Origin of the sequence: Thermaerobacillus caldiproteolyticus (assembly GCF_015326725.1) — a bacterium.
Lineage (GTDB): Bacteria > Bacillota > Bacilli > Bacillales > Anoxybacillaceae > Thermaerobacillus > Thermaerobacillus caldiproteolyticus.
Genome location: NZ_CP064060.1, coordinates 1438626 through 1495403, shown reverse-complemented (window position 1 = coordinate 1495403; position 56778 = coordinate 1438626). Strand labels below are relative to the sequence as shown.

At 41.1% G+C, this 56778-nt stretch carries 65 protein-coding genes and 2 pseudogenes (2 of these 67 running past the window's edge); 51 read left to right on the top strand and 16 right to left on the bottom strand.

Annotation, left to right across the window (positions count from 1 at the left end):
* Nucleotides 1-105: the 3' portion of a magnesium transporter CorA family protein gene (locus ISX45_RS07305; protein ID WP_181556269.1), read on the top strand. Its footprint begins 834 nt before the window's first position; 105 of the gene's 939 nt are visible here — the last part of the coding sequence; the start codon falls outside the window, past its left edge; its stop codon occupies nt 103-105.
* Between the two features lie 28 nt (nt 106-133).
* Here the strand turns inward: ISX45_RS07305 and ISX45_RS07300 are convergent, their stop codons facing one another.
* Complete coding sequence (locus tag ISX45_RS07300; RefSeq protein WP_181556268.1) at nt 134-730, bottom strand: DUF502 domain-containing protein; 597 nt, start codon at nt 728-730, stop codon at nt 134-136.
* A 179-nt stretch (nt 731-909) separates the two neighbouring features.
* Here ISX45_RS07300 and ISX45_RS07295 point away from each other — a divergent pair, with 179 nt between their 5' ends.
* The 13 genes and pseudogenes from ISX45_RS07295 (at nt 910) to ISX45_RS07240 (ending at nt 13863) form a co-directional block, all read left to right on the top strand.
* Nucleotides 910-2349, top strand: coding sequence for an NAD(P)/FAD-dependent oxidoreductase (locus tag ISX45_RS07295; protein WP_194520383.1), 1440 nt, complete (start codon nt 910-912; stop codon nt 2347-2349).
* Between the two features lie 125 nt (nt 2350-2474).
* Entirely contained in the window at nt 2475-3470 is a 996-nt protein-coding gene (gene bioB / locus ISX45_RS07290) for a biotin synthase BioB (RefSeq protein ID WP_181556266.1), read from the top strand.
* Between the two features lie 125 nt (nt 3471-3595).
* Nucleotides 3596-4504 carry an NAD(P)/FAD-dependent oxidoreductase gene (locus tag ISX45_RS07285; RefSeq protein ID WP_181556351.1) on the top strand — a complete coding sequence of 303 codons (909 nt, stop codon included), beginning with the start codon at nt 3596-3598 and terminating at the stop codon, nt 4502-4504.
* Between the two features lie 549 nt (nt 4505-5053).
* Nucleotides 5054-6424, top strand: coding sequence for an aspartate aminotransferase family protein (locus ISX45_RS07280; protein WP_194520382.1), 1371 nt, complete (start codon nt 5054-5056; stop codon nt 6422-6424).
* On the top strand, nt 6408-7109 hold the full coding sequence (locus ISX45_RS07275; RefSeq protein ID WP_181556264.1) for a CoA transferase subunit A: 702 nt from the start codon (nt 6408-6410) through the stop codon (nt 7107-7109). Before ISX45_RS07280 ends, ISX45_RS07275 begins: the two co-directional genes overlap by 17 nt.
* Complete coding sequence (locus ISX45_RS07270) at nt 7094-7750, top strand: 3-oxoacid CoA-transferase subunit B (protein ID WP_373367411.1); 657 nt, start codon at nt 7094-7096, stop codon at nt 7748-7750. The genes ISX45_RS07275 and ISX45_RS07270 overlap by 16 nt, the downstream gene beginning before the upstream one ends.
* Before the next feature lie 15 nt (nt 7751-7765).
* On the top strand, nt 7766-9052 hold the full coding sequence (locus ISX45_RS07265) for a peptidase (protein WP_194520381.1): 1287 nt from the start codon (nt 7766-7768) through the stop codon (nt 9050-9052).
* Between the two features lie 225 nt (nt 9053-9277).
* Nucleotides 9278-9441: pseudogene (locus tag ISX45_RS20400) on the top strand (aminotransferase class III-fold pyridoxal phosphate-dependent enzyme); the annotation flags it as partial.
* Between the two features lie 774 nt (nt 9442-10215).
* A complete protein-coding gene (gene ablB, locus ISX45_RS07260; protein WP_228485664.1) occupies nt 10216-11052 on the top strand; it encodes a putative beta-lysine N-acetyltransferase in 837 nt (278 codons plus the stop codon).
* 69 nt (nt 11053-11121) lie between these two features.
* Nucleotides 11122-12528, top strand: coding sequence for a lysine 2,3-aminomutase (gene kamA / locus ISX45_RS07255; RefSeq protein WP_194520380.1), 1407 nt, complete (start codon nt 11122-11124; stop codon nt 12526-12528).
* Entirely contained in the window at nt 12528-12797 is a 270-nt protein-coding gene (locus ISX45_RS07250) for a YokU family protein (protein ID WP_194520643.1), read from the top strand. The genes kamA and ISX45_RS07250 overlap by 1 nt, the downstream gene beginning before the upstream one ends.
* A 70-nt stretch (nt 12798-12867) precedes the next feature.
* Nucleotides 12868-13086: a YozE family protein gene (locus tag ISX45_RS07245; RefSeq protein WP_181556236.1), complete on the top strand. Its 219-nt coding sequence runs from the start codon at nt 12868-12870 to the stop codon at nt 13084-13086.
* 138 nt (nt 13087-13224) lie between these two features.
* Complete coding sequence (locus ISX45_RS07240) at nt 13225-13863, top strand: hypothetical protein (RefSeq protein WP_181556235.1); 639 nt, start codon at nt 13225-13227, stop codon at nt 13861-13863.
* Here ISX45_RS07240 and ISX45_RS07235 read toward each other — a convergent pair.
* On the bottom strand, nt 13855-14001 hold the full coding sequence (locus ISX45_RS07235; protein WP_181556234.1) for a hypothetical protein: 147 nt from the start codon (nt 13999-14001) through the stop codon (nt 13855-13857). The two genes, ISX45_RS07240 and ISX45_RS07235, sit on opposite strands and share 9 nt — an antisense overlap.
* 132 nt (nt 14002-14133) lie before the next feature.
* Here ISX45_RS07235 and ISX45_RS07230 point away from each other — a divergent pair, with 132 nt between their 5' ends.
* Nucleotides 14134-14310 carry a YozD family protein gene (locus tag ISX45_RS07230; RefSeq protein WP_181556233.1) on the top strand — a complete coding sequence of 59 codons (177 nt, stop codon included), beginning with the start codon at nt 14134-14136 and terminating at the stop codon, nt 14308-14310.
* A 20-nt stretch (nt 14311-14330) separates the two neighbouring features.
* Here the strand turns inward: ISX45_RS07230 and ISX45_RS07225 are convergent, their stop codons facing one another.
* Entirely contained in the window at nt 14331-15470 is a 1140-nt protein-coding gene (locus ISX45_RS07225; RefSeq protein ID WP_181556232.1) for a DUF2515 domain-containing protein, read from the bottom strand.
* A gap of 91 nt (nt 15471-15561) precedes the next feature.
* Between ISX45_RS07225 and ISX45_RS07220 the strand changes: the two genes are divergently transcribed.
* From ISX45_RS07220 to ISX45_RS07195, 6 genes are all read left to right on the top strand, one after another.
* The gene (locus ISX45_RS07220; protein WP_181556231.1) at nt 15562-15750 is read left to right on the top strand and encodes a hypothetical protein; all 189 of its coding nucleotides are present in this window, start codon (nt 15562-15564) and stop codon (nt 15748-15750) included.
* A 2-nt stretch (nt 15751-15752) separates the two neighbouring features.
* Nucleotides 15753-16568: a serine/threonine protein kinase gene (locus tag ISX45_RS07215; RefSeq protein ID WP_181556230.1), complete on the top strand. Its 816-nt coding sequence runs from the start codon at nt 15753-15755 to the stop codon at nt 16566-16568.
* On the top strand, nt 16552-17316 hold the full coding sequence (locus tag ISX45_RS07210; RefSeq protein WP_181556229.1) for a sporulation protein: 765 nt from the start codon (nt 16552-16554) through the stop codon (nt 17314-17316). Before ISX45_RS07215 ends, ISX45_RS07210 begins: the two co-directional genes overlap by 17 nt.
* Nucleotides 17317-17603: 287 nt before the next feature.
* Nucleotides 17604-17939, top strand: a complete 336-nt coding sequence (locus tag ISX45_RS07205) for a phosphatase PAP2 family protein (protein ID WP_194520379.1) — start codon at nt 17604-17606, stop codon at nt 17937-17939.
* 30 nt (nt 17940-17969) lie between these two features.
* Nucleotides 17970-18287: a hypothetical protein gene (locus ISX45_RS07200; protein ID WP_181556227.1), complete on the top strand. Its 318-nt coding sequence runs from the start codon at nt 17970-17972 to the stop codon at nt 18285-18287.
* Nucleotides 18288-18408: 121 nt separating this feature from the next.
* Complete coding sequence (locus ISX45_RS07195; RefSeq protein WP_181556358.1) at nt 18409-18567, top strand: hypothetical protein; 159 nt, start codon at nt 18409-18411, stop codon at nt 18565-18567.
* Between the two features lie 54 nt (nt 18568-18621).
* On the opposite strand, the gene ISX45_RS07190 is transcribed toward ISX45_RS07195, so the two are convergent.
* On the bottom strand, nt 18622-18777 hold the full coding sequence (locus tag ISX45_RS07190) for a hypothetical protein (RefSeq protein WP_181556226.1): 156 nt from the start codon (nt 18775-18777) through the stop codon (nt 18622-18624).
* Nucleotides 18778-18891: 114 nt separating this feature from the next.
* Here ISX45_RS07190 and ISX45_RS07185 point away from each other — a divergent pair, with 114 nt between their 5' ends.
* From ISX45_RS07185 to ISX45_RS07175, 3 genes are all read left to right on the top strand, one after another.
* Entirely contained in the window at nt 18892-19293 is a 402-nt protein-coding gene (locus tag ISX45_RS07185) for a hypothetical protein (RefSeq protein WP_194520378.1), read from the top strand.
* A gap of 421 nt (nt 19294-19714) precedes the next feature.
* Complete coding sequence (gene deoD, locus ISX45_RS07180; RefSeq protein ID WP_181556224.1) at nt 19715-20419, top strand: purine-nucleoside phosphorylase; 705 nt, start codon at nt 19715-19717, stop codon at nt 20417-20419.
* 70 nt (nt 20420-20489) lie between these two features.
* The gene (locus ISX45_RS07175) at nt 20490-21341 is read left to right on the top strand and encodes a M15 family metallopeptidase (protein WP_228485663.1); all 852 of its coding nucleotides are present in this window, start codon (nt 20490-20492) and stop codon (nt 21339-21341) included.
* Nucleotides 21342-21427: 86 nt separating this feature from the next.
* Here ISX45_RS07175 and ISX45_RS07170 read toward each other — a convergent pair whose 3' ends face one another.
* Together ISX45_RS07170 and ISX45_RS07165 are read right to left on the bottom strand one after the other, a co-directional pair.
* Nucleotides 21428-21679 carry a hypothetical protein gene (locus ISX45_RS07170; protein WP_194520377.1) on the bottom strand — a complete coding sequence of 84 codons (252 nt, stop codon included), beginning with the start codon at nt 21677-21679 and terminating at the stop codon, nt 21428-21430.
* A gap of 72 nt (nt 21680-21751) precedes the next feature.
* Nucleotides 21752-22453, bottom strand: a complete 702-nt coding sequence (locus tag ISX45_RS07165) for a class I SAM-dependent methyltransferase (RefSeq protein WP_194520376.1) — start codon at nt 22451-22453, stop codon at nt 21752-21754.
* 189 nt (nt 22454-22642) lie between these two features.
* Between ISX45_RS07165 and ISX45_RS07160 the strand changes: the two genes are divergently transcribed.
* The 8 genes from ISX45_RS07160 (at nt 22643) to ISX45_RS07125 (ending at nt 28660) form a co-directional block, all read left to right on the top strand.
* The gene (locus ISX45_RS07160) at nt 22643-23521 is read left to right on the top strand and encodes a cation diffusion facilitator family transporter (protein WP_309505678.1); all 879 of its coding nucleotides are present in this window, start codon (nt 22643-22645) and stop codon (nt 23519-23521) included.
* A 73-nt stretch (nt 23522-23594) separates the two neighbouring features.
* Nucleotides 23595-24551 carry a magnesium transporter CorA family protein gene (locus ISX45_RS07155; protein WP_228485662.1) on the top strand — a complete coding sequence of 319 codons (957 nt, stop codon included), beginning with the start codon at nt 23595-23597 and terminating at the stop codon, nt 24549-24551.
* A gap of 138 nt (nt 24552-24689) precedes the next feature.
* Nucleotides 24690-25232 carry a peroxiredoxin gene (locus ISX45_RS07150; protein ID WP_181556221.1) on the top strand — a complete coding sequence of 181 codons (543 nt, stop codon included), beginning with the start codon at nt 24690-24692 and terminating at the stop codon, nt 25230-25232.
* A 32-nt stretch (nt 25233-25264) separates the two neighbouring features.
* A complete protein-coding gene (locus ISX45_RS07145; protein WP_181556220.1) occupies nt 25265-25705 on the top strand; it encodes a TlpA family protein disulfide reductase in 441 nt (146 codons plus the stop codon).
* Nucleotides 25706-26358: 653 nt separating this feature from the next.
* Nucleotides 26359-26451: a YjcZ family sporulation protein gene (locus ISX45_RS07140; RefSeq protein ID WP_181556219.1), complete on the top strand. Its 93-nt coding sequence runs from the start codon at nt 26359-26361 to the stop codon at nt 26449-26451.
* Nucleotides 26452-26473: 22 nt separating this feature from the next.
* Nucleotides 26474-26599 carry a YjcZ family sporulation protein gene (locus tag ISX45_RS07135; RefSeq protein WP_181556345.1) on the top strand — a complete coding sequence of 42 codons (126 nt, stop codon included), beginning with the start codon at nt 26474-26476 and terminating at the stop codon, nt 26597-26599.
* Nucleotides 26600-26722: 123 nt separating this feature from the next.
* A complete protein-coding gene (gene rarD, locus ISX45_RS07130) occupies nt 26723-27658 on the top strand; it encodes an EamA family transporter RarD (protein ID WP_194520375.1) in 936 nt (311 codons plus the stop codon).
* Nucleotides 27659-27769: 111 nt separating this feature from the next.
* Nucleotides 27770-28660 (top strand): transposase, encoded by an 891-nt coding sequence (locus ISX45_RS07125; protein WP_407649725.1) that lies wholly within the window; start codon nt 27770-27772, stop codon nt 28658-28660.
* A 295-nt stretch (nt 28661-28955) separates the two neighbouring features.
* Here ISX45_RS07125 and ISX45_RS07120 read toward each other — a convergent pair whose 3' ends face one another.
* The 3 genes from ISX45_RS07120 to ISX45_RS07110 form a co-directional block, all read right to left on the bottom strand.
* The gene (locus tag ISX45_RS07120) at nt 28956-29750 is read right to left on the bottom strand and encodes a DUF817 domain-containing protein (protein ID WP_194520374.1); all 795 of its coding nucleotides are present in this window, start codon (nt 29748-29750) and stop codon (nt 28956-28958) included.
* A gap of 107 nt (nt 29751-29857) precedes the next feature.
* Nucleotides 29858-30079 (bottom strand): helix-turn-helix domain-containing protein, encoded by a 222-nt coding sequence (locus tag ISX45_RS07115; RefSeq protein WP_194520373.1) that lies wholly within the window; start codon nt 30077-30079, stop codon nt 29858-29860.
* A gap of 10 nt (nt 30080-30089) precedes the next feature.
* The gene (locus ISX45_RS07110) at nt 30090-30566 is read right to left on the bottom strand and encodes a DUF2975 domain-containing protein (RefSeq protein WP_194520372.1); all 477 of its coding nucleotides are present in this window, start codon (nt 30564-30566) and stop codon (nt 30090-30092) included.
* Nucleotides 30567-31082: 516 nt separating this feature from the next.
* Here ISX45_RS07110 and ISX45_RS07105 point away from each other — a divergent pair.
* The 4 genes and pseudogenes from ISX45_RS07105 (at nt 31083) to ISX45_RS20240 (ending at nt 33126) form a co-directional block, all read left to right on the top strand.
* Entirely contained in the window at nt 31083-31181 is a 99-nt protein-coding gene (locus ISX45_RS07105) for a YjcZ family sporulation protein (protein ID WP_071880425.1), read from the top strand.
* A 38-nt stretch (nt 31182-31219) separates the two neighbouring features.
* Nucleotides 31220-31372: a YjcZ family sporulation protein gene (locus ISX45_RS07100; RefSeq protein WP_181556214.1), complete on the top strand. Its 153-nt coding sequence runs from the start codon at nt 31220-31222 to the stop codon at nt 31370-31372.
* A 193-nt stretch (nt 31373-31565) separates the two neighbouring features.
* A complete protein-coding gene (locus ISX45_RS07095) occupies nt 31566-31766 on the top strand; it encodes a DUF1028 domain-containing protein (RefSeq protein ID WP_267240206.1) in 201 nt (66 codons plus the stop codon).
* A 615-nt stretch (nt 31767-32381) separates the two neighbouring features.
* Nucleotides 32382-33126 (top strand): annotated as a pseudogene (locus tag ISX45_RS20240) (sulfite exporter TauE/SafE family protein).
* 296 nt (nt 33127-33422) lie between these two features.
* Here ISX45_RS20240 and ISX45_RS07085 read toward each other — a convergent pair.
* The 4 genes from ISX45_RS07085 to ISX45_RS07070 form a co-directional block, all read right to left on the bottom strand.
* On the bottom strand, nt 33423-34787 hold the full coding sequence (locus ISX45_RS07085) for an MATE family efflux transporter (protein ID WP_181556211.1): 1365 nt from the start codon (nt 34785-34787) through the stop codon (nt 33423-33425).
* A gap of 191 nt (nt 34788-34978) precedes the next feature.
* A complete protein-coding gene (locus ISX45_RS07080; protein WP_194520370.1) occupies nt 34979-36241 on the bottom strand; it encodes a two-component system sensor histidine kinase NtrB in 1263 nt (420 codons plus the stop codon).
* 81 nt (nt 36242-36322) lie between these two features.
* The gene (locus tag ISX45_RS07075) at nt 36323-37075 is read right to left on the bottom strand and encodes a TatD family hydrolase (RefSeq protein WP_194520369.1); all 753 of its coding nucleotides are present in this window, start codon (nt 37073-37075) and stop codon (nt 36323-36325) included.
* Nucleotides 37068-38258: an alanyl-tRNA editing protein gene (locus ISX45_RS07070; protein ID WP_194520368.1), complete on the bottom strand. Its 1191-nt coding sequence runs from the start codon at nt 38256-38258 to the stop codon at nt 37068-37070. Before ISX45_RS07070 ends, ISX45_RS07075 begins: the two co-directional genes overlap by 8 nt.
* 219 nt (nt 38259-38477) lie before the next feature.
* On the opposite strand from ISX45_RS07070, the gene ISX45_RS07065 reads away from it, so the two are divergent.
* The 3 genes from ISX45_RS07065 to ilvA all read left to right on the top strand — a co-directional run bounded on the left by ISX45_RS07065 (nt 38478) and on the right by ilvA (nt 42959).
* On the top strand, nt 38478-39680 hold the full coding sequence (locus tag ISX45_RS07065) for an MFS transporter (RefSeq protein ID WP_194520367.1): 1203 nt from the start codon (nt 38478-38480) through the stop codon (nt 39678-39680).
* Nucleotides 39681-40451: 771 nt separating this feature from the next.
* A complete protein-coding gene (locus ISX45_RS07060) occupies nt 40452-41681 on the top strand; it encodes an MDR family MFS transporter (RefSeq protein WP_194520366.1) in 1230 nt (409 codons plus the stop codon).
* A gap of 69 nt (nt 41682-41750) precedes the next feature.
* Nucleotides 41751-42959 carry a threonine ammonia-lyase gene (gene ilvA / locus ISX45_RS07055; RefSeq protein WP_194520365.1) on the top strand — a complete coding sequence of 403 codons (1209 nt, stop codon included), beginning with the start codon at nt 41751-41753 and terminating at the stop codon, nt 42957-42959.
* Between the two features lie 40 nt (nt 42960-42999).
* Here ilvA and ISX45_RS07050 read toward each other — a convergent pair whose 3' ends face one another.
* Nucleotides 43000-43251 carry a DUF6154 family protein gene (locus tag ISX45_RS07050; RefSeq protein WP_181556204.1) on the bottom strand — a complete coding sequence of 84 codons (252 nt, stop codon included), beginning with the start codon at nt 43249-43251 and terminating at the stop codon, nt 43000-43002.
* 134 nt (nt 43252-43385) lie between these two features.
* Here ISX45_RS07050 and ISX45_RS07045 point away from each other — a divergent pair, with 134 nt between their 5' ends.
* Nucleotides 43386-44168 (top strand): GNAT family N-acetyltransferase, encoded by a 783-nt coding sequence (locus tag ISX45_RS07045; protein ID WP_194520364.1) that lies wholly within the window; start codon nt 43386-43388, stop codon nt 44166-44168.
* 175 nt (nt 44169-44343) lie between these two features.
* Here the strand turns inward: ISX45_RS07045 and ISX45_RS07040 are convergent, their stop codons facing one another.
* Nucleotides 44344-44595 carry a DNA alkylation repair protein gene (locus tag ISX45_RS07040; RefSeq protein WP_181556202.1) on the bottom strand — a complete coding sequence of 84 codons (252 nt, stop codon included), beginning with the start codon at nt 44593-44595 and terminating at the stop codon, nt 44344-44346.
* Nucleotides 44596-44741: 146 nt separating this feature from the next.
* On the opposite strand from ISX45_RS07040, the gene ISX45_RS07035 reads away from it, so the two are divergent.
* The 3 genes from ISX45_RS07035 (at nt 44742) to ISX45_RS07025 (ending at nt 47157) form a co-directional block, all read left to right on the top strand.
* On the top strand, nt 44742-45500 hold the full coding sequence (locus tag ISX45_RS07035) for an alpha/beta hydrolase (RefSeq protein ID WP_181556201.1): 759 nt from the start codon (nt 44742-44744) through the stop codon (nt 45498-45500).
* Nucleotides 45501-45526: 26 nt separating this feature from the next.
* Entirely contained in the window at nt 45527-45688 is a 162-nt protein-coding gene (locus ISX45_RS07030; RefSeq protein ID WP_181556200.1) for a hypothetical protein, read from the top strand.
* A gap of 458 nt (nt 45689-46146) precedes the next feature.
* Nucleotides 46147-47157 (top strand): thymidylate synthase, encoded by a 1011-nt coding sequence (locus ISX45_RS07025; RefSeq protein WP_181556199.1) that lies wholly within the window; start codon nt 46147-46149, stop codon nt 47155-47157.
* Between the two features lie 403 nt (nt 47158-47560).
* On the opposite strand, the gene ISX45_RS07020 is transcribed toward ISX45_RS07025, so the two are convergent.
* Nucleotides 47561-48106, bottom strand: a complete 546-nt coding sequence (locus ISX45_RS07020) for a flavodoxin family protein (protein ID WP_194520639.1) — start codon at nt 48104-48106, stop codon at nt 47561-47563.
* 175 nt (nt 48107-48281) lie between these two features.
* On the opposite strand from ISX45_RS07020, the gene ISX45_RS07015 reads away from it, so the two are divergent.
* The 8 genes from ISX45_RS07015 to ISX45_RS06980 form a co-directional block, all read left to right on the top strand.
* Nucleotides 48282-48932, top strand: a complete 651-nt coding sequence (locus ISX45_RS07015) for a TetR/AcrR family transcriptional regulator (RefSeq protein ID WP_181556197.1) — start codon at nt 48282-48284, stop codon at nt 48930-48932.
* A gap of 136 nt (nt 48933-49068) precedes the next feature.
* The gene (locus ISX45_RS07010) at nt 49069-50211 is read left to right on the top strand and encodes an acyl-CoA dehydrogenase (RefSeq protein ID WP_194520363.1); all 1143 of its coding nucleotides are present in this window, start codon (nt 49069-49071) and stop codon (nt 50209-50211) included.
* Between the two features lie 58 nt (nt 50212-50269).
* Complete coding sequence (locus ISX45_RS07005; RefSeq protein ID WP_194520362.1) at nt 50270-51904, top strand: AMP-binding protein; 1635 nt, start codon at nt 50270-50272, stop codon at nt 51902-51904.
* Between the two features lie 18 nt (nt 51905-51922).
* Nucleotides 51923-53275: an acetyl-CoA carboxylase biotin carboxylase subunit gene (accC, locus tag ISX45_RS07000; RefSeq protein WP_194520361.1), complete on the top strand. Its 1353-nt coding sequence runs from the start codon at nt 51923-51925 to the stop codon at nt 53273-53275.
* A 23-nt stretch (nt 53276-53298) separates the two neighbouring features.
* Nucleotides 53299-53511, top strand: coding sequence for an acetyl-CoA carboxylase biotin carboxyl carrier protein subunit (locus ISX45_RS06995; RefSeq protein ID WP_181556193.1), 213 nt, complete (start codon nt 53299-53301; stop codon nt 53509-53511).
* A 14-nt stretch (nt 53512-53525) separates the two neighbouring features.
* Complete coding sequence (locus ISX45_RS06990; protein WP_181556192.1) at nt 53526-54434, top strand: hydroxymethylglutaryl-CoA lyase; 909 nt, start codon at nt 53526-53528, stop codon at nt 54432-54434.
* 36 nt (nt 54435-54470) lie between these two features.
* Complete coding sequence (locus tag ISX45_RS06985) at nt 54471-55253, top strand: enoyl-CoA hydratase (RefSeq protein ID WP_181556191.1); 783 nt, start codon at nt 54471-54473, stop codon at nt 55251-55253.
* 12 nt (nt 55254-55265) lie between these two features.
* On the top strand, nt 55266-56778 hold the 5' portion of the coding sequence (locus ISX45_RS06980; RefSeq protein ID WP_194520360.1) for an acyl-CoA carboxylase subunit beta. Its footprint extends 50 nt past the window's final position; only the first 1513 of its 1563 coding nucleotides appear in the window; the start codon lies at nt 55266-55268; the stop codon falls past the right edge of the window.

The following is a 56778-nucleotide window of genomic DNA, read 5'->3' as shown; positions in this document are numbered from 1 at the left end:
ATTCCTTATCAGCATTCTCCGTATGCGTTTATGGTCGCGATGCTGCTTGCGGCTTTGCTTTCGAGTGTAACGGCATTTATCTTTTGGAAAAAGCGATATTTCTAGAGAAGAATTATGTTAAATGGGCTTCCCGCTATTTTCGGGACAGCCCATTATTTTTTACAGATGTCATTCCTCCGGAAAGAACGAACTTCATCGCTTCTTCCGGTTTCATATCAATGACTTCAACTTGTTGTTTCGGAACTAAAACGGTAATCCCAGCGACTTGGAACGTTTGCGGAATATAGACAGCGACGTGATCTTTAAACGGATGGAATAAGTTTTCGACTTCCTCCGATGTAATAAAGCCGATGCATTTCATTCCCGTATTTGGCAACTCCACGAGCACAACTTTAGAAAACGACCGTTTTTCTCCAACAAATGAGGCGACTGTATCTTTAATGACGGAATAGACAGTTTTCATAAGCGGAATGCTTTCCAACAGACGGTCAATCAGTTTAATCACACGTCCGCTAATGTATTGCGTCGATAACCAGCCGAGAACAGTAATCAGAACAATCGTACATAAAATGCCGATTCCCGGTATGTACGCATCGTGAAGATACGGTTTGACATATCTTCCAAGCAATCCGTCAAAAAACGTAAATACTTTATAAAATACGTAGATGGCTAAAATAATCGGCACAATCGTTAGTACGCCGTTTAAAAAGTTTTTAACAAGGAACTTCATAATCTCACACCCTCTCTTTTTTGTACTCTACAAACTTATCAAGTTTTTTGATGAAACACAAGTTTGAAAACACGAACATTTTATGATGTTTTTTGTGTAAAAGTTCGTTTTGGTATTGACGGGAGTTGTTATGCTTGGTATAGTTACAGATGGAAAACGATAAGGTGGGGGATGCATATATGAAAACACATTATGATGTCATTGTTGTCGGCGCAGGGCCGGCAGGAATTTTTACTTGTTATGAACTTACGTTAAAACTTCCAGGAGCTAACGTGTTACTAATTGATAAAGGACACGATATTTATAAACGAAATTGCCCGATTCTTCAGAAAAAGATCGAGAAATGCCCACCGCCAGCAGGAAAAAAAGATTATGCTGGCTGTGTACCGGCCTGTTCCATTACAAACGGTTTTGGAGGAGCAGGAGCGTATTCAGATGGAAAATTTAATATTACAAGCGAATTCGGCGGTTGGATGACCGATTATTTGCCAGCTTCTACCGTGATTGAACTCATCAAATATGTCGATTCAATTAACTTGAAGCATGGGGCGACCGAATCGATTACCGATCCGATGACGGAGAAAGTGAAAGAAATCGAGCGTCGTGCCTACGCCGCAGGACTTAAACTGTTGCGCGCCTATGTTCGCCATTTAGGAACAGAGCAAAACTTAGAAATTTTAAAAAGCATTTATGAATATTTACATAAACGGATTGACATGCGCTTTCAAACAGAGGTTGAAGATATTGTGACGGAAAAAGAGAATGATCGCCATCGCGTAATTGGTGTCATTCTAAAAAACGGTGCAGTCCTTACGGCTGATAAAGTCGTCATTGCTCCGGGAAGAGATGGCTCTGTATGGCTGACAAAAGTATTAAAAAAACGTCGTCTACGCATGATCAATAACCAAGTCGATATCGGCGTGCGCGTCGAAACATCGAACATTGTCATGGAAGAAATTAATGAACATTTGTATGAAGGAAAGTTTATTTTTAACACGTCGGTGGGCACCCAAGTGCGCACGTTTTGCAGCAACCCATCGGGACACGTTGTCGTCGAAAATCATTCTGGCATTATGCTTGCCAATGGTCATGCGTATAAAGATCCGAAGCTTGGCAGCAACAACACGAACTTTGCGCTATTAGTGTCGCATAAGTTCTCTGAGCCATTCGATAAACCTAATGAATACGCTCACGAAATCTCTCGCCTTGCCAACGCGCTATCTAACGGCGGAATCATTGTGCAAAAGTACGGTGATATTTTAAAAGGAAGACGTTCAACTGAGAAGAGAATTAAAGAAGGATTTATTGAACCGACATTGAAAGAGGCCGTTCCCGGCGATTTAGGTCTCGTTTTACCATACAATACAATGAAAAGCTTAATTGAAATGACCGAAGCGCTGAACCATGTTACTCCGGGGCTTGCTTCCGAGCATACGCTCTTTTATGGAGTCGAAGCGAAATTTTATTCCGCTCGCCCGAAGTTGAATGACCGTTTTGAAACAGAAATTTCCGGACTTTACGTCGGTGGAGACGGTGCGGGCATTACGCGCGGTCTTGCCCAAGCAGGCGCCTGTGGGGTATGGATTGCACGCGACATTGTCGAAAAATTAACGAAATAAAAGGATGGGAAGTCTGCTCATCCTTTTTATCTTTAGTAATAGTTAACTACATTTTTATTTTAGTTGACAATTTATCGCTCGTTGCCATACGATAAATGTAATCACATGGAAAGGGGAGAGGACATATGCAAAATTGGTTAGCATTAGCTGACCGTGTTCTTGCGGGAGAAGAAATCACGAACGAAGAAGCAGAAGCGATTTTAGACTGTCCGGATGAAGAACTGCTCGTGTTGCTACAAGGAGCATACAACATTCGCCGTGCCTATTTTGGCAACAAAGTAAAATTAAACATGATCATTAACGCGAAATCGGGGCTTTGTCCGGAAAACTGCGGATATTGTGCGCAATCATCCGTGTCCACAGCACCTGTTAAAACGTACAAAATGGTCGATAAAGAAACGCTCATTCGCGGAGCGGAAGAAGCGTCTCGCCTTCGCGTCGGAACATACTGTATTGTTGCAAGTGGCCGCGGTCCAAGCGAAAAAGAAATCGATACCGTCATTTCGGCCGTAAAAGAAATTAAAGAACGTTTCGGACTCAAAATTTGCGCGTGTTTGGGGATTTTAAAACCAGAACAGGCCGTGCGGTTAAAAGAAGCGGGTGTCGACCGTTATAACCACAACATTAACACGTCCAAAGAGCATCATCCGAACATCACGACATCACATACATATGACGATCGTGTCAAAACGGTGGAAACGGTCAAACAAGCCGGCATTTCTCCGTGTTCCGGCGTCATTATCGGCATGAAAGAAACAAAGCAAGATATTATTAATATGGCGCGCAGTTTAAAAGCGCTTGATGCCGATTCAATTCCTGTCAATTTTTTGCATGCGATCGACGGAACACCGCTTGCGGGCACAGACGAGCTTGATCCGCGTTACTGTTTGAAAGTGTTAGCGCTGTTTCGCTATATTAATCCGACAAAAGAAATTCGTATCTCTGGCGGACGTGAGGTTAATTTACGCTCCTTGCAACCGTTCGGATTATATGCGGCTAATTCGATTTTCGTTGGTGATTACTTAACAACGGAAGGTCAAGAAAAATCGGAAGACTATCGCATGTTAGAAGATCTTGGTTTTGAGATCGACTTCGCAGGAGAACAACAACCTGTTTGTTAATATTGGTTTAGAGGGCTGTCTCTCTCGTTGGAGACAGCTTTTTTCGTTCAATTATGAATGAAACAAAACAAGTAAACTACACTAAGAAAGAATAATACATACTAGGAGTTGAAACAATGGAACGAATATATGAATGCATTATTGTCGGCGGTGGTATTGCTGGATTGCAAGCAGCCATTCAGCTAGGACGTTATCGTCATCATGTTCTTGTGATTGACGCACACAACGGCCGCTCAAACCTTTGTCGCGCTTATCATAACTTGCTTGGCTGGCCAGATGGTGTAAGCGGCGAAACATTGCGCACGCTCGGAAGAAAACAGGCGGAACGATTGAATATTCAGTTTGCTGACGATGAAGTCATTGCCGCAAAAAAGAAAGAGAAGAAGTTTTTATTGTTCGGAAGAAGCGGACAAACGTACGAAGCAGAACGGATTTTATTGGCAACAGGAGTGAAAGACCGCATTCCGCCTATTGATAACCTCGTTCCGTGTTTAGGAACAAGCATTTACGTCTGTCCTGATTGTGATGGGTATGAAGTAACGAACAAAAAAGTCATTGTGTTAGGGGCAGGGACGGCAGGAGCGAATATGGCGAAGACGTTACTGTACTGGACCAATGATATTACGTATGTCAACCATGATGGAGAAGAACTTTCCCTTGACTTACAACAGCAGTTATCCCAACAAGGTATTCATTATGTGCGTGAACCGATTCAATCCGTTTTAGTGACAGAAGGGCCATTTTTTTGTGGTGTTCGTCTGCAAAATGGAACTGTACTTACCGGAGAACGGGGATTTATTGCGTTTGGAAATAATCAAGTTAACACGGAATTAGCAAAACAACTTGGGGTTGAGCGATTAGAAAACAAGCATATCCCAACAGACGCCCGAACGAAACAAACAAATGTAAAAAATATTTGGGCTGCTGGTGACATCGGCGTTCATTCTGAACAAGTAGCAATTGCGATGGGAGAAGGAGTGCAGGCGGCCATTTGGATTCATAAAAGCATTATGGCAGAGAAAAAAGCGACGTAAATCCGTCGCTTTTTGATGTTTTTCGTAAGAACTGCTCCGGTGTTCAGCCGCTCGGAGGCAAATAACCTTTTTCAAGAACTTCTGGCAAATAGAGAACATTTGTCCATCGCGGGAGACAGGATGGTGACATTCCGCCGTTTGCCACAGGATGTGGAATTTTTTAGGGATAGGGGGTGCTTGAGCTTTTTTCGTTTTCAAATTGAAACTATTTGTCTATTTCGGTAATAAGGCTTGATTTCCCTTTCCCTATCGTCTAGCTCGGCTCCCGACACTTGTTAGTTAGAAAAATCATTTTCTGCTGTCAAAATGCAATCATTTTTCGTCGGAAGAATATGTTCTTTCATCCTTAGGAAGAGATTTCTTATTGTCCCTATCTCTTTTGTGACAAATGATCTTTCATTTCCAAAGTGAAACAAAGCAGCGATTTCTTGCTTCAAGAGAATTTCCTTTGCAGCTAGACGTTCGGTTTCGCTTTTCTTTTCATGAAAAAGTTTTTTGCAGCATACTATTTCACTACAAGGGGGGAGTGAAGGAAAGGGGGAGAAAGTGATGGCATCTGCGTATTTAATTAAGCCTCACCTTCATCGGACGTATCCGATAGTGCAATACGGCAAAGGCATATACCTTTATGATACAGATGGAAAAAAATATATAGACGGCTGTTCAGGGGCGGTCACCGCCAATCTCGGTCATGGGGTACAAGAAATCATTGATGCGATGAACGAACAAGCGAAAAAAGTGGCGTTTGTATATCGTTCGCAGTTTACGAGCGAAGCGGCGGAAGCGCTTGCAGAAAAATTAAACAAACACATTTCTCGACACACACACTACTGGACGTTCTTGGTGAATAGTGGTTCTGAAGCAACGGAGACGGCGATGAAAATCGCGATTCAATATTGGCAAGAGCAAGGCATAAACGGGAAAAACAAAATTTTATCGCGTTGGTTAAGTTATCACGGCATTACGCTCGGGGCGCTTTCCATGTCCGGTCATCCTACACGAAGGGTGCGCTTTGTCCCTCTATTAGAAGAGTTTCCATCCGTTTCTCCGCCCTATTGTTATCGTTGTCCTTATCATTGTACGTATCCATCTTGTCGGTTACGCTGTGCGGATGAACTAGAAGAAGCGATTATTCGCATTGGGGCTGAGCATATTGCTGCTTTTATCGCCGAGCCCATTGTCGGGGCGGCTGGGGCAGCGATCACCCCACCTGATGAATATTACAAACGCATTCGTAATATTTGTGATCGCCATAATATTTTATTTATCGCTGATGAAGTCATGACTGGACTCGGTCGAACGGGAAAAATGTTTGCGTTGGAACATTGGAATGTAGAGGCGGATATTGTAACGCTTGGAAAAGGATTAGGGGCGGGATATACACCGATCGCGGCAACGTTAGCAAGCGAACGTGTTATGGAGCCGATTTTACATGGATCCGGCGTTGTGATGAGCGGCCATACGTTAAGTGCCAATCCGTTATCGGCAGCGACAGCGCTAGCCGTTCTTGAATTTATTGAAAGGCATCAACTTGTCCAAAACGCAAACAAAATCGGGGGCTATTTGCTTGAACAACTACGTTCGTTACAAGCGAGCTTTGGCTGGATTGGCGATATTCGCGGAAAGGGATTATTGATTGGAATGGAATTTGTCCATCCTAAAACGAAAGAAATGATTCCTAGTTCCCTTGCGTTTACCGATATGGTTGTCACCATCGCACAGAAAAACGGATTGCTCGTCTATCCGTCCGCTTCAGGGAACGGAAAAGACGGAGCAGCGATCATCATTGCTCCACCGTTAACGATGAATCAAGAAGAAGCGGCGGAATTCGTTGATCTGCTTACACGTTCCTTTGTAGAAATTGATCATGACCTTCCAACGTGGATGAAAGGAAAGGATCATCATGACAATGGTCAGTAACGAGTATGGAAAAATCATCACCATTGAACAAGCGGTTGAGATGATCGACGATGGTTGTTCGTTAATGGTTGGAGGGTTTGGGGGCATTGGTTCTCCGCCATCCCTCCTTCAGGCGATTATCGATAAAGGGGTACAACAGATTACCTTAATTTGCAATGATACGGCGTTTCCTCATATCGGCGTCGGTCCGCTAGTGGCTCAAGGGAGGATAAAAAAAGCGGTTGTTTCACATATTGGCTCCAATCCTATTGCAGGACAATTGCTGCACGAAGGAAAAATGGAGGTCGAATTTTCTCCGCAAGGCATTCTGATTGAGCGAATTCGCGCAGGCGGGGCAGGGTTAGGCGGCATTCTTGTCGATATTGGGGTTGGCCACGAATGGTTAGCCAAAGGGAAACCAACCGTCGATATCGACGGAAATCGCTATCTGCTTGAGCGGCCTTTAACCGCGGACATTTCTCTCGTTTATGCGAAAAAGGCTGATCCGTTTGGAAATTTAATTTACGATAAAAGCGCTCGCAACACGAATCCATTAGTGGCGATGGCCGGGCGCATAACGATTGCGGAAGTAGAAGAAATCGTGCCACTCGGAGAATTGGATCCTGAGGAAATTGTTACGCCTGGTATTTTTGTAACGTATATTGTGCAAAGCAATGGGGTGGACTGGAAATGGATATGGGAGTAAGGGAACGAATCGCTAAGCGTGCGGCACAAGAACTAATAGACGGAATGGTCGTCAACCTTGGCATTGGCATTCCGTCACTCATTCCTAATTTTTTACCAGAAGAAAGAAGAATCATCTTTCAAGCGGAAAACGGCATCCTTGGCATTGGAAAAAGTCCAAAAAAAGGTGAAGAGGATGCTCATCTATGCAATGCTGGAGGATATCCCATTACTGTGGTAGAAGGGGCGTCGTACTTTGATAGCGCGACAGCATTTGCGATGATTCGTAAAGGGCTTATTGATGTGACTGTCTTAGGCGGTTTACAGGTGAGTGAACGAGGAGATTTAGCGAACTGGATGGTTCCTGGAAAACGTGTACCGGGAGTCGGCGGGGCGATGGAACTGGCTCAAAAAACAAAAAAAGTGATTGTCGTGATGAGCCATGTCAATAAAGACGGTGAACCGAAAATTGTGCAGCAATGCTCGTTGCCTCTGACCGCTTGGCGTTGCGTCGATCTCATCATTACCGATATGGCCGTCATCGAAGTAACGGATGAAGGACTTTTATTAAAAGAAGTGATGGCTCCGTATGATGTAGAAGATGTGATTTCATGCACTGCTGCTCGCCTGAAAATGGCAAGTGCGATAAAGCGGATTGAATAGAAAGGGGATAGGAGAGTGGAACATCCACAACAATTGCTTCATCACTGGTTTTTACAGCAGCGTAAATCAGGCATTGAGCTGTTAAGGCGTCTTGTTCAAGAAGCGAGTACACAAGGGAACGAAGCAACTGCTCAAGCGCTCATTATTGAAAAGTGCCGTCAATTACAGTTGGAACTCGATATATGGGAGCCTAATTACGACGAGTTGAAACACCATCCTTATTTCGTGGCTTCGCGTTCTGATTTCGCGAATAGCCCGAACGTTGTAGCTGTATGGAAAGGAACAGGTGGGGGCCGCTCGCTCATTTTAAATAGTCATATTGATGTCGTGCCGGAGGGAGATCCCAATCAATGGAAAGCAGAACCATATAGCGGCATAGTCAAAGATGGAAAAGTATATGGTCGCGGCGCTTCCGATATGAAAGGAGGAACAGTATCTCTTCTTTTGGCCATTGAGGCAATTCAGTCGCTTGGCATTCGGTTGAAGGGAGATGTTATTTTTCAAAGCGTGATTGAAGAAGAAAGCGGCGGAACAGGGACACTCGCGGCGATTTTGCGAGGGTATCGAGCAGATGGAGCGATTATTCCAGAACCAACTAACATGAAAATTTTCCCAAAACAACAAGGATCGCTGTGGTTTCGCCTCACCGTTCAGGGGAAATCAGCGCATGGTGGCACTCGCTATGAAGGAGTCAGCGCGCTAGAAAAGGCGTGGGTTGTCTTTGAGAGCGTACGACAGCTGGAGGCAGAGCGAAACACTCGAATTCATGATCCGCTATATCAAAACATTCCAATCCCTATTCCGATCAATATTGGCACGGTTAACGGAGGAACGTGGCCTTCCTCTGTACCGGATTGCGTCATTCTCGAAGGAAGAATGGGGATTGCTCCGAACGAGACAGTAGAGCATGCCAAACAGGAGATGGAAGAAACGATTTGCTCGCTCAATGAACGCGACAAGTGGTTTCGGGCCCATCCCGTTCAACTCGAATGGTTCGGCGCCCAATGGTTACCAAGTTCTATTGATGATACGCATCCGCTCATGAATGCGATGATGGATGTCTATCGCCGTGTGAAAGGAGAAGATCCGATCATTGAAGCTTCTCCGTGGGGAACAGATGGCGGGTTGTTAACTCAGGTCGGGGCGATTCCGACCATTGTGTTTGGTCCGGGAACAACAGCGGTGGCTCATTATCCGAATGAGTATATTGAAATCGACCGTATGTTTGATGTAGCAGAAATGATTGCGTTACTCATACTTGATTGGTGTGAAATCGCACAAGCGGGCAGAAGAAAATTATGAGTCGTTCATTTATTAATTGAGAACAGAAATTCCGGGTCCGAAAGCAAAATAATGTTTACAAAGGAAACCGCGGCACGTTCTGCACGGGCTGCTTAATACGATACTGACGTTTGTTTCAAAGGACGATGTTGACGGGGAATGTGTTCATCGATTTTGCCGGAACCATCGGGACATTAAAGTGAAACGTCGGCTACTGCGATAATTGAACAAGTCAAAGCGTATCTTCACATGATGTACGAACCGTATGCGCGCTAGCAGAAAAATGAAACGAGATTGTGCCGATTGATGGGGAAAAGAAAACGTTTTTCCTGAATAGCGGAGCGAAAGCGGTAGAAAACACGATAAAAATCGCCAGAAAATATACGGGACGAAGAGCTATCCTTTCGTTTGCTTCCTTAGGCGCATATATATGGCGATATCGCTAACAAGACATGGGTTTGGCCTATTCGTTATAAATTGGCCGTATCCATAGGATTATCGCACGCCGGTATCAGAAGGAATGATAGAACGTGGTGTTGCCAGCAAAATCGCAGCAGAAGTGCCGGCGAAAGGGGCTGTGTAACAATTTTTGAACCTGTCCCAAGGAGACAGAGGAATTCAAGCCGGGTTTGCCTGAACAGGAAAACTATTTACGACGGCGTTATGCCTCATTTAATGACAATGTCGAAATCGATTGCCGCTAGTGTGCCGATTAGTACCGTAGACAGGGAAAGAAGACATCATGGAGGCTCCAAACGTCACGGACTATATGACAGAAATGCACTCGATTGTATCACTGCGTTAAAAGTGATTGAAATGGTTGAATAAAAAACTTGACAAAAATGACATCATGGACTATATGGTAAAATGGGAAAACGCACTTGATTTTGTCGGTGATGCGATTGTACTTGAGGCATGTGCGTGATCGAAACCGTCAAAAGCAAACAATCAAAACAGTCTGATCTGGAGCGAACGAAACGGCTATTAACAACGATTTATCCAAAAGGTGTTGTCATCTTAGGCGTTGGATGATACAGTGGTGTCATTCGTTTATTACCTCCGCTTGTCATGAAATGGCGAACAAGTAACAGAGAGACTTGATGTCATCGGAGAAGCGCTTATCGAAAAAGCCTAACGACATCCGTTAGGCTTTTACTTTCTAGCCCAGTGTAGAAAGGAGAGAAATGATGAACAATCATGTCATCCGAGATGAGACATTTGTGGCACACGTGATTTTTGATGATATAAATGAGCGTATACGAGTAGAAGACTATCGCGGAGATGTTCAAAGATGTATTAGGTATCTCAAACAAATCGATCGGCAAAAATATAGTAAAGTTATTGTGAAGGCGCGGCAGGAGCATGTCCCTCTTTTTATTGAAAACGGATTCAATTATGAAGGATGGATTGAAGGGTACTTTAGAGGAAGTCATGCCCATTTTCTCACCTTTTATTTCCAGATGGAACGAAAAATGAGTCGACATTGGTGTATGGAAGATCAAGTGCTCGAAGCTGTTCAAACGAAACAACGAACGGTTTTATCGTCTTTACCGAACGGCTATCGATTTCGGAAAGCAACCGTAACGGATGCAAACGAATTATCCAACCTTTATCGTACAGTATTTGCGATTTATCCCGCTCCTTTACATGATGTCAGCTATGTCGAAAAAATATTAAAAGAAGGAGCGATGTTTTATGTAATCGAACATGATGGAACGATTGTGAGTGCTGCTTCCGCCGAAATCAACCGCACTTACTATAATGCCGAACTTACAGATTGCGTAACGCTGCCGGATCATCGTCAGCACGGATTGATCAAATATTTATTACAACAGCTGGAAGCTGATCTGAAACATCAACAAATTTTTTGCGCATACTCTTTAGCGCGCGCTCAATCATACGGAATGAATGCAGCGTTTCATCAACTAGGCTATCGATATAGCGGACGATTGGCGAATAACTGTTATATTTTTGAAAACTTAGAAGATATGAATATTTGGGTAAAGGATTTATCGCAGTGAGTGTGTAGTTACCAATCTTCCCCTATTTGCATGTAATATTACTACACGATGAAAAGGGAGGATGAATGGATGACATCATTATATCGTCCAAAACGTCATTGGAAGGAAATTGAGCTTTGGAAAGATGTTACTGAGGAGCAATGGAATGATTGGCTCTGGCAATTAACGAATACCATTCGCACGCTCGATGACCTGAAAAAGGTCATTCACCTTACACCGGAAGAGGAAGAAGGAGTCAAAATATCAGCAAAAACGATCCCGCTTAACATTACCCCTTATTATGCTTCATTAATGAATCCGGACGATCCGCGCTGTCCGATTCGTATGCAGTCTGTTCCAACGGCAAACGAGCAATATAAAACAAAGTATGACTTAGAAGACCCCCTTCATGAAGATGAGGATTCGCCTGTTCCGGGACTGACACACCGCTATCCTGACCGAGTTCTCTTTTTAATTACGAACCAATGCTCTATGTACTGCCGCTACTGTACAAGGCGGAGATTTTCCGGGCAGATTGGCATGGGAGTGCCAAAAAAACAATTGGATACGGCCATTGATTATATTGCCCAAACCCCACAAGTACGCGACGTCCTGCTGTCCGGCGGTGATGCGTTATTAGTCAACGATCAAATTTTGGAATATATTTTGAAAAAACTGCGCGCTATTCCTCATGTAGAAATCATCCGCATTGGAACAAGAGCTCCCGTTGTATTCCCGCAACGCATTACCGAAAACTTATGTAACATTTTAAAGAAATATCATCCAATTTGGCTGAATACCCATTTTAATACATCCATCGAAATTACAGAAGAATCGAAACGAGCATGTGAAATGTTAGTCGATGCAGGTGTTCCTGTTGGCAACCAAGCGGTCATTCTTGCTGGCATTAACGATAGTGTGGCTATTATGAAAAAGCTCATGCACGATTTAGTAAAAATGCGCGTACGTCCGTATTATATTTATCAATGTGATTTATCGGAAGGCATTAGTCATTTCCGGGCACCGGTGGCAAAGGGTCTGGAAATTATTGAGGGATTGCGCGGACATACGTCGGGCTACGCAGTACCAACGTTTGTCGTCGACGCTCCGGGTGGCGGTGGAAAAATAGCTTTACAACCGAATTATCTTATTTCGCAAACACCGGAAAAGGTCATTTTGCGCAACTACGAAGGGGTCATTGCCTCATATCCAGAACCGACCGGATATGTACCAAACCGAGCGGAAGCGTATTTCAAAGAAATCTTCCCGAACTTAGATGACAAACGCTCGACGACAGGAATCGCAGCAATTATCAATGAAACAAAGTTTTCTATCATTCCAGAGAAGCTAGAACGTATTGAACGCCGAAAAATATATGAAGCGGACCCGAATCATAAATCATTAAAGGATTTGCGTGAAAAACGAGATGAACTGAAAGAGAAAAAATATCAAACAATGTTGAAGAAATGGAGTGAAACGGAGGAGAAAAATCAATGATGACTTGCCTTTGGTGCACATCTTCACGCGTCACCGCCACGTTGCAAACCGTTTACTGGGAGCTTCCTGACGGCTTTCGAGCGATCGAAATTACCGATACACCAAGCGTTTCATGCGCCGAGTGCGGAATGATATATCAAGAAGAGGATATTGTAGAAAACATTGAAGACCAATTATTCCTCATCGATACAGCGCGCCTAAATAAAACGATCAGTTACGATGAACTTATGCAAAAGCCGCGGCGACTGAAACGAAATTATTTTAAGTAAAATCGCTTCACAAAAACGAAAAAACTCATTACAATGACAAAAAAGAGGAATAGAAAGAGGATGAGGAGAAATGGCACGTTCGTTTTACCACTATTTGCTCAAATTTCGTGATGGCAAAAAAGAAGATCCGTTTGTTCGATTTGCCAATGGAGTCTATCATGATCACGGATTTCCAAAAGAGTCAACCGATTATGATGAAATTAGCCGCTATTTAGAGCTAAACGGAGATTATTTAGAAAGCATGACGATATTTGATGAAGCATGGGAACAGTTTTTACAAGAGGCTTGAGCGTTCGTTATGAGCGCTCTTTTTTTGAAAACGCTATCATATTAATATTGTGTGATTGACATTCGTGACATACAACGGTGTCCACTCATTTGTATTTGCATATAATTTATTATCAATCTTTCGAACGGGGGGAGACAAATGGGTGGCCCAAAACAGCCAAAATTTTCGCTTGGTGATGTCGTTGTCAATACGTTGTACGGGACAGTTGGGACGATTACGGATATTCAACAAGTTGATGGAGCGTTTTTATACGAAATTAATCATAGCCATAGCTTATTTATGGAGCATACATTAGTCTTATTATCTGAATTTACTGGTGATTTATGGATTACAGAAGAAATTGAAATTGAATTGCCGTTTTTCTTAGGAGAAATTGTTCGGGTGAAAGATTATGGACATGATTTATTTAAAATTATTGGAGTGCGTACGGAAATTTATCGTTATCAAGATGGAGGATGGGAGGAAATTATATACGAACTAAAGCGATTATTTGATGGACTAGAGATTGAGGCCAATATCGACGATGTGATTTCACTTACCGATTATGAAGAAACATCAGTGATTATTTTGCAGGATGTCATTTTGTCAGCTATAGTAAAACCCCATGCGTTATCGTCTCCTCAACAAGAAAAAATCGAATCGATTGATGGCTTACTCGATTTGTATAACGACTATAAACGATTATACGAATGGTTTGGCGATGAACAATACAAACATGTAATGGAACTCGTATTAAATCATTTACATGGGCGTGCGGACAAAAAAGAGCTACCATAGTAAAAACTGAATCCATACGTAAATGAAATACGGGATTCCAAGGAAAACGATAAGAGCAAACAGCATGTTTAAGACCGTTTCCATTATTTTATCGATAATGTCATCGAAAGTAGAATGCTTGTCCAATAGCCGATTCATGATAACTCCCCCTCGTTTTTTGCTATTTCCAATGTATGAATGAACATCACCTCCTATTACATACAGAATAAAAAATTCTTTTGACATAAAACGGTATCGGCCTACATAATACATTACAAAGGGGGCGATATTGTGAAAGAAATAGAGGTTGTCATTGACACGGAAGAAATTGCAGAATTCTTTTACAATGAACTCATTCGCCGCGGATTTGTCCCGTCGCGAATCGAACTCGAAGAGCTTGCCGACATTACGTTTGATTACTTAATTGAAAAATGCATTATCGATGAAGAATTCGAGGTAGAAGAATAGAGGAGAAACGACGAGTAGAGCTACTCGTCGTTTTTTAGTTTTTTCATCGCAGCCGCAGCTTGTAATTCAACGAGATGATGGGAATAGGTTGTTGTCATATCTCCGTCGATGACAAACGGAATGTTCTTAATAGCTTTTACAATCGTTACATCCTCGAACCAATCGCGACGGTCTGGAAAGTGGTGAACGATGTCTGGCCATGCATCTTCAAGACACGGACTGTAGATGGTTGATATGTGTCGGGTGTTTGTGGAAGAAAAGGCATGTGGCCAAAAATCAGCGCGCGAACCGGTATGTTCACAGTGCACAGCAAAACGGTAGGCGCGTTTTATTAACCATGGTTTATAAAATAACATTCCATAAAGAGTTTTGCCGATGTGAATGCGGTGATGCACATCTGCAAAATCGCGAATCGTGATTCCAGCAAGCCGGACCTGTTTCGTCGTTTTATACGGAATGAGAACATCATTCATCCCAAGCCATTGCTGAACCAAAAATGGCAATGTAGAAAGCACGTGTTTTTGGAAAAATTCATCTTCAACGACCCTCTGCTGAATATACTGTTGTTCATTAATAATGAGAGCCACGGTTAATAGAGCGGAATGTCTTGCTTCGAAAAAATAATCCCAAAACGGTTTCATAAAAGAAGAAACAAAAAAGCACGGCAACAAGTGAAACAATGGTTTCTTCCTTCGCTTGCTTTCTTCGTATAATAGAAGCTGCGGATAAGCGTCATGAAAAATAAGAGCATTGGCTCGTTCTAAAAACAAAAAAAGCGGTTCAATTTGTTTGGGTGGAATGAGATTAGGAATGAGGTCCCCTTTTAAATCGGTCATATTCCAGCCGCCGTTACGGGAGACAATATGCGCTAAAAACGCCCAATGTACTTCAGGACAGCGTTGAAAAAACGCGAGATACGCGCGTGTACGCGTCACATTGTTGCGGTTAAGCTCTTTCGTTTTCTGTTGAATGGCTGCGACGATATCCTTTTCTTCTTCGGTCATTGTCTCGACTGTATGGGGGTGGGAGGCTTCCCATCGCTGTGAAAGCTGTTTTACTATGTGAGGGGAAGCGGTGCGAATCGTTCGCCGATACAGCCAATAACGATACAGCGATTGAAACGGATGAGTTATTTGATATACAAAATCATTCCATGACATCTATGATTCTCCTCCAAAAATATGATTGCTTTTGAAACTTACGTGTCGTTGTTCCGTATATATAAGTAATCTGTGATAAAGGAGAGATTTTATGTTAAAAAAACTTATTAAAGCGATTTTAAAAGAAAAATCCCATCATCATTATCATAAAGCGCATTATAGTAGCAGCGACCACTATCCGAAATATCACAACCATATTCATCCTTCCCACTACGGTCACGGACATTATAAAAAGAAGCACCATAGCGGCAGTTTCTTTTCAAGCTTTTTCGGTAGTTAATGATGGGCATTCCATATTTTCGATTTTTCGACCGACATTATAAAGAAGGTACGCTCATTCGAGGCCGCTATCAAATCGTGAGAGAACTTGGAGTGGGAAGTTATGGAATTGCTTATGTAGCCAACGATTGGGAAACAGGAAGACAAGTCGTCATTAAACAATTGCGAAAAACAAGACGAAAAATGCAAGAAAAAATACAGTCATTCCAGCGGGAGGCCGTCATTTTACGGCGGCTGCAACATCCGCAAATTCCAGCGTTGTATGAAACGTTTATAGAACGAGGAGTTCCCCATCTTGTGATGGAGTATATTTCTGGAGAAACCATTGAAACGTTAATTTTTGACAAAGGGAAAACGTACACGGAACAGGAATCATTTCAACTGCTAAGGGATGTGCTAGATGTTGTGGAATACATTCATGCAAATGAAATTGTCCATCGTGATTTGCGCATCCCGAATATTCTTTTCCGGGATGGGAACGTATTCATTATCGATTTCGGGTTAGCCCGATTTTTTCATGAACAAATCCCACATGTAGAAACATATGTATTGGAGAAAAAGTTAAGGCGGCAAATTGATGTCAAAAGCGATTTTTATGCGTTAGGTCATTTTACGTTATTCTTGTTGTACTCTTCATACGAGCCGACAACGGATGAAGAGAGAAGCTGGGAAGAGGAATTATCCATTTCCGAACATGCCCGTTTTATATTGCGAAAAATGTTACAGATTGATGAACCTTACCACCATATTCGTGAATTAATGAAGGATGTTGACGAGTTAATTAGAAAGGATGGGGCGACCGATGTCATTGTTTCATAAACTACTAGCGCGCGTTGGTATTGGAGCGGCTATTGTTGATACGAAATTGCTGTCTGAGCGGTTAATGATTGGCGATGAAGTAGAAGGAATCGTTGAAATAACTGGAGGAAACACCGAGCAAGCGATTGATCATATTTATTTATCTCTTTATGCTACGTATACAGTGGAAGTGGATGACCGAAAAACGACGAGCCACGCTTTAATAGGAAAGTGGAAAATTACCGAACCGTTTACGATTGGTATCCATGAGCAAAAGAAAATTCCGTTTCGATTTACGCTTCCGCTTGATACACCCATTACGGTCGGCAAAACAAAAGTGTGGCTCCATACTGGGCTTGATATGAAATATGCTCTTGATCCGAATGATCAAGATTATATTCGGGTTGAACCAACACCGGTTATGAATGCGGTCCTAGCGAGCATGGAGGATATGGGATTTCGCCTTCGAGAGGCGGAATGCAAAAAAGCAGTGAGTGCCAAACGGCTTCCGTTTGTGCAAGAATTTGAGTATGTGCCGAAAACAGGTCTGTTTCGCGAGCGACTAGACGAAGTCGAAATCATGTTTGCATCGATTTCTAAAGACGAAGTAATCGTATACATGCAAATTGATCGTCGGGCTCGTGGGTTGAAAAGCTTATTTGCTGAGGCTCTTGATTTGGATGAATCGTACGTTCACTTACGCGTCACAAGCGATGATCTCTCTCAGCTATCTCAAAAACTTTCTCGTTTCATTCAATCATATTGCTAAAGATTGGGTGCTGACTCAATCTTTTTTTATCTTTTATTTTCGGAGAACGCTCTAGTTCCAGTGCCAACTTTAAGCAGACGTAAGAAGGGAATCATAGGAGTGAATGGTAACATTACATGCTCATCGTGAGTTTATTGTGGCTCGGTAGTTTAACATATGATAATTCATCCTTTCATTCGTTCGACGAAGGGGACAGAGAAAAAATCGATCGCCTGCTTTCCCCGCATTCCTTGTTCGGAGTGCGTGTTGTCAATGTGCAATTAAAGCTTTAGATCGCCGGAGAGCGGATGCAGTGGACCCATTTGACCTATAGTTTTCCAAGAGGTCACGCTATAAATTCAACAGCCTTTTTTCTCTTTTTTACCAACGCACCCGCTATTAGGGGCATAGGTGTTTGTGTTTCTTTTGGTAATGCCGGTTTTAGTGAGTATGAGCCGTGTTTATTCGGAGCTTTCTATCCGGCCGATGCCATTGCTGGAATGATTGGTGGTATCTTATTAGGAACAACGGGCTATATCGTTGGGTTAAAAAGAGGATTCGACAAAACAACAATAATTTTGCTAAAGGAATCGACATCACGAATCGCTAATATGTTTGACAAACGGTATTGGATCGCCGTTTAGCATCCATATTGGGTAGAGGAGTGATGTCCGATGGTTCGCCTTTTAATGAAGAAAATGCTACACACAAAGCAAACATATGATGTAACGTTGTTTCAAACACCTCGATTTGGTCAGACGAAAGGATATCGTCAAGTATATCGGTTAACAATGGCAGCATTGAACCATGACGAAGCACTATCACTGGTGTATCGCATGTTTAACGTGTCGGATTTATTGCCGAAAGATTATAAAGCACGTTATGTCAGCACAGGGGATATTGTATTAATTGATGAAGGAATTAAGGGACAGGTATGTTATAAATTATGCCCGGAAGGATGGAAAAAAGTGAATCGTATTCATATTCGATAAATATAGATCTAAAAATTCTAAATATTCCGTTTTATATAACGCAATATCATGATATAATGAAAAAAATGAATAGTTTTATCTACACAAGGGAAGGGATATAAAAGGAAAGGGGGGCGATGATGTGCGACAACGAGAGGAAGACAAACAAATCCCTACTGTAGCTCCAGGAATGGATGACGATGAAGAGTTAAATGAGAAAGCGACAAAAGAAGAAATTGTTCACGGAGATTATACAAAAGTTGTCACGTTGTCATTCGATGAGGTCGATCCTTCCACATAGAAAACCCTTGTGTAGAAACAAGGGTTTTCTATGTTTTGCTAGCGTATGGGAACGTTATGAATCAGGATTATCATGATGTCCCGGACCATTTTTCCGTCCTGTTGCAGAGTATTCCTTTGCATGGGCTGCATCCTCAGCGATTAATGCTTCCTTTGGAATGTGATTATTCTTTTTCTGTCCGTTAATTCGGTTGCGGTGTTTTTTACCCATTGTGTTTTCCTCCTTTTATTGATCACTATTAGTTTGTTCGCTCAATATTCGTTCTATTGACGGAAATTGCTTGTAATTGAAGGTGTGTACAATTTCGAAAAAGGAGAATAAAGGATGACGGCATTATTCGTTTCCGCTTTCCTTGGCGCCGTTTCTACCATTGCTTTATTATTTGTAAAAGTGGAGATGGAAAGATTGTTTCATCGTCGAAAAGATTTTCCTTTGTTACATGTTGTAAATGTACTTGTCACAGGTGGTGTGGTTGCTATTTCATATTACCTATTTAGTGACATTCATATCGAAATATCCGAGATTAAGGAAACTAAACGGTTTTTTTACGTATATGCAGGAGCTCTTCAGCTCATTCTTCCTATGTATGCGGTCATCGCCCTATTATTTCAACAGAGGAGAAAAAAGCAGAGAAAATATACAACAAGCAAAGACAAAAAAGTGTTGTATATTAACGAAAAATATTTGGCGCGACGGTATGACGATTACCATTCGAAAACATCATAAAAAAGGGGGAGAACGTTCCCCCTTAAAAATTTTTTTGAGCTTGATGTTGATGGTTGGTGCGCGGTACAGGATGACGGACTGGTTTTGTCCGCGTATTCAACAGCTTGTTCTAGTTTCTTTTTTCATCTGTTTTCCCTTCGTGATGGTTGTTATTGTCTCCTCTTCCTTCTTAATAAAATACAAATCTGAAACGAACATTGTCTAGTTTCAGTGACAGCCCTCTTGTGCTAAATCATCTTCATGTTCCAAAAGTACCAAGCTATCTTGCGAGTGAAGAACATTTGAGTTCGTGAGATGATGGTGGTGATTTCGCTTTTCTTATCTTGTCCTTCTTTTCCTTTCGTTGCATGTATGATATGATAAAAAGGATGCGAACCAAGCATGATATTTCTGCTGGAAAGGATGCTAAGGAGGACAGGTTATGAGTATTCACATCGAAGCAAAACAACATGATATTGCTGATAAAATTTTGCTGCCGGGTGACCCGCTTCGGGCTCAATATATTGCCGAAACTTTTTTGGAAGGGGCGACGTGCTATAATCGAGTGCGCGGCATGCTTGGATTTACTGGTACATATAAAGGGCATCGCATTTCCGTACAAGGAACTGGGATGGGGGTACCATCCATTTCGATTTACATTAATGAATTAATGCAAAGTTACAATGTACAAACATTAATACGTGTCGGTACATGCGGTGCGATTCAAAAGGATGTACGTGTTCGCGATGTTATTTTAGCGATGAGCGCATCAACCGATTCCAACATGAATCGTTTAACATTTGGAGGAATGGATTATGCGCCGACAGCCCACTTCGATTTATTGCGAACTGCTTATGATGTTGGTATAGAAAAAGGATTGCAGCTAAAGGTTGGAAATGTCTTTACTGCTGATATGTTCTATAATGACAATGCGGACTGGGAAAAATGGGCGCGTTACGGTGTTTTAGCCGTAGAGATGGAGACGGCAGCTTTGTATACGCTAGCGGCTAAATTTGGTCGTAAAGCTCTTTCTGTTTTGACGGTGAGCGATCATATTTTAACAGGGGAAGACACGACAGCACAGGAACGACAAACAACATTCAATGAGATGATTGAAGTTGCTCTAGAAGCTGCGATTCGGGTATAATGACAAACACTCTTGGCGAGCCCAAGGGTGTTTCTATCACGATATTAACGAAATAAGTAAGGTGGAAAGAATGAAACGTTTATACATGTTATCGGTCATAGCTACTGTTTTCCTTATAAACGGTTGTACAGCAGCTAATTCTTCTCCCTCCCATTCAGCACAACCAAATAAAAATGTGACAAATGGGCAAAGCGTTGAGACTCCGTCCTCCAGCGAGCAAAGTAGCGTTCAAGGACAAGCGGGGACAAATGAATCGAAGGCGTCAGTCGATCCTGATTTATTATTGGAATCGAAATATTGGAATGTCGTTAAAGTGCAAAATGGGATAAAAGTCATTATGAATCCAAGCAATATTTTAGCGCTGGTGAATAAAGAGCAAAGTTTACCTGCTACGTATAAACCAGCCGATTTGGTCGTTCCCCGTGTGCAATTTTCTTTTGCAGAAAAAAATGTTGATAAACGCTACATGCGCGCCGAAGCAGCCAAAGCGCTTGAACAATTGTTTGCAGCTGCTCATCAAGCGGGTATAGAGCTGGTGGCGGCGTCAGGGTATCGGTCTTACGAGCGCCAAAAAGCCTTATTTGACGAAGAAGTGAAAAAAGGCGGGAGAGAAGAAGCTGTTCATGCTGTAGCGATACCGGGACAAAGTGAACATCAGACGGGATTAGCGATGGATATTACCAGTCCAAGTGTAAACAATGCGCTTACAACCGCATTTGGTGACACAAAAGAAGGAAAATGGGTCGCTCTTCATGCCCATGAATACGGTTTTATTATCCGCTATCCAAAGGGAAAAGAGGCAGTTACCGGCTATCAATATGAACCATGGCACTTACGATATGTCGGAAAAAAGGCAGCTAAAGTTATTTTCGAAAAAGGGATTACGCTAGAGGAATACTTCCGCATTGTAAAAAAAGTATAAGAAAACAAGGTGGCTTATTGCTCAGCAAACAGCCACCTTTTTATATGTGCTTATTACATTTAGCGAATTTCCTCTGCTTTTCGAATTTACCAAAAGAGGCCGATTAATGCAATAGCAGCAATAGCGGCGAGAGCGATTCCAACCCCCCAGCCCCAACCCCATCCCCCATAAAAGCCGAAACCGAATCCACCAAGATTTCGACGGCCGACTGGTGCGATATAGACGCGATTCGGGGTGACGCGCGTAATACGCCCAATGTGTACATTGCCAAATTTATCATGGATTCGCACGACTTGACCATGATAGCGGCAACAAACATTGTACCATTGTTGTGACATATGCGTTCCTCCTTTTTTGTTTACTACATCTATAGCGTATGAGAAGGGGACTAGGGAAGTTTGTACCTATGACTACTTTTCACATGAAAATATACAGTAACCAAGTCGTCGACCATATTGTTTTGTCATATGCTCGTGAGTGTGTAAAATGGTGAGCATCTCTTCAGAAACGTCAGCGGTAATGGTAAAAGGAGTTGCTGCAAGTACACGTTGTTGCATGACAGGATGATAAGCGGTTTGCACTTTATGAAATCCATTTTTGTGCAAGTAGGCTTCCCATTGCTGTTCTGTGAGTAAATGACGAAACCCGTAAAACGAGGTGATGTCTTTTTTCTCGGTTTCAGTTAATTGAGAGTGAGCCACTTCAATGGAGAGCAGTTTTCCCTTTGGTTTTAACACACGGTAAATTTCTTGCAGAGCTTTGGATAAGGAGACAAATGATAAAACTGATTCGCATAATATCACGTCGAATTGCTCTGAGGAAAACGGAAGTGATTCAATAGAGGTGTTATAAAGATGAACAGGATGTGATAAAGAAGCGAAACGTTTTTTTGCTTTTTGGAGCATTGTTGGGTGAATATCAATGGCAGTTACATTCGCACGATATTGTTCGGCGATGTAGGCCGCTGTTTGTCCAGTGCCGCAGCCAACATCGAGAATGCTGCTCGTTTGCTGTATGTTAAGTTTACGTAATATATTTTTTGTTAATGAAAAACCCCCGGGATGAGCACTATCGATTCCTAATTCCGCTAAAACATCGAGATATGTGGTCAATGTGATGTCCTCCAATCGTTCTTTTTCATAATCTATGCATATACGTTAACTTTTGCCCTTGCTCAATAAAGTTACCTATGTAGGAAAAAGTTTGTCCAATTCTATAGTCATTCCATATCCCAACTTTGTTGCTGTAGACTCACACAATGTTATGTTGCTAAACTAATATATGCAAATAAGGACGATAAGTTGGTGAAGTATGTGAAAAAACGGATGAAAGCGGAATTAGGAGCTTGGGTGAGTATTGCGAGCTATATCATTTTAGCTGTTGTAAAACTGATTATTGGATATATAGCTCATTCGGATGGGGTGACAGCGGACGGCTGGAACAATTTGAGTGATATAATTGCTTCCATTGCTATCTTAATTGGAATTAAAATTGCGCAAAAGCCAAGGGATCATAATCATCCATATGGTCATTCGCGGGCAGAAAACATTTCATCGCTCATTGCTGCGTTTATGATGATGTCAATCGGGATTGATGTTGTTTCTGAAGGAGCTTCGTCACTCATTCATCACGATCGAAGCCAGATGCCGAAATTGCTCGCGGCGTGGGTGGGAATGTTTTCGGCCGCTGTGATGTTAAGCGTATATTGGTTTAATAAGCGTCTCGCTCAACATGTCAATAGCCAAGCACTCGCCGCTGCAGCGAAAGACCATTTGTCAGACGCGCTTGTGAGCATAGGAACAGCGATCGGGATTGTCGGTGCACAATTTCATCTCTTTTGGATTGATCCACTCGTTGCTTTTCTCATTGGTATTATGATTTGTAAAACGGCATGGGATATTTTTATGGAAACGTCCCATATGTTGACCGACGGATTCGATGAACAAGCATTAACGACATATAAACAACAAATTTCTACGATCGAAGGGGTGAGACGTGTAGCGGATGTAAAAGCCAGAATGGTAGGAAACCAAGTCATTCTCGACGTTACAATCCATGTCGATCCGAATTTAACCGTCGTTAAAAGCCATGAGATTGCTGATGAAGTGGAACGAATGATGAAGGAACAGCATGACATTGAAACAACCCATGTCCATATCGAGCCGGATACGATACCTTAATCGCGTCTTCGCGATTAAGGTTTTTTTATAAAAAAATGTGAAAACTATACATAAAAAAGAAAGGAAATGGACGATGTTATACTACGATGAAATGAAACAGACAGTGATTGAAACGGAAACGTTATCGCTTCCCGATCTAAAAGGGGTATGTTGGCTGCATTTTACGGAGAAAACAAAATCAGATCTAGAGAGATTATTAACCCAGCTTCCGATTCATCCGTTGGCCAAGAAGGCATTATTGTCCGGTACAGATATTCCGAGGGTTGATGAATACGAGCAGTGTTTATTTGTTTCACTTTTTATCGCACGGCATGATTTACAAATGACACAATTACAGCTTGTCGCTACAGAACAATATATTATTAGTTATACAAACGAAGATGAATCGTTTATGAGAACCGTAAAAGAAAAATTGATTCATCACCCTCAATACTTGTCACATCCGGGTTATGTCTTATATCAATGCTTTGATGTAGCCACTATTCATTTTTTACGAGTCATTGATGACATCGCTGACAAGATTCAATCGCTAGAAAAGCAAGTGTTTAAAACGCCATTTGCCAACGAGATTGGACGTAGTGTGTATCGATGGAAAGTGAAGATTCATGAGCTTCGTCAAATTGCTGAAGCACAAGAGGAAATGATGAAAACGATCCATCATACGAAATTTCCATATGTCAATGACAAAACGAACCCGTACATTCAAGACGTCATTAGCCGATTTTCAAGAATTACAGCTGCCCTTGATGCATTTAAAGAAACGCTATCAAATATTTTTAACTTACAGTTATCGCTGAAATCCGATCATATGAACGTTATTATGAAAACATTGACGCTAGTCAGTGTTATTTTCATGCCAATGACCTTTGTTGCTGGAGTGTACGGAATGAACTTTGAAATCATGCCGGAGTTGACATGGAAGTATGGATATGCTTATGCGCTAATTGTTATGGCAAGCCTCGGTGTCCTTATCGCTTTTTATTTCAAGAAAAAAGGATGGTGGGGGGAAGATGAAACGAAGGAGAAATAACAGACAGTGTTCTGTTATTTTTTTGTAGTCAATACTTTTTTATATTAATTACAAAAAAGTATTGACTATAAATTAATATTATATATAATATAACATGTATTAAATAATAATCATTTTAAATTAGTGGAGGTAAGAGAAGTGGCACAGCGCATGGTAGGAAAACAAGCACCGCGTTTTATGATGGAAGCAGTGATGCCAAATAAAGAATTTCAAACAGTCTCTCTTGAAGAAAATATGAAAAACGGAAAATGGACAGTATTATTTTTCTATCCGAATGATTTTACATTCGTTTGCCCAACAGAAATTACTGCATTAAGTGATCGATATGAGGAATTTGCTGATTTAGATGCAGAAATTATCGGCGTTTCTACTGACTCTGTGCATACCCATCTTGCATGGATCAATACAGACCGCACACAAAATGGTTTAGGTTCATTGAACTTTCCGCTTGCTTCTGATAAAAATATGAAAGTTTCCAAAGATTACGGCGTATTAATTGAAGAAGAGGGAATCGCGCTTCGCGGGTTGTTTATCATTAATCCAGAGGGAGAATTAATGTATTCTGTCGTAAACCACAATAATATCGGCCGCGATGTGGATGAAACATTGCGTGTCCTTCAAGCATTACAAACAGGGGGGCTTTGCCCTGCGAACTGGAAACCGGGACAAAAAACGCTTTAAGATAACAATGTACAGAAGGAAGGGATAAATTGATGAAGTTGCGCGATGAAATGCCAGAATTAGTCGGTGCTACCGAATGGATTAACGGTGAGGTCAGAAAAGAAGACTTGCTAGGCAAACCAACGTTGATTCACTTTTGGTCTGTCAGCTGCTATTTATGTAAAGAAGCGATGCCAGAGGTGAATGAGCTTCGCGATGAATATAATGATGAATTAAATGTTGTGGCTGTTCATATGCCGCGTTCTGAAGACGATTTAGATATTAATGTCATCCGTCAAATGGCGTTGGCTCACGATATTATCCAACCTATTTTTGTCGATAATGATCATAAGCTAACAGACACTTTTGAAAATAAATATGTTCCTGCTTATTACGTATTTGATGCGGAAGGGAAGCTCCGTCATTTCCAAGCAGGAGGAAGCGGTATGGCGATGCTACGGAAACGCATTAACCGCGTGTTAGGAAAAGAGTAAAAGATAAAGTAGCCTAAATGGGGTGGTTACGCCTCGTTTAGGTTTTTTTATTGATATATTTAAAGGTGAACTATCTAGCTCCAATGATCAACCAGTTTGTTTCTTGAATCAACATCGGTGCACATGACTTGAAACATGGTGCTCAAGAGCTGCGGAGTCAAACTAGCAAAGCTTTTCGGAAGAGAGAACATGTGCTGTCGCGAAAGACAGGACAGCGCCATTGGCCGTTTGCGTTTTTCTTCCTTATGATTAAAATGAACTATCCGTCACTTAACATATTTGAAGAGGGGAGATTTGCGACTTGTATGTTTTAGCCGAATGATAAGCAACATAAAAGGAATCACTTTAGGCTTCCCCCGTTCCGAAAGAGTTCTAACATCACGATAGAACATATATTCTATTTTGTGGACTGAAGGTTATCTTCCTATTCAAACAAAACTTCGTCATGTTCTTGAAGTGGAAGGGCTCTTTCGGAATTATGTTAAAATACTGTCTCCCCTTCTTGTGACAAACCAGTTCCCTCAGGAGGAACATTTGGATTTGAGAGTGGTTCGTGCCTTGCGCTTTTCTTGATTGTCCACTGGGCATTCGCCCTGCCACCTGACTAGGCGAATACATATACTACCCCTGAATAGCTAAAGGAGGTGCTCGCCATGAGCGGCGTTTATAGCAGTGGTTATACATTAGTAGTTGTGTTATTCATCTTATTAATTATCGTAGGATGTGCTTGTATCGGTCGTTATTAGTGAAGAAACGGGGGAGTAAGTGATGTGGTACTACGGTTATGGACCATACTATGATGGATGCGGTTACGGATATGGTCACGGTTATACGTTCGCGCTCATCGTCGTTTTATTTATCCTGTTGATTATTGTATTAGCAGTGATTAAATAACGCGCCTGTTTTTCACAACAGGCGTTTTTTCTTGGAAAGAAAATCAAAAACGTTTTATAATGGACTTTGTTATAAATTAGAGGAACATCCCGCTTTCACTTAAAATCAAAGGAGATGAAGACGATGAAGCAGTCGGGATATAACGAAAAGATAGGGATTTTTTATACAGCGATCGCCTATGTCATGTGGGGAGTTTTACCGCTTTATTGGAAGTTATTAGATGAGCGCTCGGCTGCGGAAATTTTAGCACATCGCATCGTTTGGTCATTTGTTTTTATGATGGGGCTATTACTCGTCACTCAGCAAATGAAACGATGCCGTGAGCAGTTTCTGGAAATGATGAAGCAGCCAAAATTGGCCATAGGGGTCATCACTTCTGCATGTTGTATTAGCGTAAACTGGTTTATTTACATATGGGCGGTCAATCATGAACATATCGTAGAGACGAGTTTGGGTTATTACATTAATCCGCTTGTCAGTGTTGTATTAGGAATGGTTGTATTGAAAGAACGGCTCAATATTTGGCAATGGATTTCGTTTGGGTTAGCTTTTGTTGGCGTATGCATCATTACGTTTCAATATGGAAAGTTTCCTTGGATTGCGTTGTCACTTGCGCTGTCCTTTGGATTTTATGGATTGGCCAAAAAATTAGCGACATTTGATTCAGCGATCGGTCTTACCTTTGAAACGATGATTGTCACACCGCTTTCACTTGTTTATCTGATTTTTCTCTATGGTCATGACAATACGTTTCTGTCGATTTCGATCTGGCAAGCAATATGGCTGATCGGTGCAGGACCAGCTACTGCATTGCCGTTACTGTACTTTGCCAAAGGGGCCAAACGCATTTCGCTGACGATGGTTGGTTTTCTGCAATATATTGCTCCGACTTTAAGTTTGCTATTTGGTGTCTTTCTTTTTCATGAGTCATTTACAAAGACTCATGTTTATGCGTTTAGTTGCATTTGGGGAGCGCTCGTTATTTTTTCATTGGCAAAAACCAAACGGATGCAAGACTTCCATCATAAACTTATTCGGCGCAGCTCTTTTGAAGGATAGAACGTGTTGCAAAACACATAGTGAATGCATAAATGTACACAAAAAATCCACCCGTCTTGGAAATCATATACAGTGACCTAAAAAACACATTTCCAAGGGGTGGACACTATCATGATTTCCAATTTTGTTATCGAACATGCAATGAATAGCGAAATGGATCCTCTTTTACGAGCTTTATTTCAATACATCGACCAACTTTCTTTACCAGAAACACCTTATGTGACAGGACGACCACCGATTCCGAAAAAATCATTGTTAAAATGTTTCTTTTTAAAAACCTATTTTTCCATTGATTCTTTACGTCAGTTAGTTGACACACTGAATCGCTTTGGCTACTTCCGGCGTATTTGTGGACTTAAAGAGGTTCCACATCTTTCTACGTTTTCACGTGCAGGTAAGTGGTTTCGAGAACAAGGATTTTCCGCTTTTAATGCTCAACTTCTCAAAGATTTAGGCGTTCGATATCCAAAAATCGTCATGATCGACAGTACAGCGCTCCGAAGCAGTCTTTATGATTCTCAAGCGAGATGGGGAATCTCCACTCGGTATAACTGGTTTAAAGGTTATAAATTACATCTTTGTACAACGGCAGAGGGAGTCATTTTATCCCATGTCTTCACGACTGCGAATCGAAATGATGCAGCCGTTGCGCTTGAATTATTTCCATCTTTAAAGGAATGGGAGATTGAGTTTGCCCTTGGAGATGCTGCCTATGACAGTGAAAAAGTCCGTCAAATGGCGGAACAAACAGGGATCTTTTTCGTTTCACCGATTAATTCTCGAAATGGTGATGAACGAAAAGATGCCTACGGCCGGGTGATTCCTTCGTTTTTGAAAACAGAATTCGGAAAGTGGTTGTTTCGTTTCCGTAACTCGATTGAGCAGACATTCAATCAATTAAAGAATGATGGACTAGAACAGCCACGTTGGTATGGGTTTAATCGCTATTTACTGCATGTACAATTATGCATTCTTATGCACAATTTTGAGTTTTTACTCTAGTTTTGCAACACCATCAAGGATAGAGTAAAAACGGATCTTCCTGTAAGATTACAATAAAGTTATTTAATTTTATAACCCCAAACACACAAAACCCCGTTCTGATTTAGGACGGGGTTAAAATAAAGTTGTTTAATTTTTGATATAAAATGCTTTACCGAACTCAAAACTATTACAAAAAAGTCGTTTAAATCTAAGGATTCTTATTCAACAATCGCGCCTGATTGTTAAACAAGCTAATACAGGCTATGTTTGAATCAGAAAGAAATTTCAATAGATTTTGAAATCTATTTAACAGTTATAAAAATTGACTAGTACTAGTTTCTCCTAGTTGAATTTTTCCCTTAGCCTGCTTTAACGTCGCTACTATAAGAAAGCTAACAATCACTAATAAGAACCATGAACTCACCTTTCCTAGATGAACGAAACTCCATGCATCGGTTTGGTTTGGATATTCCCAAGCTCCAAAGAACGTTGCGATATTTTCGGCTATCCATATAAAAAATCCGATAAGCACAAAAGAAAGTGCGAGTGGCATACGGTAACGAGTTCCATCAACCTCGTATGTGACCCATGATTGCCAAAAGACGATAATTACAAGTCCAGATAACCACCAACGAACGTCAATCCAATAATGGTGGGTGAAAAAATTCAAATAAATCGCAGCTGCAAGAGGTACAACTACCAAAAACGGTGGCCACTTAACCAGTTCAACCTTAAGCCTCCTCCACGCCTGGCAAAGATAACTCGCTACACTTGCGTACATAAATCCACTATACAAAGGCACTCCAAAAATTTTGAAATATCCTTCCTCTGGATAAGACCAGGAGCCCATATGTACCTTGAAAATCTCAAGAGCAAGTCCAATAAGGTGGAACAATGTGATAACCTTTAGTTCATCCCGTGTTTCAAGCCCAGAACGCACCATCCACCACTGCATCAGAAGGCAGATGATGAGCAGCCAGTCATACCGTGGTAGGAAGGGAAGTGGCATGATTTTTGTAAAAGCCAAAGAGGCAAAAATAACGACAGGAAACAAACATGATAGAGCCTGCTCCCAACCAAAACGAACGAGTTGTTTTAGTGCTCTCATGACTTGTTCCTCCAAAGGTTTTTTCTGAATATATGCAAGTCCTGCTTAGTATAGTAGCTAGCTCACCGCCGAATAACTTTCTTTTCCTTTCAATGTTTCCTACTTTATTAATCTTGGGTGTCTTCATCACTTCGGTATTCTAAAATATCTCCGGGTTGACATTCTAAAGCCTTACAAATCGCCTCTAAAGTTGATAATCGAATCGCCTTTGCCTTTCCATTTTTCAATATAGAAAGATTAGCCATCGTGATTCCAACCCTCTCCGAAAGTTCTGTGACGCTCATTTTCCTTTTAGCCAGCATCACATCAATATTGATGATAATTGGCATGTTATTCACCTCAGATCGTTAAATCATTTTCTGATTTTATATCTATGGCTTCTTGTAAAAGCCTTTGGAGAACAGCAGCAAAGACTGCAATCACCATTGAAGCAAAAATAACGACCAATCCGATTAATATGATACCTGGAGCATCGTCTAACTCCGCCAAGATGTAAAAGAATGGCATACCAACCACATATAAGCCACTGATTGTGATTGCACAATATTTTATTTTGTTTAAAGATTTTACAGATATTTCCGAGAACGCTTTGTTCTTGTCAATATAACTTAAAAGTTTAAAAGCCTGATACAATGCAACGAAAAACGGTATTACTGATACATACATAATGATTAAAATGGGATATAGTATATGGGCATAATCTGGATTTACTGGATTATTAGCTAACCAAGGTAATCCAAATATACATAAAGCAAGAACTGGAGTTCCGATAATAAAAACAGCTATTTTTAAAAACAATGTTGACCTTTGTTTCATAAAAAGCACCTCACTAATTTATTTTTGAATAAATTTTAATACATTATTTATCGTTTTACAATAAAAAATTATTAAATGTTGATAAAAATTTATTGTTAAATTTGACCGAAAACTTGAAGTCGGGAAAACCTTACCATTGATTCTCATATAATTAATAGAAGCATCTCTGATTTCACAGAGCTGCTTCTTAAAATTAGAATATCAAACACAAAAAACATCAAAAGAAGGATATTGGGCTTATTGTGCAACATCCCGTTAATTATAAGTATTTTCCTTTAAAAATAACTGGTACGCTATTCAACAATATGGCCCGTTTGTTGAATAAAAAACTAAACGACTTTTTTATTTTTTAAATGACATTTTTATAATTTAAACAACTTTTTTATTACTCAACACTTCCGTGTGAAAATCCGTTTTTTTTTTGACTCAACAAATACCCATTTTTATGAAAACGTCTAACCATTTTTAACCTAGATGAATAGTCTACTAGTACAAAAGTGAAGGAGGTGCTCAAAGATGGGTGCAGCTTACGGTGGCGGCTTTGCGTTAATTGTCGTCTTGTTCATCTTGTTAATTATTGTTGGATGTGCATGTATTGGTGGTTGGGGATACTAATGAACAACGATAACGATGTCATATAAGGAGGTGGATGTATGCCATTCGGATATGGATACGGCTGGGGCGGCTATGGCGGCTGGGGCGGCTATGGTGGCTACGGGTACGGCGGCTACGGTCATGGCCGTAGCTTCGTGCTAATTGTCGTCTTGTTCATCTTGTTAATTATCGTTGGTGCTACATGGTGCTAATGCGTATAAACGGGAAGAAGCTCCAGAACAGCTTCTTCCTTTTTTATTTTTAGATAGAATGAATGAAAAAGAGAAAGAATTATGACAGGATAGGATAGCTGTGCATACACATTCCATAGTTGAATATGATCTGGAAAAATGAGTTGGGCAGTCGGTTCAGAAATTTTTCGGAGTCGACGCTGTCATTTCGTAGGTGAAAGCTGGGGCAGGGATGATTGTAATTCAATCGTATGCGAACACATCTTACGTCGCCAAAGGATTAGAATTAATGGCATCAAAAAAATGTCATAAGAAACGCCTAAGTAAGATATTGCTGACAGAAGAGAGCGACCGCGAACGAAGGAAAGCCGGAATCGTGGATGCGAAAGGAAATACAATGGTATTTTACAGTTAAAAAATGTTATCCTTAAGATGTTGGAATTATCGGAAACTACTACGCTGCACAAAGAATATGTTAGGAGAGAAGAAACAGTATTAGTGATGGGAAGAACGTTTGAACAAAAAAGGATTGCCTCAGGCTTGCTTGTTGAAGGCGTTATATGCTAGCTAAGAAGCTGGGACATCCACGGTAAACAGTCGTTCCGCGTTTTTAGTTGTCAAAGAACATGGAGGTTGCGGCGGCTACAATGACCGTTATATTGATTTATGCGTCAATGACCATTATTGCAGAGTTGTCTTTACCAAAACCGAAAGAGAGAAACATCGCTGCTATAAAGAAGAAGTGAAAAATGAGCTTTCATGCCTTTTTTCTCACATCGGCTGTCTAAAAGGCGATAATTGATGTAATCATCTTTACGAAGCGTTAACCTTGCATTATTGAGTGACCATAAAGATGCGGAATTATCAATAATGCCGTTGAATTTACAATAGAGCTTTTTTACTTTTCATACTCAACTAAATTGGTAAAGGTGATACGATGATAGGGAGGGTTATCGCCGTTACTCCTAAAGCAGACATTGAAAATTATATCATTCTCTGATTAGATTTAGAAATTTTTGGGAGGAGTATCTTGGATACTTTGTTTTTTGCTTTATTAGGGGTAGGAATTATCTCTTCTTTTGTTGGAACGTTAGCTGGCGGTGGCGGATTAATTACATTACCAGCAATGATGCTTGTAGGAGTTCCTATTCAAATCGGCATTGCCACCAATAAGTTTTCATCTGGGATTGCCGCACTAACGAGTGTATCATATTTGTTAAAAAATAAATATCTAGATGGCAAAACGATATGTATGAATGTTTGTATTGCATTGCTTGGAGGGATTTGCGGAGCTCTAATTACTACAAGTATTGACGAAAAGACTATGAACGTTATAGCCCTTATTTTATTGGTAGTTGCCTTAATTGTTACTTTAAGAAGCAAACAGTGGGTATCGTCTGTTGAAGGGAAAAGCAAAAAAAACTAGTATCGTAAGCAGAATTGTCCCTTTCTTCATAGCTGCATACGATGGAGGATTTGGACCGGGATCTTCAACGTTTGGAATTATTCATTATATGAGTCAAGAAAATACTTACATGAAGGCTGTTCAGCTTACAAGGGTTTTAATTTTAGGAAGTTGTTTGGGAGCATTTGGTGTATTTTATCAAACGGGATTTGTGCAATGGCATTATGCTTTTGCTATGGCAATAGGATCAGCAATAGGTTCTCAATTTGGCTTACTGACATTACCGCATATTCCTGTAAGATATGCTAGGTCTTTATTAATCACTATCATTTTTTTGTTGATAGGACAAGTATTATACAAGTTCATATAAACTTTTTGTTTAACACAAACATTTAAATTTTCCTTTTTTTAGATAATTTAGTTGAACTAGCAGAGGGCTGAATAGTTGAGGGGCATGAAAAGGCTTTATATTACTGTTTCACATAATAAAGTTGCAGCTATTTTTATTATCCAAGTAAGGCTTAAGAGTTTTGTTATTGAATACGTATTTACATACGGAGAATATTTTGAAAAACGATGACTTGAAAATGAAACATTGATTGCGAAGTGCTTGACCATATGAAGCAACAACGCTGAAAGGAGAAAAGGCTGACAGTTATTCATCTGTCAGCCTTTCATTGTTTGTATGCGGTGGTAGCGGCGTTGGATAAACAAAAGACGGGCAAGAAGGAAAACGGCACCAGCAGCTAAGCCTGCAATAAGCCCAATCCAATAACCAAACGCGTGAGCTGAAGTGAACTTCGCTAGTAGATAGCCAAATGGCAGTCCGATGACCCAGTAAGAAATTAAGGCGGCTACAAACGTAGCATTTACATCTTTATACCCTCGCAATGCTCCTTGAATCGGAGCAGCAATCGCATCAGAAAGTTGGAAGAAAATAGCGTACAACAGAAATTGTTTCGTTAGTAAAAGCACTTCTTGTTCTTTTGTGTAAATTGAAGCGATTTCTCCACGGAAAAAATAAAGAAAAAGCGAAGTAAGAACGGCTGTACATACCGCCATTCCGATGCCGAGAAAACTGTATTGTTTGGCATCTTTATAGCGATTTGCCCCAACTTCAAAACCAACAGCGATCGTTAGTGCTGTGGAAATACTTAACGGAATCATATAAAGAAGTGAGGCAAAATTCATCGCGCTTTGATGGGCAGCAATCGTTGTTGTGCTAAATTCACTCATCAATAATGTAACCGCAGCAAAAATACTCGTTTCAAAAAAAATTGCAAATCCGATCGGAAGTCCTACTTTTAATAACTCTTTCCACATGGCCAATGAAATAGGATAAAGGCGATGAAGAACACGATAACGGGCAAATCGGCGAAAACGATGGATGACTAATAAAGCAGAAAAGCAACAACACCAATACGTAATCGCTGTTGCATAGCCTGCGCCGACTCCACCTAGCTTAGGGAACCCTAGCTTGCCGTAAATGAGTAAGTAATTAAAAAAGATATTCATCGGCAATGCGGTTAAGGTAATGAACATTGTTACTTTCGTTTGTCCAAGTGCATCGATAAAACAACGTAACACATGATAAATGAACAATGGAATAATACCAAAAGCAAGAGCGACTAAATAATCATAGGCAATTTGTTGCACGTTATCTTCTAACTTCATTTGTTCTAAGATAAAGTCCAATCCGATCATTCCGCATCCAATAATGACAAATGCAATGACAATTGCTAAATACATCGCTTGCATGACCGAATAAGGGATTTGATCATATCGTTTGGCTCCGAGGTGTTGAGCAACGATCGGGGTAATGGATAACAGAATTCCACTAAGGCCCGTAAAAACGGGAACCCAAAGGCTTGATCCAATGGCGACCCCCGCTAAATCCACAGCACTTGCATGACCTGACATTGTTACATCGGCAAAGTTCATCGCATACAAGCTGAGCTGCGTGATTAAAACAGGAAAGAGAATGTGCAGTAATTGAGCTGCTTTATCTTTTAGTGTGACGGTTTGTTGCATTTCCGACGCCTCTCTTTTACAAAGAAATTCCACTATTACTATAGATTACGAGAAAAAGAGAAAAGAAACAATAATTTTAAACGAAAAGATATGGCGTTCGCAAAAAGGGATACGAGAATCGAATTATGTTTATATATTTAAGTAAACATTGTTCTAAATGAATAATATAAATGAAGCTGTCTCGACTATATTTAAGACAGCCTTGCTTTCACAATGGGCAATTCGATGAAAAAGCATGTTCCGCATTCGCTGCTTTGCACTTTCATCGTTCCTTTATGTAGTTCAATAATTTTATGTGATAACGATAGTCCGAGCCCTGTTCCGGTTTCCTTTGTCGAGAAAAATGGGTCAAAAATGTGATCGATAATGGTCGGAGGAATTCCTGGACCGTCGTCACAAAATTGAATTTGTACAATGTTGTTATGTAATTTGCTTGAAATCGATACATTCATCGTTTTTTTCACTTTCGCTTCGACTGCGTTGCGAAATAAGTTTAAAAACACTTGCAGAAGCTGATTTTTATCTGCTTCGACATCATAATCGGTTAAACGTTCATCTAAATTAAAACGAATATCCACGTTATGGAGCAGCCCTTCACTTTGCAGTAACATGCCTAACTCCTCTTGAATAAATTGATTGATTTGTATTTTTTCCATCTTGATGTCAGCGGGTTTGGCGATATTCAAAAAATCGGTAATAATGCTGTTAGCACGGTCGAGTTCAGGAATAAGCAATTGATCGATAAGTGAAACGATTCGGTCAGGGAGATCGCTCTTTAAAAATTGCAAATATCCGCGCACGGTTGTCAGCGGATTGCGAATTTCATGGGCAATTCCTGCAGCGATACGTCCAGCTACGGCTAATTTTTCCGTTTCTTTCATCAAGTTTAACGATTGAAACATACTGATAACGCGTTTGATAGAGCCGTCCTCATTCCGGATCATGCGCGTATTAATAATTCCGTAATAGCGGTCTAATACTTCTTGATTATAAATCGGTTCGTTCATTTCAATTGATTTTAGCGTGACAATGAGTTCATCCGGTAGTTTTACTAAATCACGTATATGCTTTCCAATAACAGAATCGCGGTTAACTCCCATATCGTTGGCTGCTTGCAAGTTGCAAAGCGTAATGATTCCGTTACCATCCACAAATACGATATGATGTGGAACGAAATCAAGAATCGGTGCTAAAAATGTTTCGATTTTCTCAAAAGGTAAATCGCTATCCAGATTGATATCAAGCTGAAGATAGGTACCTGTTTCACGAGAAGCGGAAAGCGAATGAATCGTTGGTGCTATTTTTCCACGCTTTTTTTTCAATTTCATTCCTAATGAGTGATCCGTAAATTCCACTGGAAAAGGAAGCTCCTTCACAAAATTTTTATATAATTGTAATTCTTGTTCTAATTCGGTGATGCGCTGTTTGAGCTGTTCATAGGAAAAATCGATCATACTACACGACTCCTTGATTAAAACGTTCGTTAGTTAGTGTACAGAAAAATGGTCGTTTCCGCTAGAGGAATTTTTGCGACGTCATTTGTAAAGCTTCCTTGTATTGGTAACGATGCTTGCCCGTATTGTTGCAATATCTTGGCGATAAAAGGAAGCGACGGCTTGAAGCGAATACGATAATAATAAAGGCGATGTAGGAACATCGGTGAACGGTCCATCAAATGGCCAAGGTCCGTCCGTTTCTAATAACAGTTGCTCGATCGGAACGTGAGAAAGCAATTGTCGATCACGTTTCCGATAACAAACTTCTGGAGTAACGGAAATATAATAACCGCATTGGATAATTTGCTGAACGAGAACGGGATTGGCTTTTAGCCAATGAAAATGTGCCTTTGTGGCTTTATACTTTTGCAAAATTGTTAAAGCAGTCTGCGCGCGATCATATACGGCATGAATCGCTAAAGGTAAGGAAGTATCGACAGCAAGCTGAGTGATCTGTTCAAATAAATCGCGATAGTAAGGAAAATGCGAAACGGCTTCCGCTGAATAGTACGGAAGCCCGACTTCTCCGATGGCAGTAAGATGTTGACGTTCTTGTTGTAATAAGCGAGTCCATTCGTTCCAATCTGCTTGATTTGGCAGCGGTTGTTCCGGATGAAACCCGATCGCTGCATAAATGAAGGTAGGGAACCGTTGTTTGAGCTCGAGTGTCCGATAACTTGACCGTAAGTCGGTAGATACAGCGACAACCGCCTCAATTCCTGCCTCTTGCCATTGTTGTATAGTTTCTTCGATATCAGCATATTGGTCAAGATGAATGTGGGCATCAATCATTCACTGTCACTCTCATCACTTCCGTTTCCAACCAATGCATAAACGCATGTACATCTTCAATGGTTGAAAAGGTTGCCTGTGCTTGTCGTTCGTTACCGCCACCTTTTCCGTTCATTGCTTCGAGCTGCTGTTTGAACAATTGTCCGACATGTAATGAAAGAGAAGGGGACTTGACCATGACTAAACGCTGTTCTGTTGTTGTTGCCAAAATGGCAGTTTTATTGTAACGGGTCACGATTTCGTTCGCAATGGCCTGCAAATCTTTCATCGTATATTGTTCATAGAGGCGAACGACAACTGGAACATTTTCGGCTTGTTGAGCGCTTGTTTGTGCTTCGCTTCCATAAATGACTTGCTTTAGCTGCTGTAGCTGTTTCTGTAACTCCTTGTTTTCTGATTCTAGTTTACACAGCACATCGAACAACATTTCCCGGTTTGTTCCGAATTGTTGAGAGATATTGGTAAGGATAGTGTGAGAGGCGCGATAATCATCAAGCGCGCGTTTACCGCATTTAAACGACAGGCGTGTCATACCGCGATGTCGTTCGGTTTTTAATAGTTTAATCATTCCAATTTCTCCAGTCCGTGCGACATGCGTGCCGCAGCAAGCGGAAACATCTACTCCTTTGATTTCTACGACGCGAATTTTACCATCGACATCCGGGAGTTTACGAAACGGAATCGTATGAGTTTCTTCTTTTGAGACGTAGTACGTTTTAACAGGAAGGTTCGCATAAATAAGCTCGTTCACCCGGTCTTCAATTGCCATGAGTTCGTGTTCCGATAAGGATGGAATGTTCAAATCAATCGTAACGATATCACTGCCAAGATGAAAACTAACGGTATGGGCATCAAATAAGTCGATACATACGGCGGATAATAAATGTTGACCGCTATGTTGTTGCGTATGATCAAGACGACGACCAGCATCAATTTGACAGTGAATCGTTGATGTAGACGGAAGGGAAGGGAGGCGATGATATACTTCCCCGTTTTGTTCAAAAACATCGATAACAGGAATATCTTCTATCATTCCTTTGTCAGAAGGCTGGCCACCCTCTTCTGGATAAAAAGCTGTTTCTGCTAATGTGACGATATATGTATCACCATCTTCGCGACAGCTGGTGATCGTTGTCATCCATTCCGTCGTCGAGGGCGAAGTATAGTACAATTTCGTAGTCACAAATTTCATCCTTTCTTGTCATCTCATTTTCTTTATTTTAACAATTTTTCAACCTCCTGCCCACTTTTTGTTATATATTTTTTAATAAAACTATGTTCTAAATAAATAATTGTAAAAATCAAAAATAACATGCAATAGAAAAGAGTGAAAAGAGAAAAATATTTCTCTAATCGAAATAGTGTGATAAAATGTCAATGGCAAAAAAGAGGAGATGGTGACATGTGGAAAAACCAAAATGTGTGGCTTGTGCTAATAGGAGAATTTGTTGCAGGATTAGGGTTGTGGTTGGGGATCATTGGGAATTTGGAATTTTTACAACAACATGTTTCCTCTGATTTTTTGAAATCCCTTATTTTATTTATAGGGTTGTTGGCGGGGGTTATGGTAGGTCCGATAGCGGGAAAAGTGATTGACCGCTACAAGAAAAAAACGGTATTGCTATATGCAGGCTTTTTTCGAATGGCCAGCGTCATATTTATGATGCTAGCGCTGCATTTTTCATCCGTTGGCTGGATGGTTGTGTTTATGGTTGTCATTCAAGTGTCAGCCGCTTTTTATTTTCCAGCTCTTCAGGCAGCGATTCCGCTCATAGTGAAGGAAAAAGAATTGTTATCAATGAATGGGGTTCATATGAATGTTTCGACGGTGGCTCGAATTCTCGGCACTGCCTTGGGTGGAGCATTGCTTGCTGTGATGAACCTTCACTCGCTATATGTATTCAGCATGATTGCCTATGGAGGCCTATTTGTATCAACGTTTTTCCTACATATTCAGGAAGAGGGAAAACAAAGACGGAACAAGCATCACCAAGCAGCCAATTTTAAAGAAATCGTCCCTGTTTTAAAACAATTCCCTCTTGTGAAAATCGCATTGTTATTAACGATTGTTCCAACGTTGTTTCTCGGCGGATTTAACTTAATGGTCATCAATATAAGCGAATTGCAACATGACAGCACGATTAAAGGGCTTTTATATACAGCAGAAGGGGTTTGCTTTATGATCGGCGCGTTTATCGTGAAACGAATTGCGGAGAAATGGGATTTACGAAGAATGTTATACAGCTTTTCTTTGTTGATTGCTTGCGCTCATTTATCGTTATATTTTGCGGAAATGAAAATTGCTCCATTGTTGTCATTTGCCGTATTTGGTTTTGGAGTTGGCTGTTTTTTTCCGATTGCTGCAACCATTTTTCAAACAAACATTCCAAAACAATACCATGGCCGCTTTTTCTCGTTTAAAAATATGTTAGACCGCGTCATGTTTCAAATCGTTCTTCTTGGAACGGGATTGTTGCTTGATACGATTGGACTATCATATATGGTCGTCGTCTTTGGTACCATTTCATTGGCGCTTGTTTTATACTTTTTTACCAAAGAAGTAAAGCAGCAACCGTCCTTTCATCATCATGACCCATCGTCATGATCATAGTATTATCTAATGAAACTATGTTCTAAATAATCAACTAAAAACAGAGTATCTTTCTTAGGGAACAACTTGCTGGTTGTCCTTTTTAAACTTGACAACAAATAAATAGTAAAGAGACAGAGTGAATGCAGATAAAGCAATGCTATATAATTACGAAAGTTCAATCATTATCGTAAACAGCTATTCTGCTGTCGGAGGATCGAAAAATACACCCTAGCGAATCGAAAGAAGTCCAGTGGTGCTTCCTTGACTGCTTATAGCGTGTTTTGTAATGGGCAATGACAAACAAGGGAAGATCACGCCGTTTCCAATTTCGGAAATGGATAAGTATAGGGGGGCGTGAGGAAATGAATTACTAGTAAAACGGGCGCAATCTCTAGTAGCAGAAACAACGATTCATGCTTGATCACTTTTTTCCTTCTCCGAATTTTTCAACGAGTTTGCTGGCCAGTCCCATATTAATTCTGTTGAGTGAAGCACTGCGAGTTTTGCGGCATAGTAAGCAAGACCAGATAAAGATATACAAATATGCTAAAGCCCTAGTCGTTTTCTTTTCTTTCGGTAACGATTCTTTTAAGAAAAAGGAGGTTATGAGCAATAAAAAAAGGAAATTGCACGATTTTTTAGCGAAAATCTTCCAATTGTAGGGTCACAAATAATCCAATCCCGATCGCTTTATAACAGCGGGAGAAAGCGAAGTTTTCCATAGCTGACACTTCCGTTATGTAATATCCTAATGGCAAAATATATCGATTTAAGGGGGAACGTATGGGTACACTCAAATCATTGCATCCGTTAAGCTTACATATTATTATCGGAACATTATTCGCAAGAACGGCAACATTTATGGCGATTCCTTTTTTATCGATTTATTTAACAAAAGTAAAGGGAATTAGTCCTGTAGAGGCGGGAGCTATTATCGGAATCAGTGCATTTGTCAGCTTGTTTAGCGGATTTATAGGCGGTCACTTATCTGATCGTTTTGGAAGAAAACGGATTATGCTTGCTTCTATATGGGTATGGGCATTCGTGTTTATTGGTTTTGCTATAGCAGAGCATGTTTTTGTCTTTTTTCTTCTAAATGCCCTAAACGGAATATGCCGTTCATTTTTTGAGCCATCTTCGCGGGCATTGTTATCGGATGTAACAAAACAAGAACAAAAATTGCTTGTATTTAATTTGCGCTATGCTGCTATTAATGTTGGAGCTGCTATTGGTCCATTGCTCGGCTTAAAAATGGGAAGTGCTTCCTCGACCTCTGCTTTTTGGCTTACCGCCATCATTTATATATTATACGGCTTGTCGCTATCGCTCATGTTCCACCGCAAACAATATACGATAGCCTCGCCGTCTGGTGAAACGAAAGAGCATATCACATTACGGAAGGCATGTTACGTATTAATCCATGATAAAGTATTTTTCTTTGCAATTATCGGTATGACGTTAGGTGTGGCAGGATATTCGCAATTTAGTTCCACCATTCCTCAATATTTATCGAGTGCCCCGTATTTTCAAAATGGAGTAGAATTGTTTTCTTATTTGATCGTGGTGAACGCTGTTACTGTTTTAGTGGCGCAATATCCGGTTTCACGAATTGGCAAATTTTATTCTCCTATTGTATCGATTATGCTTGGTACGGTCACAGTTGGAAGTGGATTATTCTTATTTGGACTTGTTCATCAGCCTTGGTTGCTAGTCATAGCTGTGGTCATTTTTACGATTGGAGAAGTGATGATGTTTACAATGAATGACTTATTTATTGACCAAATTGCCAATCCAGAGATGAAGGGATTATATTTTGGAGCAATGAGTTTTACTTCGATCGGCAATGCGTTTGGGCCAACATTAGGCGGATTTTTCATTTCTGTATTCGGTGTTTCTGGGGGAGGTTACTTATTCGGGTCTCTAGCGCTCTTAAGTTTCTTGGGCTTTCCGTTTCTTTTCTACGTATCCCGTTTATTAAAGGTGGAAAAGCAACATATTGAATATAGTTTGTAGATGAATAACCGCTTGATATATAATAGCAATGCAAACGCTTAAATGAATGATAGTTAGGTGATAGAAACGATGTTGATACTTAATGACGTTCTACAGGCAAGAGAAAAAATGAAAGGGACGATTCACGAAACTCCTCTTGAACATTCGCAAACGTTCAGCAAACTTTCTGGTAATGATGTGTATATGAAGTTAGAAAATCTGCAAAAAACAGGGTCATTTAAAGTGCGCGGTTCGTTCAATAAAATTATGTCGTTGCGGGAAGAAGAACGGCAGCGCGGAGTAATTGCTGCATCTGCAGGAAATCATGCCCAAGGAGTTGCTTATTCAAGCAGCATGATCGGCATTCCATGCACGATCGTCATGCCGAAGGGAGCGCCGTTAAGTAAAGTCCAAGCAACACAAGGATATGGGGCAGAAGTGATTTTACATGGAGATGTTTTTGACGAGTCGCTTGACTACGCGCTAGAACTGCAGCGGCAGAGGGGAGCGACATTCGTCCATCCGTTTGATGACTTAGCCGTCATGGCAGGACAAGGAACGATTGGGCTAGAGATTTTAGAACAACTCCCAGATGTGGATGTCGTGTTATGCCCTGTTGGTGGAGGAGGGCTGCTTTCCGGATTGGCGTTTACGTTAAAGCAATTGAAGCCGTCGATTCAAGTGTATGGGGTCGAATCATCAGCTTGTCCAGGAATGACAGCGGCCCTTCGCCATAAAAAGCCGGTAACGATTACTTCTTCCGATACGATCGCGGATGGCATTGCAGTAAAGAAACCAGGAAACATTACATATGAGTATATTGAAAAATACGTTGATGGCGTTGTTTGTGTAGAAGAAGCGGAAATTTCGCGAACGATGCTGTATTTACTTGAACGAAATAAACTGTTAGTCGAAGGTTCCGGCGCGTGTCCACTCGCTGCTTTGTTATATCATAAATTACAGTTTACAGGAAAAAAAGTTGTCGCTGTGTTAAGCGGGGGCAATGTGGACGTCACACTCATTTCCCGCATCATTGAACGCGGATTAGTCGAATCGGGGCGATTTGTTACGTTTACAACGGTCATTTCTGATAAACCGGGACAACTTAATAAACTATTGCGCATCATCGCTGAATTGGAAGCAAACGTCATGTCGATTCATCACCAGCGCATCGGAACAAAAGTGTTACCGGGTCAAGCGGAAATTCATTTCTCACTTGAAACCAAAAATCAAGACCATATTCATCAAATTCACCAAGTGTTAATAAAAGAAGGATATGATGTGGAATTTTTTCAATAATTCCAAAAGGATGGCTATATAAGCCATCCTTTTGCTTTGCCTAATGAACCACTGATGCAGACGGCATCTTCGTTTGGCCGAGTCCTTCGTGCGCCATTTTAGCTTTAAGGCTTTCGAGAATGAAAAGACCTACCATGCCCATTAATTCATCATCATCCATTTCTTTAATAAGTTGAAGCAAATCATGTCGGTCTAACTCTTCTAAAATCGACATCGTCACGACTTCTGCGTCTTCCTCGTCTCCTGTTAGCCGATCTTTGTAATATTCATATAGCTCGTCAACAAATTTCATTATTTAGTCCTCCACATGTTCGTTTTACTATCAGTATAAATAAAAACGAAAAATTTATGTACATTGTTACTGTCTATTTTTAGTTAAATATAGTATTCTAGTAAAAATATTAAAAACAGAGGGAGATAGATGGGATGATTCGTCGTCTAACGAAAAGTGATCATAAGTTGCTTTTTTCTTTACTAAAAGAAGAACCGTCATTCAATCTGTTTATTATTGGGGACATCGAATCTTTTGGATATGACGCAGATTTTCAAGACATATGGGGAGAATTTGACGAAAATGGTACGTTAAACGCAGTGTTGCTTCGCTATTACGATTCTTACATTCCATATGCGCGAACATCGTTTCATGTGGAAGCATTTGCGCAGCTTATCCGACAAACGTCTACCTCGTCTTTCGTGTTGTCTGGAAAATCAGAAATTGTCGAGCAATTCGAGCACGTGCTACCGCTAGGAAACAAGCGTGTTACCTATTTTTGTGAATGTCAAACAGATAAACTCGCGACAGGAACAGAGAATATTGACATCAAAAAGGCGACGCTTGATGATGTTGACCGAATTATCGCTCTGCGACAAAGCATTGCGGAATTTACAACAACGCCGAGAGCGCGGGAGATGTTGGCGAAAGGGCTAGAGACGAATACAAGCAGAACATATTATATTGAGGAAGATGGCAAAATGGTTGCTTCTGCTTCGACGACTGCGGAAAATTCATTATCGGCGATGATTGTTGGTGTATGTACAGAAGAAGCATATCGGCAAAAAGGGTATGCGAGTGCCATCATGAAAAAACTCATACAAGATTTGATTTCCGAAGGGAAAACATTATGTTTATTTTACGATAATCCAAAAGCAGGAAATATTTATAAGCGTCTTGGATTTCGAGACATTGGCACATGGACGATGTATCTTTAGAAAATCGCAAGATGCTTGCTTAGGCGATGATAAGCGTTGAGGCTTACCGAAAAAAGCACGGTAAGCCTATTTTTTTAAGAGAGATTATTATCCATCGGCTTTGTTCAGTGTGGCGCGGCGAATATGTCCGTTTCCTTTTGCATTATTATTAACGGTTTGCTTTGGTGGCCATTTTTCACCCCATTTCCGAAGAATGTTGCGCTCGTTTAATAAACATTTCCGGATTTTCAATGAGTCCACATGCAGCGCATTGAACGCGATAGCTCGGCCCGCGATAAGGAAGATGAAACGGGTTAAGTGTGTCGTTCGTATATTCTTGTTCGATTTCACCCGTTTGCGGATTGAGTTTTACCGCTCTCGGCTGCTGCTCAATCAAATTAAAGCGCGTTCGGTTCGTTTTGCAGTTTGGACATAACATCGGTTCCAAACAAATCACCTCCATTTTTATCTTCTAGAACTGGTGTGATGATTATACATAAAATGTGTAAATTTCCCATGCCAATATAGAGGAATCACATAGAAATATAGAGAAAATGTAAAGCAACAAAATAAAATAAAAAGGAGACGATCGACATGCAAACTGCCATTACACTAGAGCATAACGGAATGACGTTACGTGGCATGGAACATATACCAGGTACAGCATGCAGTCAAAAAGTTCCCGCAGCCATTTTGTTTCACGGATTTACCGGCACAAAGTTAGAGCCGCACCGTCTGTTTCTTAAAATATCAAGAAAGCTCGAACAGCACGGTATCGCCAGCTTCCGCTTCGATTTTTTAGGAAGCGGGGAAAGCGATGGTGATTTTGAACAAATGACTGTATCGAAAGAAATTGCAGAGGCGCATGCGATTGTTGATTTGGTGAAAAACGATCCGCGTATTGACACATCGAATATCTATTTACTCGGGTTAAGCATGGGTGGGCTTGTCGCCAGCGTTGTTGCAGGAGAACGGCCGGCAGATGTGAAAAAGTTAATCTTGCTTGCTCCTGCCGGAAATATGTATGAACTCATTATGCAGATGATTCAACAAGAGGACATTGACGTGACGACTCCATATTATGATCATGGCGGAAATTTAGTCGGCCGCGAGTTTTTGGAAGATTTAAAAACAATCAACGTGTTTGAACGAGCAAAACCGTATCACGGTCCTGTACTACTCATTCACGGCACCGGTGATGATGTCGTACCGTATCATGTGAGTAATGTGTACCGACAAAGATGTTATGGTGATCAAGCAACCGTTCACTTTATTGAAGGAGCGAACCATACGTTTGACCGGCACGACTGGGAAACAGAAGTCATCGAAACAATCAGACGATTTGTCGTTTGATTTCGCTCAGGTGAAAGGGAGGGAACGTGAGGGAGTATGTACGGGAATTTTTCTCTGCTAAAGATGTGATCGCTGCGGCGGTTACCGCTGGCGCTTCGTTTATTGCTTCGATCGTTCAAGCAACCGATATATCGATTGTTGTTCCGCTTTTATCGGTGTTTTTCTTTATATCGTTAGCGAGTCTATAACGCATCGCTTTATTTTTATGAAGCCGCCGAAACATCCGGTGTTACTTCAATGAATGAGGCGTCTTCACTATGATTATCACTCAGATCCGAATCATCTCACATGTTGTTTTTACCATTTTGGTACAGCTTTTCACAAATGGTCATGATCAGTTTGATTACGTATAGCGTTTCTCATCAATTCGTCTATTCTTTAGCGATGTATGCCGGATTGTCGATGACCTTACTTTATTACGAATTATGTCGCACATAGACCGATTCAGCCACGTACGTCATGAGGAAAAGGCAAGGATTACGCATTTTTAGTTCGAGGACCCGGAAAAGTGGAAAATGTTACTTACATTCTTTTTAATTAAGAGAAGGATGATCCTCCTAAGTTGGAAGAATATTTAATCAATAATAAAGCTATACCACAAGTAGAAAAATACTTTCAAGTTAATTGAGTCTGCGGAGGGATTTTTATGCAATATAACCGTTTTCATGAAGCTTATCTGGATATATTGAAAGATATTTATTATAATCCTCAGTTTTTTAATGCTCCACGTGGCAATCGGAGTCGTGAAAAGCTAAATGTAAATTTTACGATAACTAATCCGATTGAACGAGTATGTTACATACCTTCTAGAAAAACAAATATAATTTTCAATTTCGCAGAAGTCTTATGGTATTTATCATCAAGTAACCGTCTAGATTTTATAAGCTATTATGCCAAAAACATGGTTAAATATTCAATGGATGGAAAAACTCTGACGGGTACAGCATATGGCCCAAAAATATTTGAATTTGGTAATGCTAAAATCAATCAATGGCAGCAAATAAAAGATTTGCTGTTAAATAAAGATCCTGATTCTAAGCGAGCGTTTATGCAAATTTTTGATGCTTCAGAATTGGTTATTACAGATAACATTGATGTGTCATGCACGATTGGACTGCAGTTTTTTATTAGAGAAAAAAAGTTATATATGGCTTCTTATATGAGGGCGAATGATGCTTTCCGTGGTATGGTCAGTGACGTTTTTTCTTTTACCTTTATCCAAGAAATGATGGCTAAAGACCTTGGAGTCGAATTAGGTGAATATTTCCATAATGTAGGTTCTGCTCATATTTATGAATCTGATGAGGAAAAGGCAAAAAAAGTTCTTTATGAAGCAAATAACAAAACTCAAAATCTAAACCCTGAGCTTAGCTTTCCAAAGCTGCCGGATGGCAACAACTGGCCTTTTATTGAAATAGTATTAGAGCATGAGGCTTTACTGCGCAAAGATCTTATTAGGTTAAATTTAGATAACATTGAACAATTGAGAATACCAGAATATTGGAAACAAGTTTTGATGTTATTTAGTTTGTATCAACAAATTACTTATCATAGACCGATAGATATGGAACTTTATGATAGTCTATATCCGGTTTATCAATTTTTTGTAGCTAACAAGTGGCCAGAGTTATTTGCTACAGTGACAAGGGAATTATAGAGGGAAAGATTTATGTAAACACCATGGCGAGGAAAATCCGTTACCATAAATTTGTGATTTTCAAGGCCCATAGAGCAGAGGAGGTTATATAGATATATAAGCTCTTATTACTTATTGATCGTTGAAACTATCCTTTGAGAGGGAACATAAACCACTGAAAACTGGGAAGTGACTGTCTGTTATTTAGCTAGAGTGGAGGAGTATCGAAGACTATGATTTCAGAACAAATTGATGCTTTCTTTATTATTTGACTTGGACGGAGTTATTTATAATTATATGTATTTTAAATGAGTAAATTTTGTATCATTGACTGACAAGTAACCTTTGTCACTTAAAGCTTATTTTTTCACTTGGGCAAAGCTACACTCCCACTTTCCTAGGCCGTGGAAAGTGGGAGTGAATTTTATAACGACTGAAAAAATTGATTCCAGTACTTCGCTTGACGAATCGCTAGTTCGTCGCGGAGCACATCGCCTGGAGCATTTCCTTTTCCAATCAAATACCCTATGTATTCAAGACCGACAAACTGAAAAATATATTGAAATTGTTGAATGAGCGGCAGTCCTTTTACATACGGATCGTCTCCACCACAAATGAGAACAAAAGCCTTTTTCTTTTCCATTTCCGCTTTAAAAGAAAATCTCGTATCTCGTAAACTTTGTGACCAACGATCAACAAATTGCTTCATATGCCCGCTCATTCCATACCAGTAGATAGGCGTCGCAAAAATAAGCACATCATGTTGGCGAACCGTTTCAATCAATTGATCATAATCATCAGCAACTGCAGTGAACCCACCCGGAACGTGGCGCTGGTCAACAATTGGTCGAATGAAAAAATCCCTTAAATTCATGCGAGTACAAGAAATTCCTTTCAACATAACATCAGCTAATTGCTCTGTATTTCCGTTTTCTCTTGAACTCCCGTTAATCAATAATATATTGGTCATCATATCTACCTCGTTTCTTTATTTACATCACATAATCATTATAAACGATGATTGACATTTCTTGCATGAATTACGTATTTTATAATCATGAGTGAAAATAATGTCAAGATCAAATAATAAAAAATATTTAATTTTTCAGAAAATAATGTTAATATAAGAGTAAAGGAGACTTTTCATGGGAGAAAAAACATTAAAAGATCGAATCATTGATACCGCACTTCATCTCTTTGAAAAATATGGATATCATGGGGTCACTGTTGACCGCATCGTAACCGAGAGTAATACATCAAAAGGTGGATTTTATCATAACTTTAAATCAAAAGATGAACTTCTCTACCATATCCATGATGTGTTTATTACCTATGTACTAAACAAGGCACAAGAAGCATATAAAAATTACGACACACCAACAGAACGGCTGTACGCTATTATTCAGTCATTTGTAAAAGTATTCCATTTATATAAGCCGCATATTACTGTCTTTTATCAAGAAAGCACGTACTTAAAACCAGAATATTCCCAAAAAATTAATGAAAAACGGGATGAATTCAAACAAGTGATTTTTCGTGTCATTCGTGAAGGAATCGAGGCAGGGGAATTTCGCCGCGAGCTTTCCGTTGAAATTACCGGCATGTCGATTATCGGTATGGTGAACTGGACATATAAGTGGTATAAACCAGATGGACCAATGACCATTGAAGAAATTGCCCATCACTTTATCGATTTCATTTTACATTCCATTTTGACAGAGGAAGCAAAACAAAAAGAAAGCATTTCTTCGTTTTTCTTAAAGCACCGCCCCATTCCATCTAACATCTATCGGTAGGTATGGGTGGTGAAAAATTACTTTATATATAAAGGGCATTCTTATTAATATAACAAACCAACTAGTCGGTCTAAAAATATTTAAAACCGACTAGTCGGTTCAAATACATCATAGTTGAATGAATGGGGGAGAGAAGATGAATTTTGAATTAACGAAAGAACAGCAAATGATTAAAGAAATGGTCAGAGAGTTTGCTGAGAAGGAAATTGAGCCCAATGCAGCAAAATGGGATGAAACAGCGTGTTTTCCTGTTGAAATATTCAAAAAGATGGGGGAGTTAGGGATTCTAGGTATTCCGTTTCCAGAACAGTATGGTGGGGCTGGAGGAGACACGATTTCATATGCAATCGCTGTTGAAGAGATTGGTCGCGCTTGCGGGGGCACAGGACTTAGCTATGCCGCTGCCGTTTCCTTAGGGGCAAGTCCGATTTACTATTTTGGCACCGAAGAGCAAAAGCAGCAATGGCTTGTTCCGATGGCAAAAGGAGAAACGCTGGGAGCGTTTGGATTGACTGAGCCTAATGCTGGTTCGGATGCTGGAGGGACACGAACAAAAGCGGTGCTTGACGGAGACGAATACATCATTAACGGAGAAAAATGTTGGATTACGAACGCTGGATATGCAAGACAAGTCATTATTACAGCGGTAACTGGAAAAGACGACAGAGGAAAAAATATTATTTCCGCCATCATTGTTCCAACGGACGCTTCTGGCTTTATGATCCGATGTAACTACGACAAAATGGGGGTGCGCGCCTCAAATACATGTGAGCTTGTCCTTGAGAATGTACGTGTGCCAAAAGAAAATGTATTAGGCGATCCAACGAAAGGATTCAAGCAGTTTTTATACACCCTTGACGGAGGGCGCATTTCAATTGCAGCACTTGCGGTTGGTATTGCACAAGCGGCGTTTGAAAAAGCTCTTAAATATGCAAAAGAACGCACGCAATTTGGTCAATCCATTTCCAAATTCCAAGCGATTCAATTTAAACTTGCCGATATGGCGATGGAAATTGAATTAGCCCGCAATATGGTCTATAAAGCAGCATGGCTGAAAGATCAAGGAAAACCGTTTACAAAAGAAGCTTCTTTCGCCAAGCTGTTTGCGTCAGAAACGGGATTCCGTGTTTGCAATCAAGCGATTCAAATTCACGGCGGCTATGGATATATGAAAGAGTATGGAGTTGAGCGCCATTTACGAGACATTAAACTGATGGAAATCGGCGAGGGTACATCCGAGATTCAACGGCTTGTCATCGCCCGGCAATTAGGATGCTAAATGTTAGGATAAGTGCATAATGTTTAAATAGACTTGTACAAAGGAGAGGAGGATTTTTATGCTGCACATTACGATGGGGAAGCTGTTAGAAGAAAAAGCGAAACTACATCCTGAACATGAAGCAGTTGTGTATGCCGATCGAGGATTAAGAATGACATACAAACAATTTGATGATTATTGTCGGCTTGTCGCGCGCGGGTTCATGAAACTTGGCATTGAAGCAGGGGAACATATCGCGATTTGGGCGACGAATATACCGGAATGGCTCGCTTGTCAATTTGCCACAGGAAAAATGGGAGCCGTTCTTGTTACGGTGAACACGAATTATCGCACAGCAGAACTTGAGTATTTATTAAAACAGTCAGATTCAACGACGCTTCTTCTTATTGAACAATATCGCGATTCTTCTTACATTGAAATGATTTATGAGATTGCCCCTGAACTTCGCGAATGCGAGCCGGGTCAACTGAAAGCAAAGCGACTGCCTAAACTCAAAAATGTCATCGTTCTTAGCAACACTCGGTATCCCGGCACTTATTCATGGTACGATATCCTCTCCATGGCTCACGATGTGACAGAAGAGCAGTTAAACGAGCGAATGAACTCCCTTGACCCGCATGATGTCATCAACATGCAATACACCTCAGGAACAACAGGATTTCCAAAAGGAGTCATGTTAAGCCACTATAACATTGTAAACAATGCCTACAATATTGCGCAATGCATGAAACTCACCAAAGATGATCGGCTATGCATTCCAGTTCCATTTTTCCATTGTTTCGGTTGCGTGCTTGGCACATTAGCCTGTGTCTCAGTAGGAGCAACGATGGTACCACTTCAAGAATTCAACGCCAAACAAGTACTTCGCACCGTTCAGGATGAAAAATGTACGGCGTTACACGGTGTACCGACGATGTTTATTGCTGAATTGAACGATCCGGATTTTGATAAGTACGATTTATCATCACTACGCACAGGAATTATGGCTGGGTCCAGCTGCCCCATTGAAGTGATGAAAGCTGTCATCGAAAAAATGGGAGCCAAAGAAATTACAATTGCATACGGTCAAACGGAATCCTCACCGGTTATTACGCAGACACGAACAGATGATCCGATTCATTTGCGTGTCGAAACAGTGGGGCGTGCGCATCCAAATGTGGAAGTGAAAATTGTTGAGCCGGGGACGAACAAAGAAGTGCCACGCGGCGTGCAAGGAGAGCTTTGTACGCGCGGCTACCACGTGATGAAAGGCTATTACAACAATCCGGAGGCAACCAAAGAAGTGATTGATGAGGACGGATGGTTGCATACTGGCGATTTAGCGGTGATGGATGAAAACGGTTACTTCCGCATTACCGGACGGCTGAAAGATATGATTATTCGCGGCGGTGAAAACATTTATCCGCGTGAAATTGAAGAGTTTTTATATCAACATCCGAAAATTTTAGACGTTCAAGTTGTCGGTGTGCCAGATAAAAAATACGGAGAAGAAGTAATGGCATGGATTATTTTGAAGGAAGGGCAAACGGCCACAGCCGAGGAAATTCGCGAGTTTTGTAGAGGGAAGATTTCACGCCATAAAATTCCTCGTTACATCGAGTTTACTACTTCGTATCCGATGACAGCATCTGGGAAAATTCAAAAATTTAAGTTGCGAGAACAAGCGAAACAACTTCTCGGTCTTACCACATAAAGGAATAGGGGGGATTGTATGTTTTCGAAAATGTTAATCGCCAATCGTGGAGAAATCGCCGTACGCATTATTCGGACGTGCAAAAGACTAGGAATTCAAACTGTCGCCGTTTATTCGGAAGCAGACGCGGATTCGCTTCACGTCAAATGGGCAGATGAAGCATATCTTATCGGCAAGCCACGTGTCAGCGAGAGCTACTTAAATATCGAAAAAATCATTGAAGTCGCGAAAAAAACAAAAGTAGAAGCGATTCATCCGGGGTATGGATTGTTATCAGAAAATCCGACGTTTGCTCGACGCTGTGAAGAAGAAGGCATTGTCTTTATTGGACCGAGTGCCGATGTCATTGCAAAAATGGGCAGCAAAATTGAATCGCGAAAAACAATGGCAGAAGCCGGCGTGCCGATCGTTCCTGGCATCTCGTTTCCACTTAACGATGCCGATGAGGCGGTAAAAACAGCGGAAACAATCGGGTATCCGATCATGTTAAAAGCGTCGGCAGGCGGCGGTGGCATCGGCATGCAGATCGTAAAAAGCGAAGGAGAGTTGCGAAAGGCGTTTGAAGGAAACCAAAAGCGAGCCGCCTCCTTTTTCGGCGATGGAGCGATGTATCTGGAAAAATACATTGAAAATCCACGGCATATCGAAATCCAGCTACTTGCTGATCAACATGGCCATTGCATTTATTTATGGGAACGAGAATGCTCAATTCAGCGGCGCCATCAAAAAGTAGTTGAAGAAGCCCCATCACCGTTTTTAGATGAACAAACGCGGCGGAAAATGGGAGAAACGGCCATACGGGCGGCAAAACATATCGGCTATACGAATGCGGGCACGATTGAGTTTCTCGTCGATGAACAAAAAAACTTCTATTTTCTCGAAATGAATACAAGGCTTCAAGTTGAACATCCAGTTACGGAAGAGATTACAGGCCTTGACTTAGTCGAAGAACAATTGCGTATTGCTGCTGGTGAAAGGCTTCGTTATACACAAGACGAAATTCAGCAGGACGGTCATGCGATCGAAGTGCGCATTTATGCTGAAGATCCCAAAACGTTTTTCCCATCCCCGGGAAAAATTACGCTCTTTCAGGCGCCGGAAGGAGAGAATATTCGCAATGAAACGGCGGTAACGAGCGGAATGACAGTAACTCCTTTTTATGATCCAATGATTGCCAAACTCATTACAAAAGGACAAACTCGCCAAGAAGCAATGACTCGTATGTTGCAAGCTCTTGAACACTACCAAATTGAAGGCATTAAAACAAATATTCCAATGTTAAAGGAAGTCGTATCCCATCCCGCTTTTCAAGCCGGACAAACAACGACGAATTTTGTCGAACTACATTTGCATAAAGCGACAACAAAATAAGAAGAAATGGAGGAAGAAAAGCAATGAGCCAAGTAGTGGCAACGATGGCAGGAAACGTATGGAAAATTGTTGTGTCTGTTGGAGAACAAGTAGAAGAAGGGCAAGATGTTGTGATTTTAGAATCGATGAAAATGGAAATCCCGATTGCCGCAGAAACATCAGGAACAGTGAAAGACATTCGTGTACAAGAAGGTGACTTCGTCAATGAGGGCGATGTGCTACTTGAGCTTGAGTAAGAGGTGAAACGCGCATGAGCAAATGGCCACAACGTGTCACGATAAAGGAAGTCGGCCCTCGCGATGGATTACAAAATGAAGAAACCACCATTGCGACGGAAGATAAAATTACATGGATTAACCAATTATCAAAAACAGGATTGACCTATATTGAAATCACGTCGTTTGTTCATCCGAAATGGATTCCGCAACTCGCTGATGCATTAGAAGTAGCGACAAGGATTGAACGAGTCCCCGGCGTCACATACGCTGCGCTTGTCCCGAATATGAAGGGATTAGAAAAGGCATTAACTGCTCAAGTGAATGAAGTATCGGTGTTTATGTCGGCGAGTGAAACACATAATCGAAAAAATATTAATAAATCAATAGAAGACACATTTCCGGTGCTCAAGGAAGTGGTCAAGGTGGCAAAACAGGAAGGGAAAACAGTGCGGGGCTACGTCTCAACCGTTTTCGGTTGTCCGTATGAAGGAGTCATTTCTGTTGATCAAGTCATTAATGTTTCGGAAAAGCTGTTTGAAATGGGGATTGATGAACTGTCTCTAGGCGATACGATAGGGGTTGCGACTCCACGCCAAGTACAAGAGATACTTGAGCAACTGCTAAAGCGATTCCCGAAAGAAAAACTTGCCATGCATTTTCATGACACGCGCGGTACAGCGCTTGCGAATGTGCTTGCTTCATTAGAAATGGGCATGACCACATTTGACAGCTCGCTTGGCGGCTTAGGCGGATGTCCGTACGCCCCAGGTGCGTCGGGAAATGTCGCGACCGATGATTTAGTGTATATGCTTCAAGGTATGGGAATTTCGACGGGCCTTCATGTTGAGCGATTAACCGAAGCTGCATTATTCATTCAAAGCAAAATCGGGCGCCCGCTTCCTAGCCATTATTTACAAACGGTCGATGTACCGCCGTGCTAGCGTTCTATTTTGTCAAAAAAGGAGGCATCTCTTCTTATGTCCGAACAAGTCCTTTATTCGTCACTTGACCATGGTATTGCTCTTATTACCCTGAATCGGCCCGAGACAGCAAATGCATTGTCAATTGCGTTGCTAAAAGACTTGCAACAGTTGCTTCATCATCTTGCATTTCAACGTTCGATTCGTACTGTCATCGTCACAGGAGCCGGGGAAAAAGCTTTTTGCGCCGGAGCTGACTTAAAAGAGCGCGCTGGCATGAATGAAACGGAAGTGCGGAAAACCGTTGCGCTCATTCGCGAAACGGTTAATCAATTCGAACAGCTTCCACAGCCTGTCATTTGTGCGATGAATGGTTCCGCGTTTGGCGGAGGACTTGAACTTGCCTTGGCGTGTGATATCCGCATTGCTGCCGATACCGCTCAACTCGGACTTACGGAAACTTCACTCGGCATCATTCCGGGTGCCGGCGGAACACAACGGCTCCCTCGCTTAATTGGAAAAGGGAAAGCAAAAGAACTTATTTTTACTGCGAAACGAATTACTGCGCGAGAAGCGGAACAACTCGGGCTTGTGGAATATGTCATACCGCGTGAACAAGTGCTCGAAAAGGCGGTTGAACTTGCAAAACAAATGGCACAAAATGCACCGATTGCCCTTATGCAGGCGAAACTCGCTATCAACCGTGGCCTTGATGTTGACTTATATACAGGGTTGAAAATTGAACAAATGGCATATGACATCACCATTCCAACAAAAGATCGACTCGAAGGATTACAGGCATTCAAAGAAAAACGAAAACCCGTCTACAAAGGGGAATAGGGGGAACGAAATATGCAAACGAATGATGTCATCAATCAACAAAAGCAAACGCTCACTGAAAAATTAGAAGAACAAATCAAAAAAATCGAACAAGGCGGCGCTGCCAAATACCATCAAAAAAATGCAGAACAAGGAAAACTGTTCGTTCGTGACCGACTTAAATTATTATTTGACGATGGAATGCAATTTGAAGATGCGCTATTTGCCAATTGTCTTGCAGAAGGGCTCCCTGCCGACGGTGTCGTCACTGGAGTTGGGAAAATCAACGGTCAGACGGTTTGTGTGATGGCCAATGATTCTACCGTAAAAGCCGGATCATGGGGAGCACGGACGGTCGAAAAAATCATTCGAATTCAAGAAACAGCGGAAAAACTTCGCTGCCCTATCTTATATTTGGTGGACTCCGCCGGCGCGCGCATCACTGACCAAATCGAAATGTTCCCGGGCCGCCGCGGAGCCGGTCGCATTTTTTACAATCAAGTCAAGCTGTCAGGAAAAGTACCCCAAATTTGCTTGTTATTCGGACCATCTGCGGCAGGTGGTGCCTACATCCCGGCATTTTGCGATATTGTCATCATGGTAGAAGGGAACGCTTCGATGTATTTAGGTTCGCCGAGAATGGCGGAAATGGTAATTGGTGAAAAAGTGACGCTTGAAGAAATGGGCGGTGCGCGCATGCATTGTACTGTATCAGGATGCGGAGATGTGCTTGTCAAAAACGAAGAAGAAGCGATTGCCTTTGCGCGCCGCTATTTATCTTATTTTCCAGCCAATTTCAGTGAAAAGCCACCGATTGCTGAGGCAAAGCCGCCAAAAGAGTTTGAAAAAACCATTGAAGATATTCTTCCAGCCAACCAAAATGCACCATTTAATATGTATGACCTCATTGATCGTATTATCGACGAAGGATCGTTTTGCGAAATTAAAAAGCTATTTGCCCCTGAATTAATTACAGGGATTGCACGCATCAATGGGCAGCCGATTGGCATTGTCGCGAATCAGCCGCGCGCCAAAGGCGGTGTGTTATTTCACGATTCCGCTGATAAAGCAGCGAAATTCATTACCCTTTGCGACGCATTCAATATTCCGCTTCTATTCTTAGCGGACATTCCGGGATTTATGATCGGCACGAAAGTAGAGCGCGCTGGCATTATTCGTCATGGTGCAAAAATGATTTCGGCGATGTCAGAAGCCACCGTTCCGAAAATTTCTGTCATTGTGCGAAAAGCGTATGGTGCAGGGCTTTATGCGATGGCGGGACCGGCGTTTGAACCGGATTGCTGCTTAGCGTTTCCGAACGCACAAATTGCTGTGATGGGACCGGAAGCGGCTGTCAATGCGGTCTATGCGAATAAAATTGCCGAGTTACCTGAAGAGGAGCGTGCCGCCTTTATCGAACAAAAACGGGAGGAATATCGCCGCGATATCGACATTTACCGTCTCGCTTCGGAAATGGTGATCGACGGTATCATCGCTCCGAATGCGCTTCGTGATGAACTTATTCGTCGATTTGACGCGTACATGT

What these genes read in the sequence shown, in the direction of transcription:
- ISX45_RS07300 (WP_181556268.1), bottom strand. Translation starts at nt 730, where the DNA reads ATGAAGTTCCTTGTTAAAAACTTTTTAAACGGCGTACTAACGATTGTG.
- ISX45_RS07295 (WP_194520383.1), top strand. Translation starts at nt 910, where the DNA reads ATGAAAACACATTATGATGTCATTGTTGTCGGCGCAGGGCCGGCAGGA.
- bioB (WP_181556266.1), top strand. Translation starts at nt 2,475, where the DNA reads ATGCAAAATTGGTTAGCATTAGCTGACCGTGTTCTTGCGGGAGAAGAA.
- ISX45_RS07280 (WP_194520382.1), top strand. Translation starts at nt 5,054, where the DNA reads ATGGCATCTGCGTATTTAATTAAGCCTCACCTTCATCGGACGTATCCG.
- ISX45_RS07275 (WP_181556264.1), top strand. Translation starts at nt 6,408, where the DNA reads ATGACAATGGTCAGTAACGAGTATGGAAAAATCATCACCATTGAACAA.
- ISX45_RS07270 (WP_373367411.1), top strand. Translation starts at nt 7,094, where the DNA reads ATGGATATGGGAGTAAGGGAACGAATCGCTAAGCGTGCGGCACAAGAA.
- ablB (WP_228485664.1), top strand. Translation starts at nt 10,216, where the DNA reads ATGATGAACAATCATGTCATCCGAGATGAGACATTTGTGGCACACGTG.
- kamA (WP_194520380.1), top strand. Translation starts at nt 11,122, where the DNA reads ATGACATCATTATATCGTCCAAAACGTCATTGGAAGGAAATTGAGCTT.
- ISX45_RS07250 (WP_194520643.1), top strand. Translation starts at nt 12,528, where the DNA reads ATGACTTGCCTTTGGTGCACATCTTCACGCGTCACCGCCACGTTGCAA.
- ISX45_RS07245 (WP_181556236.1), top strand. Translation starts at nt 12,868, where the DNA reads ATGGCACGTTCGTTTTACCACTATTTGCTCAAATTTCGTGATGGCAAA.
- ISX45_RS07240 (WP_181556235.1), top strand. Translation starts at nt 13,225, where the DNA reads ATGGGTGGCCCAAAACAGCCAAAATTTTCGCTTGGTGATGTCGTTGTC.
- ISX45_RS07235 (WP_181556234.1), bottom strand. Translation starts at nt 14,001, where the DNA reads ATGAATCGGCTATTGGACAAGCATTCTACTTTCGATGACATTATCGAT.
- ISX45_RS07225 (WP_181556232.1), bottom strand. Translation starts at nt 15,470, where the DNA reads ATGTCATGGAATGATTTTGTATATCAAATAACTCATCCGTTTCAATCG.
- ISX45_RS07220 (WP_181556231.1), top strand. Translation starts at nt 15,562, where the DNA reads ATGTTAAAAAAACTTATTAAAGCGATTTTAAAAGAAAAATCCCATCAT.
- ISX45_RS07215 (WP_181556230.1), top strand. Translation starts at nt 15,753, where the DNA reads ATGGGCATTCCATATTTTCGATTTTTCGACCGACATTATAAAGAAGGT.
- ISX45_RS07210 (WP_181556229.1), top strand. Translation starts at nt 16,552, where the DNA reads ATGTCATTGTTTCATAAACTACTAGCGCGCGTTGGTATTGGAGCGGCT.
- ISX45_RS07205 (WP_194520379.1), top strand. Translation starts at nt 17,604, where the DNA reads ATGCAGTGGACCCATTTGACCTATAGTTTTCCAAGAGGTCACGCTATA.
- ISX45_RS07200 (WP_181556227.1), top strand. Translation starts at nt 17,970, where the DNA reads ATGGTTCGCCTTTTAATGAAGAAAATGCTACACACAAAGCAAACATAT.
- ISX45_RS07190 (WP_181556226.1), bottom strand. Translation starts at nt 18,777, where the DNA reads ATGGGTAAAAAACACCGCAACCGAATTAACGGACAGAAAAAGAATAAT.
- ISX45_RS07185 (WP_194520378.1), top strand. Translation starts at nt 18,892, where the DNA reads ATGACGGCATTATTCGTTTCCGCTTTCCTTGGCGCCGTTTCTACCATT.
- deoD (WP_181556224.1), top strand. Translation starts at nt 19,715, where the DNA reads ATGAGTATTCACATCGAAGCAAAACAACATGATATTGCTGATAAAATT.
- ISX45_RS07175 (WP_228485663.1), top strand. Translation starts at nt 20,490, where the DNA reads ATGAAACGTTTATACATGTTATCGGTCATAGCTACTGTTTTCCTTATA.
- ISX45_RS07170 (WP_194520377.1), bottom strand. Translation starts at nt 21,679, where the DNA reads ATGTCACAACAATGGTACAATGTTTGTTGCCGCTATCATGGTCAAGTC.
- ISX45_RS07155 (WP_228485662.1), top strand. Translation starts at nt 23,595, where the DNA reads ATGTTATACTACGATGAAATGAAACAGACAGTGATTGAAACGGAAACG.
- ISX45_RS07145 (WP_181556220.1), top strand. Translation starts at nt 25,265, where the DNA reads ATGAAGTTGCGCGATGAAATGCCAGAATTAGTCGGTGCTACCGAATGG.
- ISX45_RS07140 (WP_181556219.1), top strand. Translation starts at nt 26,359, where the DNA reads ATGAGCGGCGTTTATAGCAGTGGTTATACATTAGTAGTTGTGTTATTC.
- ISX45_RS07135 (WP_181556345.1), top strand. Translation starts at nt 26,474, where the DNA reads ATGTGGTACTACGGTTATGGACCATACTATGATGGATGCGGTTACGGA.
- rarD (WP_194520375.1), top strand. Translation starts at nt 26,723, where the DNA reads ATGAAGCAGTCGGGATATAACGAAAAGATAGGGATTTTTTATACAGCG.
- ISX45_RS07125 (WP_407649725.1), top strand. Translation starts at nt 27,770, where the DNA reads ATGATTTCCAATTTTGTTATCGAACATGCAATGAATAGCGAAATGGAT.
- ISX45_RS07120 (WP_194520374.1), bottom strand. Translation starts at nt 29,750, where the DNA reads ATGAGAGCACTAAAACAACTCGTTCGTTTTGGTTGGGAGCAGGCTCTA.
- ISX45_RS07115 (WP_194520373.1), bottom strand. Translation starts at nt 30,079, where the DNA reads ATGCCAATTATCATCAATATTGATGTGATGCTGGCTAAAAGGAAAATG.
- ISX45_RS07110 (WP_194520372.1), bottom strand. Translation starts at nt 30,566, where the DNA reads ATGAAACAAAGGTCAACATTGTTTTTAAAAATAGCTGTTTTTATTATC.
- ISX45_RS07105 (WP_071880425.1), top strand. Translation starts at nt 31,083, where the DNA reads ATGGGTGCAGCTTACGGTGGCGGCTTTGCGTTAATTGTCGTCTTGTTC.
- ISX45_RS07100 (WP_181556214.1), top strand. Translation starts at nt 31,220, where the DNA reads ATGCCATTCGGATATGGATACGGCTGGGGCGGCTATGGCGGCTGGGGC.
- ISX45_RS07085 (WP_181556211.1), bottom strand. Translation starts at nt 34,787, where the DNA reads ATGCAACAAACCGTCACACTAAAAGATAAAGCAGCTCAATTACTGCAC.
- ISX45_RS07080 (WP_194520370.1), bottom strand. Translation starts at nt 36,241, where the DNA reads ATGATCGATTTTTCCTATGAACAGCTCAAACAGCGCATCACCGAATTA.
- ISX45_RS07075 (WP_194520369.1), bottom strand. Translation starts at nt 37,075, where the DNA reads ATGATTGATGCCCACATTCATCTTGACCAATATGCTGATATCGAAGAA.
- ISX45_RS07065 (WP_194520367.1), top strand. Translation starts at nt 38,478, where the DNA reads ATGTGGAAAAACCAAAATGTGTGGCTTGTGCTAATAGGAGAATTTGTT.
- ISX45_RS07060 (WP_194520366.1), top strand. Translation starts at nt 40,452, where the DNA reads ATGGGTACACTCAAATCATTGCATCCGTTAAGCTTACATATTATTATC.
- ilvA (WP_194520365.1), top strand. Translation starts at nt 41,751, where the DNA reads ATGTTGATACTTAATGACGTTCTACAGGCAAGAGAAAAAATGAAAGGG.
- ISX45_RS07050 (WP_181556204.1), bottom strand. Translation starts at nt 43,251, where the DNA reads ATGAAATTTGTTGACGAGCTATATGAATATTACAAAGATCGGCTAACA.
- ISX45_RS07045 (WP_194520364.1), top strand. Translation starts at nt 43,386, where the DNA reads ATGATTCGTCGTCTAACGAAAAGTGATCATAAGTTGCTTTTTTCTTTA.
- ISX45_RS07035 (WP_181556201.1), top strand. Translation starts at nt 44,742, where the DNA reads ATGCAAACTGCCATTACACTAGAGCATAACGGAATGACGTTACGTGGC.
- ISX45_RS07025 (WP_181556199.1), top strand. Translation starts at nt 46,147, where the DNA reads ATGCAATATAACCGTTTTCATGAAGCTTATCTGGATATATTGAAAGAT.
- ISX45_RS07020 (WP_194520639.1), bottom strand. Translation starts at nt 48,106, where the DNA reads ATGACCAATATATTATTGATTAACGGGAGTTCAAGAGAAAACGGAAAT.
- ISX45_RS07015 (WP_181556197.1), top strand. Translation starts at nt 48,282, where the DNA reads ATGGGAGAAAAAACATTAAAAGATCGAATCATTGATACCGCACTTCAT.
- ISX45_RS07010 (WP_194520363.1), top strand. Translation starts at nt 49,069, where the DNA reads ATGAATTTTGAATTAACGAAAGAACAGCAAATGATTAAAGAAATGGTC.
- ISX45_RS07005 (WP_194520362.1), top strand. Translation starts at nt 50,270, where the DNA reads ATGCTGCACATTACGATGGGGAAGCTGTTAGAAGAAAAAGCGAAACTA.
- accC (WP_194520361.1), top strand. Translation starts at nt 51,923, where the DNA reads ATGTTTTCGAAAATGTTAATCGCCAATCGTGGAGAAATCGCCGTACGC.
- ISX45_RS06995 (WP_181556193.1), top strand. Translation starts at nt 53,299, where the DNA reads ATGAGCCAAGTAGTGGCAACGATGGCAGGAAACGTATGGAAAATTGTT.
- ISX45_RS06990 (WP_181556192.1), top strand. Translation starts at nt 53,526, where the DNA reads ATGAGCAAATGGCCACAACGTGTCACGATAAAGGAAGTCGGCCCTCGC.
- ISX45_RS06985 (WP_181556191.1), top strand. Translation starts at nt 54,471, where the DNA reads ATGTCCGAACAAGTCCTTTATTCGTCACTTGACCATGGTATTGCTCTT.